Source organism: Pleomorphochaeta naphthae, assembly GCF_055396005.1.
The window spans coordinates 2,404,536-2,462,206 of the sequence record NZ_AP042457.1 but is presented as its reverse complement, the minus strand read 5'-3'; the positions used below and the strand labels follow the sequence as shown (position 1 = coordinate 2,462,206).

General features: G+C 29.0%; 56 protein-coding genes, 1 tRNA gene and 2 CRISPR repeat arrays (2 of these 59 cut by a window edge). Of the genes, 27 read left to right on the top strand and 30 right to left on the bottom strand.

All coding sequences use genetic code 11. The annotated features are described in order from the left end of the window. The 3 genes in view from citD to citF are tightly spaced (at most 15 nt apart) and all read left to right on the top strand, a layout consistent with a single transcriptional unit that may run on beyond the window. Positions 1–216, top strand: partial view of a citrate lyase acyl carrier protein gene (gene citD / locus ACZ5SO_RS11265; protein WP_464624697.1) — the 3' portion only. It extends 87 nt beyond the left edge of the window; only the last 216 of its 303 coding nucleotides appear in the window; its start codon lies beyond the left edge, outside the window; its stop codon occupies positions 214–216. Next, a complete protein-coding gene (locus tag ACZ5SO_RS11260) occupies positions 206–1,084 on the top strand; it encodes an aldolase/citrate lyase family protein (protein WP_464624695.1) in 879 nt (292 codons plus the stop codon). The genes citD and ACZ5SO_RS11260 overlap by 11 nt, the downstream gene beginning before the upstream one ends. Positions 1,085–1,099: 15 nt before the next feature. After that, positions 1,100–2,653 carry a citrate lyase subunit alpha gene (gene citF, locus ACZ5SO_RS11255; RefSeq protein ID WP_464624693.1) on the top strand — a complete coding sequence of 518 codons (1,554 nt, stop codon included), beginning with the start codon at positions 1,100–1,102 and terminating at the stop codon, positions 2,651–2,653. A gap of 36 nt (positions 2,654–2,689) precedes the next feature. On the opposite strand, the gene ACZ5SO_RS11250 is transcribed toward citF, so the two are convergent. From ACZ5SO_RS11250 to ACZ5SO_RS11200, 11 genes are all read right to left on the bottom strand, one after another. Then, entirely contained in the window at positions 2,690–4,288 is a 1,599-nt protein-coding gene (locus ACZ5SO_RS11250) for an ATP-binding protein (protein ID WP_464624691.1), read from the bottom strand. A 94-nt stretch (positions 4,289–4,382) separates the two neighbouring features. Next, the gene (locus ACZ5SO_RS11245; RefSeq protein WP_464624689.1) at positions 4,383–5,927 is read right to left on the bottom strand and encodes a type 2 periplasmic-binding domain-containing protein; all 1,545 of its coding nucleotides are present in this window, start codon (positions 5,925–5,927) and stop codon (positions 4,383–4,385) included. A gap of 218 nt (positions 5,928–6,145) precedes the next feature. Further along, complete coding sequence (msrA, locus tag ACZ5SO_RS11240; protein ID WP_464624687.1) at positions 6,146–6,640, bottom strand: peptide-methionine (S)-S-oxide reductase MsrA; 495 nt, start codon at positions 6,638–6,640, stop codon at positions 6,146–6,148. Positions 6,641–6,795: 155 nt separating this feature from the next. Beyond that, the gene (locus ACZ5SO_RS11235; RefSeq protein ID WP_464624686.1) at positions 6,796–8,079 is read right to left on the bottom strand and encodes a TRAP transporter large permease; all 1,284 of its coding nucleotides are present in this window, start codon (positions 8,077–8,079) and stop codon (positions 6,796–6,798) included. Further along, positions 8,079–8,564: a TRAP transporter small permease gene (locus ACZ5SO_RS11230; protein ID WP_464624684.1), complete on the bottom strand. Its 486-nt coding sequence runs from the start codon at positions 8,562–8,564 to the stop codon at positions 8,079–8,081. The genes ACZ5SO_RS11235 and ACZ5SO_RS11230 overlap by 1 nt, the downstream gene beginning before the upstream one ends. A gap of 68 nt (positions 8,565–8,632) precedes the next feature. After that, on the bottom strand, positions 8,633–9,655 hold the full coding sequence (locus ACZ5SO_RS11225) for a TRAP transporter substrate-binding protein (protein WP_464624683.1): 1,023 nt from the start codon (positions 9,653–9,655) through the stop codon (positions 8,633–8,635). Positions 9,656–9,687: 32 nt separating this feature from the next. Continuing rightward, a complete protein-coding gene (locus ACZ5SO_RS11220) occupies positions 9,688–10,686 on the bottom strand; it encodes a LacI family DNA-binding transcriptional regulator (RefSeq protein ID WP_464624682.1) in 999 nt (332 codons plus the stop codon). A gap of 2 nt (positions 10,687–10,688) precedes the next feature. After that, a complete protein-coding gene (gene yiaK / locus ACZ5SO_RS11215; protein WP_464624681.1) occupies positions 10,689–11,693 on the bottom strand; it encodes a 3-dehydro-L-gulonate 2-dehydrogenase in 1,005 nt (334 codons plus the stop codon). A gap of 127 nt (positions 11,694–11,820) precedes the next feature. Further along, entirely contained in the window at positions 11,821–12,300 is a 480-nt protein-coding gene (locus tag ACZ5SO_RS11210; RefSeq protein WP_464624679.1) for a NanQ anomerase/TabA/YiaL family protein, read from the bottom strand. Positions 12,301–12,311: 11 nt separating this feature from the next. Continuing rightward, complete coding sequence (locus ACZ5SO_RS11205) at positions 12,312–13,217, bottom strand: ketopantoate reductase family protein (RefSeq protein WP_464624677.1); 906 nt, start codon at positions 13,215–13,217, stop codon at positions 12,312–12,314. A gap of 8 nt (positions 13,218–13,225) precedes the next feature. Next, positions 13,226–14,218 carry a LacI family DNA-binding transcriptional regulator gene (locus tag ACZ5SO_RS11200; protein WP_464624676.1) on the bottom strand — a complete coding sequence of 331 codons (993 nt, stop codon included), beginning with the start codon at positions 14,216–14,218 and terminating at the stop codon, positions 13,226–13,228. Between the two features lie 565 nt (positions 14,219–14,783). Here ACZ5SO_RS11200 and ACZ5SO_RS11195 point away from each other — a divergent pair. Beyond that, a complete protein-coding gene (locus ACZ5SO_RS11195) occupies positions 14,784–15,896 on the top strand; it encodes an IS110 family RNA-guided transposase (RefSeq protein WP_464624632.1) in 1,113 nt (370 codons plus the stop codon). 78 nt (positions 15,897–15,974) lie between these two features. After that, positions 15,975–16,658 (top strand): cyclase family protein, encoded by a 684-nt coding sequence (locus ACZ5SO_RS11190; protein WP_464624674.1) that lies wholly within the window; start codon positions 15,975–15,977, stop codon positions 16,656–16,658. Positions 16,659–16,724: 66 nt separating this feature from the next. On the opposite strand, the gene selD is transcribed toward ACZ5SO_RS11190, so the two are convergent. From selD to yedE, 4 genes are read right to left on the bottom strand one after another with little or no spacing between them, the layout of a single operon-like run. Next, entirely contained in the window at positions 16,725–17,747 is a 1,023-nt protein-coding gene (gene selD / locus ACZ5SO_RS11185) for a selenide, water dikinase SelD (RefSeq protein ID WP_464624673.1), read from the bottom strand. Next, complete coding sequence (locus ACZ5SO_RS11180; protein ID WP_464624672.1) at positions 17,744–17,968, bottom strand: putative Se/S carrier protein; 225 nt, start codon at positions 17,966–17,968, stop codon at positions 17,744–17,746. The genes selD and ACZ5SO_RS11180 overlap by 4 nt, the downstream gene beginning before the upstream one ends. Continuing rightward, a complete protein-coding gene (locus tag ACZ5SO_RS11175; protein WP_464624671.1) occupies positions 17,968–18,189 on the bottom strand; it encodes a sulfurtransferase TusA family protein in 222 nt (73 codons plus the stop codon). Before ACZ5SO_RS11175 ends, ACZ5SO_RS11180 begins: the two co-directional genes overlap by 1 nt. Before the next feature lie 9 nt (positions 18,190–18,198). Continuing rightward, positions 18,199–19,245, bottom strand: a complete 1,047-nt coding sequence (gene yedE / locus ACZ5SO_RS11170; RefSeq protein WP_464624669.1) for a YedE family putative selenium transporter — start codon at positions 19,243–19,245, stop codon at positions 18,199–18,201. A gap of 104 nt (positions 19,246–19,349) precedes the next feature. Between yedE and ACZ5SO_RS11165 the strand changes: the two genes are divergently transcribed. The 6 genes from ACZ5SO_RS11165 (at position 19,350) to ACZ5SO_RS11140 (ending at position 25,398) form a co-directional block, all read left to right on the top strand. Further along, positions 19,350–20,489 (top strand): aminotransferase class V-fold PLP-dependent enzyme, encoded by a 1,140-nt coding sequence (locus ACZ5SO_RS11165; RefSeq protein WP_464624667.1) that lies wholly within the window; start codon positions 19,350–19,352, stop codon positions 20,487–20,489. Between the two features lie 61 nt (positions 20,490–20,550). Next, positions 20,551–21,204, top strand: a complete 654-nt coding sequence (gene nfsB, locus ACZ5SO_RS11160) for an oxygen-insensitive NAD(P)H nitroreductase (protein WP_464624665.1) — start codon at positions 20,551–20,553, stop codon at positions 21,202–21,204. 110 nt (positions 21,205–21,314) lie between these two features. Continuing rightward, the gene (locus tag ACZ5SO_RS11155) at positions 21,315–21,776 is read left to right on the top strand and encodes a methylated-DNA--[protein]-cysteine S-methyltransferase (protein WP_464624663.1); all 462 of its coding nucleotides are present in this window, start codon (positions 21,315–21,317) and stop codon (positions 21,774–21,776) included. 112 nt (positions 21,777–21,888) lie between these two features. Continuing rightward, a complete protein-coding gene (locus tag ACZ5SO_RS11150) occupies positions 21,889–23,040 on the top strand; it encodes a lysophospholipid acyltransferase family protein (protein WP_464624662.1) in 1,152 nt (383 codons plus the stop codon). Continuing rightward, positions 23,040–24,392, top strand: a complete 1,353-nt coding sequence (locus tag ACZ5SO_RS11145) for a sodium/glutamate symporter (protein WP_464624661.1) — start codon at positions 23,040–23,042, stop codon at positions 24,390–24,392. Before ACZ5SO_RS11150 ends, ACZ5SO_RS11145 begins: the two co-directional genes overlap by 1 nt. Before the next feature lie 52 nt (positions 24,393–24,444). Continuing rightward, a complete protein-coding gene (locus tag ACZ5SO_RS11140) occupies positions 24,445–25,398 on the top strand; it encodes an alpha/beta hydrolase (RefSeq protein ID WP_464624659.1) in 954 nt (317 codons plus the stop codon). Here ACZ5SO_RS11140 and cuyB read toward each other — a convergent pair. The 3 genes from cuyB to ACZ5SO_RS11125 form a co-directional block, all read right to left on the bottom strand. Continuing rightward, the gene (gene cuyB, locus ACZ5SO_RS11135; RefSeq protein ID WP_464624658.1) at positions 25,395–26,093 is read right to left on the bottom strand and encodes a cysteate racemase; all 699 of its coding nucleotides are present in this window, start codon (positions 26,091–26,093) and stop codon (positions 25,395–25,397) included. The genes ACZ5SO_RS11140 and cuyB overlap by 4 nt on opposite strands. A gap of 192 nt (positions 26,094–26,285) precedes the next feature. Continuing rightward, entirely contained in the window at positions 26,286–27,188 is a 903-nt protein-coding gene (locus ACZ5SO_RS11130; RefSeq protein WP_464624656.1) for an alpha/beta hydrolase, read from the bottom strand. 313 nt (positions 27,189–27,501) lie between these two features. Then, the gene (locus ACZ5SO_RS11125; protein ID WP_464624654.1) at positions 27,502–27,987 is read right to left on the bottom strand and encodes an HD domain-containing protein; all 486 of its coding nucleotides are present in this window, start codon (positions 27,985–27,987) and stop codon (positions 27,502–27,504) included. Between the two features lie 172 nt (positions 27,988–28,159). On the opposite strand from ACZ5SO_RS11125, the gene ACZ5SO_RS11120 reads away from it, so the two are divergent. Continuing rightward, a complete protein-coding gene (locus ACZ5SO_RS11120) occupies positions 28,160–28,660 on the top strand; it encodes an HD domain-containing protein (RefSeq protein WP_464624653.1) in 501 nt (166 codons plus the stop codon). A 1-nt stretch (position 28,661) separates the two neighbouring features. Here the strand turns inward: ACZ5SO_RS11120 and ACZ5SO_RS11115 are convergent, their stop codons facing one another. Then, positions 28,662–29,360 (bottom strand): hypothetical protein, encoded by a 699-nt coding sequence (locus ACZ5SO_RS11115; RefSeq protein ID WP_464624651.1) that lies wholly within the window; start codon positions 29,358–29,360, stop codon positions 28,662–28,664. 250 nt (positions 29,361–29,610) lie between these two features. On the opposite strand from ACZ5SO_RS11115, the gene ACZ5SO_RS11110 reads away from it, so the two are divergent. Next, the gene (locus ACZ5SO_RS11110; RefSeq protein ID WP_464624650.1) at positions 29,611–31,215 is read left to right on the top strand and encodes an IS1634 family transposase; all 1,605 of its coding nucleotides are present in this window, start codon (positions 29,611–29,613) and stop codon (positions 31,213–31,215) included. A 28-nt stretch (positions 31,216–31,243) separates the two neighbouring features. On the opposite strand, the gene ACZ5SO_RS11105 is transcribed toward ACZ5SO_RS11110, so the two are convergent. Beyond that, on the bottom strand, positions 31,244–32,047 hold the full coding sequence (locus ACZ5SO_RS11105; RefSeq protein ID WP_464624648.1) for an FAD-dependent oxidoreductase: 804 nt from the start codon (positions 32,045–32,047) through the stop codon (positions 31,244–31,246). Positions 32,048–32,165: 118 nt separating this feature from the next. Between ACZ5SO_RS11105 and ACZ5SO_RS11100 the strand changes: the two genes are divergently transcribed. The 10 genes from ACZ5SO_RS11100 (at position 32,166) to cas6f (ending at position 44,187) form a co-directional block, all read left to right on the top strand. Continuing rightward, positions 32,166–33,248: a glycosyltransferase family 2 protein gene (locus ACZ5SO_RS11100; RefSeq protein ID WP_464624647.1), complete on the top strand. Its 1,083-nt coding sequence runs from the start codon at positions 32,166–32,168 to the stop codon at positions 33,246–33,248. Between the two features lie 8 nt (positions 33,249–33,256). Continuing rightward, positions 33,257–33,775, top strand: coding sequence for a glycosyl-4,4'-diaponeurosporenoate acyltransferase CrtO family protein (locus ACZ5SO_RS11095; protein ID WP_464624646.1), 519 nt, complete (start codon positions 33,257–33,259; stop codon positions 33,773–33,775). Positions 33,776–34,019: 244 nt separating this feature from the next. Then, positions 34,020–34,865 carry a dTDP-4-dehydrorhamnose reductase gene (gene rfbD, locus ACZ5SO_RS11090; RefSeq protein WP_464624645.1) on the top strand — a complete coding sequence of 282 codons (846 nt, stop codon included), beginning with the start codon at positions 34,020–34,022 and terminating at the stop codon, positions 34,863–34,865. Then, entirely contained in the window at positions 34,865–36,163 is a 1,299-nt protein-coding gene (locus tag ACZ5SO_RS11085) for a dicarboxylate/amino acid:cation symporter (protein WP_464624643.1), read from the top strand. Before rfbD ends, ACZ5SO_RS11085 begins: the two co-directional genes overlap by 1 nt. A 181-nt stretch (positions 36,164–36,344) precedes the next feature. Then, complete coding sequence (gene cas1f / locus ACZ5SO_RS11080; protein ID WP_464624642.1) at positions 36,345–37,310, top strand: type I-F CRISPR-associated endonuclease Cas1f; 966 nt, start codon at positions 36,345–36,347, stop codon at positions 37,308–37,310. 1 nt (position 37,311) lies between these two features. Beyond that, complete coding sequence (cas3f, locus tag ACZ5SO_RS11075) at positions 37,312–40,524, top strand: type I-F CRISPR-associated helicase Cas3f (RefSeq protein WP_464624640.1); 3,213 nt, start codon at positions 37,312–37,314, stop codon at positions 40,522–40,524. Between the two features lie 3 nt (positions 40,525–40,527). Continuing rightward, positions 40,528–41,703, top strand: a complete 1,176-nt coding sequence (locus ACZ5SO_RS11070; protein ID WP_464624638.1) for a type I-F CRISPR-associated protein Csy1 — start codon at positions 40,528–40,530, stop codon at positions 41,701–41,703. Next, entirely contained in the window at positions 41,700–42,569 is an 870-nt protein-coding gene (csy2, locus tag ACZ5SO_RS11065) for a type I-F CRISPR-associated protein Csy2 (protein ID WP_464624637.1), read from the top strand. Before ACZ5SO_RS11070 ends, csy2 begins: the two co-directional genes overlap by 4 nt. Positions 42,570–42,584: 15 nt before the next feature. Next, positions 42,585–43,613, top strand: a complete 1,029-nt coding sequence (gene csy3, locus ACZ5SO_RS11060; RefSeq protein ID WP_464624636.1) for a type I-F CRISPR-associated protein Csy3 — start codon at positions 42,585–42,587, stop codon at positions 43,611–43,613. Further along, a complete protein-coding gene (gene cas6f / locus ACZ5SO_RS11055; RefSeq protein WP_464624635.1) occupies positions 43,600–44,187 on the top strand; it encodes a type I-F CRISPR-associated endoribonuclease Cas6/Csy4 in 588 nt (195 codons plus the stop codon). The genes csy3 and cas6f overlap by 14 nt, the downstream gene beginning before the upstream one ends. Before the next feature lie 181 nt (positions 44,188–44,368). After that, positions 44,369–45,897: direct repeats of the CRISPR family, unit length 28 nt; unit sequence GTTAACTGCCGGGTAGGCAGCTTAGAAA. 95 nt (positions 45,898–45,992) lie between these two features. Here cas6f and istB read toward each other — a convergent pair. The 8 genes from istB to ACZ5SO_RS11015 all read right to left on the bottom strand — a co-directional run bounded on the left by istB (position 45,993) and on the right by ACZ5SO_RS11015 (position 53,320). Beyond that, positions 45,993–46,751 (bottom strand): IS21-like element helper ATPase IstB, encoded by a 759-nt coding sequence (istB, locus tag ACZ5SO_RS11050; RefSeq protein ID WP_464624634.1) that lies wholly within the window; start codon positions 46,749–46,751, stop codon positions 45,993–45,995. Between the two features lie 79 nt (positions 46,752–46,830). Continuing rightward, positions 46,831–47,943 (bottom strand): IS110 family RNA-guided transposase, encoded by a 1,113-nt coding sequence (locus tag ACZ5SO_RS11045; RefSeq protein ID WP_464624632.1) that lies wholly within the window; start codon positions 47,941–47,943, stop codon positions 46,831–46,833. Between the two features lie 250 nt (positions 47,944–48,193). After that, complete coding sequence (istA, locus tag ACZ5SO_RS11040) at positions 48,194–49,483, bottom strand: IS21 family transposase (protein ID WP_464624631.1); 1,290 nt, start codon at positions 49,481–49,483, stop codon at positions 48,194–48,196. Between the two features lie 95 nt (positions 49,484–49,578). Beyond that, a CRISPR array of direct repeats spans positions 49,579–50,927; the repeat unit is 28 nt; unit sequence GTTAACTGCCGGGTAGGCAGCTTAGAAA. A gap of 81 nt (positions 50,928–51,008) precedes the next feature. Continuing rightward, positions 51,009–51,467: a transposase gene (locus ACZ5SO_RS11035; protein WP_464624630.1), complete on the bottom strand. Its 459-nt coding sequence runs from the start codon at positions 51,465–51,467 to the stop codon at positions 51,009–51,011. Then, the gene (locus ACZ5SO_RS11030) at positions 51,442–52,122 is read right to left on the bottom strand and encodes an IS110 family transposase (protein WP_464624629.1); all 681 of its coding nucleotides are present in this window, start codon (positions 52,120–52,122) and stop codon (positions 51,442–51,444) included. Before ACZ5SO_RS11030 ends, ACZ5SO_RS11035 begins: the two co-directional genes overlap by 26 nt. A 250-nt stretch (positions 52,123–52,372) precedes the next feature. Next, positions 52,373–52,534, bottom strand: coding sequence for a hypothetical protein (locus ACZ5SO_RS11025; protein ID WP_464624628.1), 162 nt, complete (start codon positions 52,532–52,534; stop codon positions 52,373–52,375). Continuing rightward, positions 52,527–52,721: a hypothetical protein gene (locus tag ACZ5SO_RS11020; RefSeq protein WP_464624627.1), complete on the bottom strand. Its 195-nt coding sequence runs from the start codon at positions 52,719–52,721 to the stop codon at positions 52,527–52,529. Before ACZ5SO_RS11020 ends, ACZ5SO_RS11025 begins: the two co-directional genes overlap by 8 nt. Positions 52,722–52,852: 131 nt before the next feature. Beyond that, the gene (locus tag ACZ5SO_RS11015; RefSeq protein WP_464624626.1) at positions 52,853–53,320 is read right to left on the bottom strand and encodes a flavodoxin family protein; all 468 of its coding nucleotides are present in this window, start codon (positions 53,318–53,320) and stop codon (positions 52,853–52,855) included. Between the two features lie 260 nt (positions 53,321–53,580). Between ACZ5SO_RS11015 and ACZ5SO_RS11010 the strand changes: the two genes are divergently transcribed. From ACZ5SO_RS11010 to ACZ5SO_RS11000, 3 genes are all read left to right on the top strand, one after another. Beyond that, positions 53,581–53,775, top strand: coding sequence for a hypothetical protein (locus ACZ5SO_RS11010; RefSeq protein ID WP_464624625.1), 195 nt, complete (start codon positions 53,581–53,583; stop codon positions 53,773–53,775). A 131-nt stretch (positions 53,776–53,906) separates the two neighbouring features. Continuing rightward, positions 53,907–55,796: an IS1634 family transposase gene (locus ACZ5SO_RS11005; protein ID WP_464624514.1), complete on the top strand. Its 1,890-nt coding sequence runs from the start codon at positions 53,907–53,909 to the stop codon at positions 55,794–55,796. 233 nt (positions 55,797–56,029) lie between these two features. After that, complete coding sequence (locus ACZ5SO_RS11000) at positions 56,030–56,434, top strand: hypothetical protein (protein ID WP_464624624.1); 405 nt, start codon at positions 56,030–56,032, stop codon at positions 56,432–56,434. Here ACZ5SO_RS11000 and ACZ5SO_RS10995 read toward each other — a convergent pair. Both ACZ5SO_RS10995 and ACZ5SO_RS10990 read right to left on the bottom strand, forming a co-directional pair. Continuing rightward, positions 56,382–56,609 (bottom strand): transposase, encoded by a 228-nt coding sequence (locus tag ACZ5SO_RS10995; RefSeq protein WP_464624622.1) that lies wholly within the window; start codon positions 56,607–56,609, stop codon positions 56,382–56,384. The genes ACZ5SO_RS11000 and ACZ5SO_RS10995 overlap by 53 nt on opposite strands. Positions 56,610–56,888: 279 nt before the next feature. Then, a tRNA-Ile gene (locus ACZ5SO_RS10990) sits at positions 56,889–56,962 on the bottom strand. A 310-nt stretch (positions 56,963–57,272) separates the two neighbouring features. Between ACZ5SO_RS10990 and ACZ5SO_RS10985 the strand changes: the two genes are divergently transcribed. After that, a protein-coding gene (locus ACZ5SO_RS10985) for a DEAD/DEAH box helicase (RefSeq protein WP_464624620.1) crosses the window boundary here: on the top strand, positions 57,273–57,671 show its start. It continues 2,181 nt past the right edge of the window; the window shows 399 of its 2,580 coding nt (coding positions 1–399); its start codon is at positions 57,273–57,275; the stop codon falls past the right edge of the window.

Below are 57,671 nucleotides of genomic sequence, written 5' to 3'. Positions count from 1 at the left end.
CATATTTATTTAGAAAGTCCTGTAAAAAAACAATTTGGTGATCAAATAAAAAAAGTCATTAAAGAAACAGCAAAATTTATTGGAGTAGATAATGCCAAAATTACTGCAATAGATAAAGGAGCTCTCGATTGTGTTATTAAAGCTAGAACTTCTGCAGCCCTTTACAGAGCTTGTGAATCTAGAGATTTTAAATGGGAGAAGAATAATGGGAGATAGACTTAGACGGACGATGATGTTTGTTCCTGGAAATAATCCTGGTATGGTTAAGGATGCTTATATTTATAAATGTGACAGCATTATGTTTGATTTAGAAGATTCAGTATTATTATCAGAAAAGGATGCAGCAAGATATTTAGTTTATAATTCTCTTAGAGCAATAGATTACGGAGATAAAGAATTAGTAGTTAGAATTAATAATCCTAGAACAGAATGTGGAATTATGGATATAAAAGCCATGGTTGCCTCTAAAATTGATGTTATTAGGTTACCAAAGACCGAAAATAAAGAAGATGTTTTAATCTGTGAAAAAGAAATTGAAAAAGCAGAAGAGGAATTTGGTATTGAGAAAGGTACAGTTAAAATGATGGCTGCAATTGAAAGTGCAGAAGGTGTTTTAAATGCTAGAGAAATAGCAAAATCTTCTTCTCGTCTTGTTGCTATAGCTCTTGGGGCTGAAGATTATGTAACAGATATGAAAACAACTAGATATGAAGATGGTGTAGAATTAATGTTCGCAAGATCTATGATTTTACATGCAGCGAGAGAAGCTAAAATTGATGCTTTAGATACTGTTTATTCTGATTTGAATAATGAAGAAGGTTTTAGAAAAGAAGTGTTGTTAATTAAAAAACTTGGTTTTGATGGTAAATCAATAATAAATCCAAGGCAAATAGAACCAATTGTTGAAATTTTTACACCAACTAAAAAAGAAATTGATAAAGCTTTAGCCATAATGGATGCAATTGAAGATGCAAAACTAAAAAAAAGTGGAGTTATCTCTTTAAATGGAAAAATGGTTGATATGCCTATAGTTTTAAGAGCCAAAAGAACTATTCAATTAGCTAAGGCTGCAAGAGTGCTTTAAGATAAGGAAAGTATAATGATAGATGGAAATATGAAAAAATTACCTAAATTTGGTAAATTAGATGACTCACATCCTTTATTTACAAATGACCATGTATATAAAGACACTAAATCTTGTAAAGAAAGAGAAGAATTTGAATCAAAAGTATTATATAGTATTGAAGAAGCTATAGATAAATCACAATTAAAAGATGGTATGACAATTTCATTTCATCACCATTTTAGAGATGGTGATTTTGTTCTAAATAATGTCATGGATGTTATTGCCAAAAAAGGTATCAAAAATTTAACTTTAGCTGCTTCTTCACTTCTTAGTGTACACGCTCCTTTAATTGAGCATGTTAAAAATGGAGTAATTACTAGAATTGAAACTAGTGGTATAAGAGGAGAGTTGGCCGAGGCTGTTTCGAAAGGATTGCTTGATATACCTGTAGTATTTAGATCCCACGGAGGCAGAGCTTATGCTATTAAAAATGGTGATATAAAAATTGATGTGGCCTTTTTAGGTGCTCCTTCTTGTGATTCTTTTGGTAATGCAAATGGTTATTCAAGAGATCATGATAATGGCATTATCTGTGGCTCTTTGGGATATGCTAAAACTGATGCACAATATGCTAATTGTGTTATTGTTTTAACTGATAATTTAGTCCCATTCCCAAATGTTCCCGCTGGTATTTTCCAAAGTGATGTTGATTACGTTGTTAAAGTTGATGCCATTGGAGATCCGAATGGGATAATGAGCGGAGCTACACGCTTTACAAAAAATCCAAAAGAACTCTTAATAGCAGAAACTACAGCAGAAGTAATTGAAGCTAGTGGTGTATTCAAGGATGGTTTTTCTTTTCAAATGGGTAGTGGTGGAGCATCTTTAGCTACAGCTAGATTTTTAAGAGAAAAAATGATTAAAAAGGATATCAGAGCAGATTTTGTTTTAGGTGGTATTACTGGTGTAATAGTTAAATTGCACGAAGAAGGTTTGATAAAAAAGATCTTAGATGTTCAATCTTTTGATTTAGAAGCTGCAAAAAGTTTAAAAAATAATAGATTTCATCAACAAATATCAGCTTATTATTATGCAAGTCCTAATAATCCTGGCACTGCAGTGAATCAACTTGATGTTGTTATTTTATCCGCATTAGAAGTTGACGTAAATTTTAATGTAAATGTGTTAACTGGATCTGATGGAACTATTCGTGGTGCAATTGGAGGGCATCAAGATACAGCTGCTGGAGCTTCGGTTTCCATCATTGTTTGTCCTTTAACAAGAGGAAGAATTGCAAGTGTAGTTGATAAAGTTAATACTATAGTAACTCCTGGTAAAACCATAGATATTGTAGTTACAGATCAGGGTGTTGCCGTTAATCCTAACAGACCGGATTTAATTGAAAAATTAGAACATACTAATATCAATTTAACTACAATTGAAAACCTTAGAGATAAAGCAAGAAGCTTAGTAGGACAAGGAAAATCTATTGAATATACAGATAAAGTTGTTGGAATTGTTACATATCGAGATGGATCGGTTATAGATTTGATTTATCAAGTAAAAGATACTGACGATGATGAATAGATAAAAAATGTGGGTTGCCAGAAGAGCAGCCCATTTTTATTTATAATATTTTTCATTGTGAATGTTTTGTAAAATTTGATGTAATAATTTTTTTTCAATTGGTTTAGCTATGTGACCATTCATTCCAATATTATAACTTTTTTCAATATCTTGCTTCATCACATTTGCAGTCATGGCAAAAATAGGAATAGTTTTACTAGAGGATTTATTAGAATTTCTAATAGCTTTAGTAGCATCATATCCATCCATCACAGGCATTCTTATATCCATTAATATTACATCAAAGAAATTATCGGCTTTTGATAAATATGTTTCAACTCCAATTTTGCCGTTTTCAGCAATTGTAGTACTACAACCATAAGTTTCTAATATCTTTTTTCCAACTAGTTGGTTAATTTCATTATCTTCACAAAGTAATACATTTAAATTCAGATTTTGTTCATCATTTTTAAGATATCTTTTTTTCTTAATTTTAGGTTTATTAATTTCTTCAAGAATATAAAGTAAAGATGATAAGAATATTGGTTTCTTTAAGTAATAGTCAATTTCATTTTTATCTAAATAACTTTTTAAATAAGTGATATCATAATCTGATAAGATTACATAATGTGGTAAATCTTTGAATAAGGTAGAAATTTCACTAGCTAAAGAAATAGATCCTTTTTTTAAATATTGTGAGCTAATTATTATAATATTATATGGATTTTTTTCATTAATTGATTGAATTATTGAGTTTTTAGCCATATTTAAATTTGTAAAAGATTTATTCACAATTGATAGTTTTGAAAGCATTTTAGAAGTGTTAGCGCAGGTATTTATATCATGATCAATAAAAATTACTTTATATTTGGAATAAGTTTTATAATCTAATGTTTTAAGTTGGGTTTTATTCATATCTATATCTAAAGGAATATTGATTTTGAAAGTTGATCCAACACCGACTTCACTTTCTAATTCAATATTTCCACTCATTAATTCCACTAGATTTTTAACAATTGAAAGGCCTAATCCACTACCTCCAAATTTTCTAAGTGTTCCAGAATCTGCTTGAACAAATTGATTATATATTTTATCTCTTATATCTTTTGCAATACCGATTCCTGTATCACTTACTTCTATTGAGAGAAGAATTTTCTTTTCATCTATAACTTCTTCTTTTAAATTTAATTCTACTTTTCCACCACTATTAGTAAACTTAAAAGCATTGCTAAGCAAATTCGTAATTATTTGTTTAAGTCTATAATAATCTCCAATTAAATTTTCAAAGGATATTGTTTCAATATTTGAAGAAAATAATATATTAGTTTGTCCACTGTTAACAGTATACATATCTATGATTTCATGAACTAATTCTTTTAAGCTAAAAGAATCTTTTGAAATAGTTAATTTTCTATTTTCAATTGCTGATATGTCTAAAATATCATTAATTAAACCTAGAAGATATTTTGCAGATATATCAATTTTATCTATATATTTTTCAAGTTCTTTTTTATCATTTAGGTAATTTTTAGATATTTCTGTTAGACCAATGATTGCATTCATTGGTGTTCTAAGATCATGTGACATTGCAGCTAAAAAATCGGTTTTTGCTTGATTCGCAATCTCATATTTTTTATTGCTTAAGTTTAAAGCCATTTCTTTTTTCTTAATTTTTTCATTTATTTTTCTTTGGTAATGGGTAAATAATAATAGTCCTACTATTATAGAAACTAATAAAAAGATTAATAGATTAAAAAAATAAACTATTTGTTAGATAAGAATCAAAAAAAGAATATTTATAATTTGTTAAAAATCCTTTTAATTTAAAATATTCTAAGGTTTTATTATTAATATTGCCAATTGATTTATTTATTATTGATAATAATAAGGGATTATTAGAACTTTGAATTCCTATAGAAAATAGAATATCTACAAGATAATTTTCTGTTAAAATTAAACTTGAATATTTAGGTTTTTGCATCAAATATCTTATTTCGTATTCATTACCAATGGCCACATCAACAACACCAGCTAGTAGCGGATCTAATATATTGTTTGCATTAGTTTTAACAATTTTCCAAGTTGGATATTCATTTGCTATATAATTTAGTAGAGCTTGATAGTTAGCTGGGCATGAAATAGATTTTATTTCATCGATTCGAAAAGGATCCTCTTTTCTTATAGCAATTAATTCTCTCATATTTATATAATTAATTGAAGCTGCTATATTATCATCATTTAAAGTAGCTTGATTTCTTCCAATGTATGGACTTATATCACAGAGCCCCTGATTTAAAGCATCTTGAACTGTTAATCCAAGAGGGATTTGAACAAATTCAAAATCTAGGTTAGAAAGTTTCTCTAACTCTTTCATATAATCAATTATAATTCCTTCAAACTCACCTGTTTCTTTGTTCAGATGGCTTTGGATAAATGAATCAGGGAGAAGTCCAACTTTAAGTTTGCCTTGGTTTTGAATATAGTTAATTTCTTCTCTAGTAAATTCCGTATATGCTGAAATGTCTTGAAAATATTTTGCTTGAAGGGAAGAGGCAAAATTAGTTGTATTGACATGAAGCCAATCAATCGAATTATTAAGTTCCTCAATTAGAGGTGAGTTTTTTTGTGTTATAAGGAAAGATGGCTTAAATGCTATGTTACCAATTATTTTAACTGATATCTCATTTGTAATCGCATAATCTGTTGCTATCGCATCAACTTCTTTGTTAGTTAAAGCATCTCTTAGGTCCTTTTCAGTTTTATAATATTTATAGTTAAAAGAAAAATTTCCTTTTTTAGTATAATTTTTTAATTCTTCAATTGTGTTTAAATCTTTTCTAACACCAACTGTTATGTTATTGAAGTTGGAAAAATCATCGAAATATAAATTATCGTTTGATGAGAGGGTGTAAAGGTTAGTTTGTAAAGCACTCAATTGTAGGTTAGTGAAACTGAAATCTTTTTCTATTTCTGTAGTTTTGTATTGAAGACAAGATATGTCTGCAATCCCTTGTTTAACTAAAGCTAAACTTTCTTCTTGAGTGTCTGTGAGAATATATTGAAAATGGATATTATAATATTCGCCTAGCTTATTTAGATAATCTACTAAATATCCACTATATGTTGTATGTGAACTTTTTTTAATATATCCAGTATTTTTAACACAAGCTACAGTTACTTTTATGTTATCGATTTTATAATTTGTTTTATTAGTTGTCTCATTTGAGAGTAAAGGCGTATTTATAAAGAATAATAACAAGGCTAATGTGATAATATGGGGTACAATTTTTTTCATCTTACTCTCAAATTTTTATTTTATTTAGCATAGCCTTGTAATTTCGAATACAATAATTAAATTACAATACAAATTAATTATACATGAATTTTTTCATTAAAGAAAAGAATTAGTGTATTAAAAAGAGAAAAAATACATTAATTATTGAAATATTTTAAATAAAAAAAAAGTGATTAATATTTTTTTTCTCTATGTTTAAAATAACTGTATAAAATATATCAATTGTTTACCTTTGTAAAAAGATCTGTTGGAATATGGCAGTAGCCTGTTGGATTTTTTTCAAGATAATCTTGGTGATAATCTTCAGCAAGATAGAAATTTTCTAACTTTTTTAGTTCAATTTGTATTTTTTTATCATATTTTTTTTGTAAATTAAAAAGAGCTTCTTTTGCTATTTTAAAAGAATCTTCATCTATATAATAGATGCCTGTTCTATATTGAATTCCAACATCTCCTCCTTGTTTATTCAGAGATGTGGGATCAATTGTTATAAAAAATTTCTTCAATATTTTGTTTAAAGAGACTTTTGTTTCATCATATTCTACTTCTACAGTTTCTGCGAATTTAAACTTTTTTGAACAAACTTGTTCATAGGATGGGTTTTCTATTGTACCATTTGCATATCCCGCTTTTGTGCTTGTTACACCATTTAAAAGTGAAAAAAAATGTTGAGTACCCCAAAAACATCCACCAGCTAAATATATTTTTTTCATATAGCCTCCTAAGTTCAATGATAATTAATTGTAAGCTAAAATTACCCTCAAGTCAAAATTTTCTATAATTATGAAAAATACCTCTAAAGTAGGTTTAGATATGTAACCGACTTTAAAGGTATTTTTTTTAAAAAAAAGTGTTATTTATGATTAATTTATATAAAAAGTGCAGGAAATACTGCTGAAGGAATGCTTAACCAAAAATTTGGAAATAAGATTAGTAGTAATAAAATAAACAAAGAAGACAAGAAATATGGTAAAGTGCCTTTAAATGCATCTTCAATTGTTGTTCCACTAATGGAGGAAGCTAATAATAAACATAGTCCATATGGCGGAGTTACTAAACCTAAAGCTAAAGTTACAACTACAATTAAACCAAGAATAATTGGGCTAATTCCTAATTGAATTGCTGATGGTAATATGATTGGAACGAATAATATCATAGCAGGAACAGCATCCATAAATGTACCAATGAACATAAAGAATACAACAACAATTAATAAGAATACTAAAGATCCTCCGTGTAGGCTTGTAAAGAAATTCATTACTAATACATTTAATTGGTAGTAACTTAATAATTCTCCTAATGCACAAGCTGTTGCTAAAGCAAACAATGAAAGAGATCCAAGTTTCATTGTTTCAATTAATATGTTAGGAAGATTTTTAATTTTTATTGTTTTGTAATAAAAAATTCCTATTATTAATGCATATAAACAAGCAAATGCTGAAGATTCAGTTGGTGTAAATATACCTGAAACAATACCACCAATTAAAATAATTGGAGTAAATAATGCAGGAAGAGATTGGAATGTTAATCTAATTACTTCTTTAGTTGGAACTTTTTCTTCTTTAGGAAATTGTTTTCTTTTTGCAAAGATTATAACCATCATTGCTAAACCTAGGAGAATTCCAGGAATTAAACCTGACATAAATAATGCACCAGTACTTACATTCGCAATACCTGCATAAACTACCATTGTAATACTTGGTGGGATAATTGAACCAAGAGTTGAAGATGCTGCAGTAACACCAACTGCTGTTCCTTTATCATATCCATCTGCTTCCATTGAAGGAATAAAAATTTTACCAACACCTGCTGTATCAGCTTGTGATGAACCAGAGATACCTGCAAAAATCATAGATACTAATACGTTAGAATATGCAAGTCCACCTTGATGATGTCCAACAAGAGAGTTACAGAATTTAATTAATCTTTTTGTAATATCTCCTGCATTCATAAGATTAGCAGCTAAGATAAAAAGTGGAACAGCTAAAAGAGTAAAACTGTTTAAACCATTGAACATTTTTGTAAAAACTATCAAATTAGGAATTTCTGGTAATGAAACAATTCCAGTAAAGGATACTATTCCAAGTGCAAAAGAAATTGGAACTCCGATAATGATTAATATGATAAAAAGTATAACTAATAAAGCAGCCATTATTTATTTCCCCCAAACACTAGTGTGTGTATATCTTTAATTGCTTTTTCTATAAGGTAAAAACATCCAAAAAATGCACTAATAGGTAAACAAATCCAAGTCCAACCTCTTTTTAATTGAGGAATATTTACCCATGTATAGTTCCAAAATCGTTTTGTGATTATTATTCCGTAGTAAAACATTATTGCCATGAAAAATAGCATGAAAAAAACGATAACTAGGTGTATTATTGTTTTTGTTTTTTCATTTTTAGTTTTGTCAATTAGAGAGGTGAATGCAAAGTGTTTCTCTGGATATACCATAGCAGTTCCACCCATGAAAACTGACCAAATGAAAGAATACATAGCTATATCTTGTGTCCATAACATAGCTATCCCTAAAATTCTAGTAACCACTTGAATAATAACTGCTATTAAGAAAATTGCTAGAAATACTGCACTAATTAGAATGTGAAAATTGTTTACTTTTTTTACAAAATTGTCCATATGATCCCTTTTATATAAATACCTTAGCTCAGTTTTGAGCTAAGGATAATTTAATTAACACTACGGCCTTATTTAGTGTTTCTAATCATTTCAAGATATTTTTGCATATTATATTCTTGTGCAAATTCATCTTGAATTTTATAAGCGATAGCTTTAAATGCCTCTACATCGATATCTTTATGTTCGATTACTTCAGCTCCATCTGCAATAACTTTTTCTTTTGAAGTTTTGTACATTTCGAATACTTTAGCTCTTTCTACTTCAGTTGCATAAGCACTAGCTTCATCAATCCAACCTTGTTGTTCTTCTGTTAAGCTATCATAGAAATTACCATCGATTAAAAATAATCTTGTTGTATAGTCATGATCTGTTTCACAGATATAATGTCCATTTTCTGTTTTATGATGTTCTTTTAACATTAAACTTGTGTAATCATTTTCAGCAGCATCAACAACACCCTGTTGTAGTGCTTGATATAATTCACCCCAAGCTACAGAAGTTGGGATAGCACCACAAGCTTGCCAGAATTCTTGTTGTACTTGTGAAGATTGAGTTCTAATTGAAATACCTTTTAAATCTTCTGGTTTTGTGATTGGTTTTTTACCATAGTAATCTCTAATTGATGTTGACCAATAGTCTAAAATTTTGAAACCATTACTAGTTTTCTCATTGATTAAAGAAGTCATAGCTGAGCCAAATTCACCATCAACGTTTTCTTCCCAGTTATCAAAACTATCAAAAAGGTAGTTTAGAGAAAACATATCAACTTCAGGTATGCCAATTGAAACCATAAATGCAGGTGATGCTACTACTATGGAAGCCGCTCCTAATTGCAATTTCTCAACGAGTTCTGATTCACTTTCACCAAGAGTTCCATGATGTAAAGTAGCAGTAATTTGACCATTAGATAATTCTTCAACTTTTTCTTTAAATGCTCTAATTCCATAAGCATATGGATTTTCTAAAGAAGTTTGATTGTGTGCTACAATCAAATTTAATGGTTTGTCACCTTTTGTTTCTGAGTCCCCATTTGCAAATACAAATGAAACTGATGCCAATAATATTAGGCCTAATGAAATAAATTTTTTCATTATTTTTCTCCTATCAATTTGTTTTTATTGCTTTAGTGTTTTTTTTTATTTGTACTCTCTCTTTCTAAGATAGAGGTAAATAACATTATTCGTTTAATTTTGTTTTCACCGTTTAAGATGCCAATTAGGGTGTCGACTACAGCTAATGCAGTATCTTTCATTTTGTTATCTATAGTTGTTAATGTAGGTGTAGTTAGCGTGCAAAAAAAGTCATTGTTTACTCCAATAAGACCTAAATCATTTGGGATGTTTTTCCCCATATTTTGTAGAAACCTTAAATGATTAAATAATATGAAATCATCACTAAAAATAATTGCGTCAATATCAGTGTGCTTGTCAAAAAGATTTCTTATTTCTTCAAATGTATTTTTACAGTTATAAACATCTAAAATTACACTATCATTTTGTTTATTTAGGCATTTTAATTCGTCACTATATCCTTTTGCTTTTGATTGGTTACTTGCTGTATTTAAGTTGCCAATAAAAGCGATTTTTTTATATCCTTTAGAATAAAGTAGTTTTACTCCATCCCTAATTCCTTGGTATTCATTTGATTGAATCCCATAAACATTTGGTAAATCAAAATAACCATTAGCCATGATCACAGGTGTTGTTGGAAAAAATGTTTTGATATTGTTTTTCATTGATTCAACTTGGAAAATTGATCCAACTAATATAATTCCATCTACCTTCCGTTCTCTTAAAATACCGATTGCTTTATCTATTTCTTCACTTGTATTTCCACTATTAATTACTATTGTGCAATATCCAAATTCTATTAATTTGTTAGAAATAATGTATGAAATGTTGTTATGATGTTCTAATCTTATATCTGCAACTAAAATTCCAATTAGTTTTGTAACTTTAGTTACTAATCCTTTTGCATTATTATCTAGATGAAAGTCATATTTATTTAAAAGCTGCTGAACTTTATTTTTAGTTTCTTTTTTTATCCCCTGTTTGTTATTAATAACTCTAGAGACAGTACTAGCTGATACCCCAGCTTCTTTTGCAATATCATAAATAGTCATTCTTATAATTCCTTTATTGCTTTCCAAATTTCTGAGTTGACTAGAATCCCTTTTTCTAAATTTTCCTTTCTTGTTTTGTATTCCCTTTCAGCTGGATATCTAATCTCTATATTTTCATCTTCCTTTTTTACATTCTTTAATAGTTCAAGCGTCTTGTTAATAAATTCATCAGCTCTCTCATAATCAGTGAGTTTTGTGGCATCGATTGCAATCATCATTTGACTAAGCCCATATTCATCTTCACATTCTTTTCCTATTAATGGAGTTGATAGTCCTCCTGAAATAAATGAAGCAAATATATCAAGTCCAATTGATAGGGCAGAGCCTTTCCAGTATCCTACAGGAAGGGGTCTTAAACTCTCTTCAATTTCTTTAGGATCTTTTGTTAGTTGTCCTTTGTCGTTAAATCCTCCATATACAGGTAGTTCTTTATTTTTAAGTCTATATTCTTCAATCTTTCCATAAGAAAATTGAGATAAAGCCATATCTACTACTACGTGTTGTCCATTTTTTCTTGGAATTGATAACACAAAAGGGTTATTTCCAATTATAGCTTCAATACTGCCCCAAGCTGGCATATTAGGTTTTGTATTAGTCCAACAAAGGCTTGCACAGCCAGCATTTGCTGCTTGCCAACCATATGCACCACCTCTCATCCAGTGGTTCGTATTTCTAATTGCAACAGCACCTATTCCATGTGTTTTTGCAAGTTCAATTGTTCTATTCATTGCATGTGTTGCAACTAAATTGCCCATTGCTAAATTACCATTCCAAATTTCAACTGCTCCAAAACTTTGAAGAACAGATTCTTTTGCATCAACCTTTATATAACCTTTATCAATGTATTGAATAACTCTTTTAAATCTATTGACCCCATGTGAATATATCCCATCTAGACTATTTTCCACAAAATTCTTAGCACACTCTTGCGCCCTTTCTAAATCGTATCCTTTTGATATTAGAATTCTTGTAAATTCTTTTAGCATTTCTTCAGCTTTTATTCTCATTTGAAATCTCCTTTATTTAATTTCTGCAATCGATTGCTAAAAGATTTTAAGTAAATTTAAAGTCTCTAGTCAAGACAGATAAGTATTTCACATTTGGGTCTTTTTTTATTAACGATAAATAACTTAATTAGATGTTTTTTTCAAAGTATTCAACACTTATTTTAATAACAATTTTTCTAAGTTTCATTTTTGAATCAACTTTGATTCCAGGCATATGAATATCTTCAGGGAAAAACATATTGATTGATGATGGAGTTGCTATTGCATATGATTCGTTTTCAAAAGTTCTATGGTAAAAGCATAAATCTCTTTCTTTGATATATTCATCATAAGAATAATTACCATTGTTTGCTACAAAGCCAAGCTTTTCAGTACCTGTAACTAGATATTGGAGGTCAATGTAATTGATATGTGATTCTGCTTTGATATTTTCTCTATCGTCAGTTTCGAAATCAATTACCTGTGCAAAGATATCGGTACCTAAGATTTCATATGTCTTAGATTCAATAGTAGTTAAATCATTGTTTTCTAAAAATTCTAATGCTTTTTTTAATGGTTTTTCTAACCATGGCTGTTGTTTGATTGAGTATAAGTTAGTTGAAATCAATTTAATAGTCCTTATTTTTCTAATGCGTGAATTTGGTTTACAACAAATCTATGTGTTGGTGTTTCTATGTTTAATTTTTCTGCTATTTTAACAATTGCTCCACTTATGGTTTCGACTTCAGTTTTTCTACCATTTTTTATGTCGGTACAAATTGAGGTGATGCCATGTTTTGAATTAATTGTAACTTGTTTAATCTCTTCTATAAGTTCTTCTTTATCTGCTTTAAGATTTAACTTGTGTGCAACTAAGATAGCCTCATCAAGTAGTTGTTCTACCATTTTAAAGGCATATTCGTTTTCACCGATAAAGCCAATTTCGCATTGTAATAATGCTGTTGTTGCACTTAGCGTAGTATTGATGAATAATTTGTTCCAAATAAGTTGGTTAATATTTTCATGGATAGTTGTTATAAAGCCACTATTATCAAATGCTTCTTTAACTTTTTGAAGAACTTCTGTGTTGTTCTCATTTACCATTCCAATATTAGTTTTACCGAGACCACTTCTTGAAATTACTCCGAAATCTATGACTTTGCCAGCATCTTCAGTTGTTCCAATTATAATTTTATCTTCATCAACATATTGTTTTAATAAATCTTGATGACCAGCTCCATTTTGGAGTGTTAAGATGTGAGTGTTTTTACCAATTAAATTGAGATTTCCTTCAATTGCGGCTTTTGAATAAATTGCTTTAACAAAGATAATTAATAAATCAACATCTTTTATTTCTTTTGAAGAAGTATAAGCTTTTGGATAATATGTGTGTGATCCATCAGGTTCTTCAAGCTTTAATCCATTTGTATTAATAGCTTCAACGACTTTTTCATTATTATCAATTAATGAAACATCATTTACAGTGGATAATTTTCCACCATATATTGAGCCCATAGCTCCGGCTCCAATTATTGCTATTTTCATTTTGTCTCCTATCTTTTTAAACTTTCTCTTTCAATTATCTCAGGGAAAATTTGAATTTTTTTTGATACTTTTTTGTTGTTTAAAAGGTTAATTAATGACTGAGCGCCTAATTGGCCTAATTCGCTTAATTTATTATCTAATGAGGTTAAAGAAGGGGTTGTAAATAAACAGTATTCACTGTTGTTTATTCCAACAATTCCAATTTCCTCTGGTATTTGAATTTTTTCTTTTGTGAGTGTTTTTATTACTAAGGTAGCTAAATAGTCATCTGAACAAATGATAGAATCTATTTCTTTATTTTCTTTTAGATAGTTGATAAAATTTGTTGTGTTATGGTTTTTAACATCTTCTGCATCGATATTTAATAAGTATGGTTTGTAATTTATTTCCTCTATTGCTTTGATGTAACCTTTTATTTTTAGTTCATTACTAACTGTGTTCATCCAACTCATGAATAGAATATTTTTATATCCCGATTCCTTTATCTTATATACTAAATCTTTAACACCTTCATCTTCTGCAACAACAAAGTTATATGCATTATGATTAGGAAGACTACCATTTAAAAATACTATAGGGCGGTCATTAAAATATTTCTTTAAACTTTTTTCAACAGTTTTGTTTTGGAAAATTGACCCAATTATTACAGCCCCATCTACTTGTCTATGGCTTAAGATTTTTATACTTTCTTGCATTCTTTTTGGAGTGTTTCCTGCATTTATAATTATTGAACAATAACCATTTTGCAAGAGATTAGTTTCTGTCTCATAAGCCATCCCTGTGTAGTGTGAGTTTCTTATGTCAGCAACTAAAATTCCAATCATTTTGGATTGTTTTGTTGATAAGCTTCTTGCTGTTTCATTTAGATGAAAATTATTCTCTTCAAGTATTTTTTGAACTGTGATTCTTGTTTCTTCATTTACTGAATTCTTGTTGTTTATAACTCTTGATACTGTGCTAGCAGAAACACCAGCTTTTTTAGCTATTTCGTAAATAGTCATAAGTTAAATCTCCTTTGATTTTTATTCAGTAAATTGTAGAACCGGTTTCAAAAAAAATAAAAAACTTAAAAAAACTATTCGATATTTCTTTACTTTATGATATTTAATTGCTATTATCACTTGCAACCGGTTGCAGCGTTTTTGAAATATAACATTAAAAAATTTGGTTGTCAACAAAAATAAATATTTTTTTATTGATAGTTTAATTTGCTAGGGAAAATAGAGCAAAATGTTAAAGTGTTGGTTTTTAATTTGCTGTTAATTGGAATACAAAATGGAAAAAGATAGTAATAAGGAGGAGTGATAAAAAGGTAAATAGCAGGTAGTTGCACCAATATTCCTATAGTGTGTTAAAATATATGGCACACAACTGAGGAATGGCGAAGACTTTAACTCGACATGTTTTACTAGTCCAAGAATATGAGACTGTTTAGGAGAATGAGGAGTTTTAGTCGTATCAATCACTGGTCCACTTATGTGAGGCCGAATAGGAGAATGGAACAACTACCGAACAGAGAGCCATTTTTGATTTTGTGTATAAAAAAATAAATGCAAGGAGATAAGAATGGTTAACTGGGAAAACAAAACTGTTAGCGTAGGAATTGATTTGCATAAGACTCAATTTACAGTTTGTGCAATAACATCAACAAAAGAGATTCTATTTGAGAAAGTGTATCAAACTAACGATGAAGGTTATAAGGCTTTTATTAGTGAATGTCACACTCTAGAAGACAAGTATGGTGCACATGTATCAATGGCAATAGAAGCTACTTCTAATGCTAGATACTTTAGAAACTTAATGCAGAAAGAAGGTTTTTTTACACTTGTTATTAACACTTTAAAATTCAAGGTTGTAACATTAAGTGCTAAAAAGACAGATAAAAGAGATGCTTTTACAATAGCTGAGTTTTTACTAAAAGATATGTTACCTGAAAGCTATCTATGTGATCAAGAAACAGAGGAGCTTAGAAAACTTATCTGTGAAAGAGCCGATTTAGTTTCATTGATAGTAAGAACTAAGAATAGAATACATAATATGATGTTAGGGTATGGGATAGTAACAACTGCCACTCAATTTCAAAGCAAGAAAAAGAGACTGCTTCTTCTAAAAGGTCTCGAAGACCACGCTTTGATTACGAAGAGGACAGTCTCTACCTTAAATAGTTTCATTCAAACTTTAGAAATTTTGGATGAACAAGTCAAGGCTTTAGAGGCATTAATTGAAGATTTTGTACAAGAAGATGAAGATGTTCAATTACTAAAAACTATTCCAGGTGTAGGGAAAATAACAGCTACAACCATTAGAGCATATGTTGGTGATATAAATAGATTTGCAACTTACAAACAGTTCGCAGCATATTGTGGACTCACTCCTTTTGTAAAGTTTTCAAATGAGAAAGGATTTACCGGACATATAACGAAGAATGGACCTGTAGAGTTAAGAACTGCGATGGTACAAGCTGTAATGGGTATGCTTCGTCTACAAAGATCATTAAGATATTTGTCGCTAATTAATGATTATAAAAGAATGAAGAAAAACAAAGGTAGTGGGAAAAGTATAATTGCCTTTGCACGAAAACTCAGTAGAGTAATTTATGCAATTCTAAAGAAGAAAAAGCCTTTTGATATGAATAAATTAATAGGTGATTTCAATAAGCGACAAGCAGAAGCTGTATAGCTTCTAATAAAGAAAAATAGAGAAATTAGGTTATGGTTTTCTGTGAAAAACTATTGACCTTTTATAGGAGATAATAAAATGTTACTAGATAATACTAAGATTAATGTAATTGATCTTTCAAAGCATTTAGATCCTGCTACAGAGAGCAGACGTTGTAAACTAAGAAGATTTAATACTGGTGGACCAATCCCAGATTTTCACACAGATATGGATTTAACAACACACTTAGGCACACATGTTGAAACACCTTATCATCATCATGATGAATGGGCAGATGTACTAGGATTGCCTGTAACTAGTTTTATTGGTCGTTGTGTATATTTAAATATTACAACTTGTTCTCCTAACCAACATATTACTGCAGCAGATTTAGAAGCTGCTTCTAAAGATAGAGTTAGAAAAGGTGATGTAGTGATTATTGATTCTCCATATAAGTTGACACCTTTTACAAAACTTACTAACACTGAAGTTGATAAGAGATTGTTTATCGGTGTTGAATCTGCTCAATGGTTTAAAGAAAAAGGTGTAAAAAGTGTAGGTTTCGGTGATGGGGTTTCAATTGAAAATGCAAATGAAGATGTTAAACCTTTCCATGATATTTTAATGGCTGAAAACATTACTTTTATTGAAGTTTTAAAAAATCTTGAACAATTAACACAAGAAATCTTTATGATTATCTTCTTACCTTTACCAATTAAAGGTATTGATTCTAGTCCTGTAAGAGTAGTTGCTGTTGAAGGTTTATCAGAGTTTTCTGAATAAGTAAATAAATAAACCAGTTTCAAAATGAAACTGGTTTATTAATCACTAAATATATTTAAATTGTAATTAAATTACAATTAAAGGTGTGTTTTCTTTTTCTATTACTTCTCCTATAATCCAAGCATCTTTTAGATCTTCTACTAATTTAGTAGCATCGTCTTTATTTAAAGCAAGTAATAAACCTCCTGAAGTTTGTGGATCATGTAGTATATCAATTACTTCAACTGGAATATTTTCATCATAAGTTACTTTTTTATCGCTAAAATCTCTATTATGATACATGCCTTCTGGCAATAAACCAAACTTAGCTAAATCTAAAACACCATCGAACATTGGAACTTTTTTACTGTTTATTTTTATAGAATAATTTTCATCACCTACCATTTCTATTGAATGGCCAATAAGCGAGAATCCAGTTACATCAGTGGCGCAAGAAATTTTATATTTTTGAGCAGCTTCTTTAGCTTTTTTATTAAGCGTAGTCATAGAAGTGATAGCTTGTTTTTGTAAATCTTTGTCAACCATACCAGCTTTAGTTGCTGTTGTGATTGCTCCAACTCCGATTTTCTTAGTCAAAACTAAAACATCTCCAATATGTGCTCCATGGTTTTTCCAAAGTCTATCTTTTTCTCCAAATCCTGTAACACACAAGCCGTATTTTGGAGTTGGATCACTAATTGTATGACCACCAGCAATTACACAATTACCTTCTATAGCTTTATCAACTCCTCCTTTTAAAATTTGTTGCATTACTTTATCTTCTAGGCAAGATGGGAAGCAAAGTAAATTTAAAGCAATAGCAGGTTCACAACCCATAGCATAAATATCTGAAATAGCATTTGCGGCTGCTATTTGTCCAAAAGTATAAGGATCATCAACCATTGGAGGAAAAAAATCAACACTTTGAACCATTATCCTATTATCACCTAAATCATAAGCAAGAGCATCTTCATTACCACTAAAATCTTCTAATAATTGAGGAGATTTGTAACTTGGTAAAGTTTTTAAAACTTCTTCTAGTTTTTTAGGAGGAAGTTTGGCTGCACAACCACTTGTTTTTACCATAGTTGTTAATTTAACATCTTTCATAATCTTTTATATTCCCCATGATTGTTAATAAATATTTCTTCTTTATCTATATTAGATAAAGACTCAATATTTTCAGTTTTAATGAATGCACAAGTCCCGCACGAAGAAGAAAGACTTCTTGGCACGGGTGCTAACTTGCATTGAATTTGAGCTTTTTCACAATATTTTTTTGCGATTATTGCATCTAATTGAGTATTAAAAGTTAATACATATTCATTCATTATTTTTTCTCAAGTGTTAATAGAGTTTCTTCATTCTCTTTATCTTGAACTTCTATGGAATAACCCATAGCGTTTGCATATCTACTAACATTTTCTTTAGCTGCAACATTATCAACAATAACTTGTAGCTTAGATGGATTTTTTTCAATAGCTTTTTTTGTTAAAACTACTGGAACTGGACAACTTAAGCCTCTAGCGTCTATAACTTTTATATCTTCCATATTTTACTCCTATAAACCTAATTTTTTTAATTCATTTTTTCTTTGTTTTGTAATTAAAACTGCAATTGCACTGATAACAATTAGACCAACGATAACTGCAATTTTACCATTTGTGTTAACAGTTGTTGGAGAGGATGCGAAACCAAAGTTGTGTGATATTGCTGCCCCAAAAACCATACCTAAGATTGTAATCATGCTATCAGTGTTACCTTCACCTGCTAAAATTAATTGTCTTAAAGGACAACCACCAGCAAGAGCTGCTGCAAAGCCAACTAAAGCCATTGATAAGAAATACCAAATTGCATTTTCACCTGTAATTGAGAAAGAGAATTTTCCTGTTATAATGTTTCCAATTAGTACAACTACAAATAAAGATAAAGTACCTAAGAATAATTTAGAATCTTTAAATAGGAACATATCTCTGTAAGCACCTACCATACAGAAACGAGTTCTTTGAGCCATAATTCCAACAATGATTGCAAAAACAAAACTTATAATAAATGGAGCATGTGCTTCTAATTCAGGTTTTCCAATTAAGCCAAAAGCTGTTAGTATTGTTAATAAAACTAAAGCTGATATAAAAGTATAGCTACCATATTTTTCAATTTTGTAGGTTCTTCCTAAAGAGAATCCTTGGTTTAAAAATCTTGATCCTACATAAATTCCGCCAATGAATCCAAATAGTGCAAAGATTGCTTTTCCATCACCACCACCTAGTCTTAATACCATTCTTAAAGGACAACCTAAAAATACTAAGGCACCAATCATGATGAAGAATCCTAAGAAAAATCTTAAAATTGGAGAAGAACCACCAGTTGTTTTATACTCACCCTTTATATTCGCTATTATAAATGAGCCAATTATAATTGCAAAAATCTCTGGCCTAGCATATTGAAGAGTTTCAACACTGTGTAATTGTAAACTTCCTGTTATATCTCTTAAAAAACAAGCAATACAAAATCCCATATTTGCAGGATTTCCAAACATCACTAATATCACGGCTGCTACACCAATTATAGCTCCTGTGACCATAATCATAGTGTTTTCTTTTTTCATTTTAACTCCCTTTAGATAATTAAATATATATATGCTTATATTATAACCATTATATTTTTAAAAAAGCAATGGATTTTTTCAAAATACCGTGATAAAATTTATTTATGTATAACAAACATCAAATTTATTTGGACAATAGCGCAACAAGCTTTCCAAAACCAAAACAGGTAATTGATTCAATAAGTGACTTTTTGACAACTTGTTCTAGTAACCCTTCAAGGGGTGTCTATGATAGTGCCTTAGATGCATCTTTGCTTCAATTAGAAACTCGGACATTGATTCAAGAGCTTTATAAGAATGATGATTTTAAAAACGTTATTTTTACAAGTGGGATTACCCATTCTCTCAATCAATTAATTTACGGCTCTTTAAAAGAAGGAGATCATGTTCTAATTAGCCCTTTTGAACATAATTCGGTAGTTAGAGTTTTAACACTTCATAATATTTCTTATAGTGTTTTGGACAATACTGAATTGGGGTATGTTGATTTCTCTTCTGCAAAAAAAGCTATTAACAAAAATACTAAAGCAGTAATTCTAACCCATGCTTCAAATGTTTTTGGTTTAATACAACCTATTGATGATGCTAAAGAATTTTGTAAAGCCAATAATTTGATGTTGTTTTTAGATTGTGCACAAAGTACACCAGTTGTTGAGGTAGATATTGATGGGATAACAGCTTTAGCTTTTACAGCTCATAAAGGTTTATTAGGTCCAATGGGAATTGGAGGCTTCGTTTCTAATGATTCTAACTTTTTATTAAATTTAAAACCTTTAATTGCAGGTGGAACTGGCTCAAAAAGTGCTCTTTTACATATGCCAGAATTTTTACCAGATCACCTTGAGGCAGGAACTCAAAATCTGGTTGGAATTGCTGGATTAAATGCTGCCCTAAAATATTGGAAAGAAAATAGGGAACCTTTAGTTGAAAATTATAAGAGTAGAATTGCTCAATTAGTAGAGGGTTTATCTTCATTAAATAAAGTAATTGTCTATGGAGATTTAAATATTGATAATAGAACAAATGCTATTTCTTTTAATGTAGAGGGGAGAGATCCTTCTGAAGTTTCTATGTTGTTAAATGATAAAAATATTGAACTTAGAGTTGGCCTTCACTGTTCTCCATTAGCTCATAAAGCTATGAAAACTTATCCAAGAGGTACAATTAGGCTAAGTCCAGGGGTTTTTACTAAAAAAGAAGAGATAGATTATACCTTAGATGTTATTAGAAGAGTAATAAAATAATTTGACTTAAAGTTTTTTTATTATTACTTTGTTTCTATAAATTCAAAATTATGGAGATATTATGGATATAATTAAAATATTAAACACTAGATATTCAACAAAAGTGTTTGATAAAAATAAAGAAATAAATATAGAAGATATAGAAAAGATTAAATCAATTTTACAATTGGCTCCTTCCTCTACTAATGTTCAACCTTGGCATTTTATTATTGCAAAAACTCAAGAAGGTAAAAATAGAATTGCAAAAGCAACCGAAGGTATGTATAACTTTAATGAAAAGAAAGTTTTAGATGCTTCTTTAGTTGTAATTTTTGCTTCAAAAACAGATATTGATGAGCAATATTTATTAAGGGTTGTTGAAAAAGAAAATAAAGATAATCGATATGTCAATGAAGATGTTAAGATGGAGTATCATACTAAGAGAAAAATGTTTGTAGATTTCCATAAAGATAAATATAACGATTTGCAAGAGTGGAATGATAAACAATTATATTTAAATTTAGGTAATTTCTTAACTTCAGTTGCTGCTTTAGGCATTGATGCTGTTCCTATGGAAGGGCTACATATGGATATTCTTGATAAAGAATTTAATTTAACTGAAAAAGGTTATGCATCTAAAGTTGTAGTTGCTTTAGGCTATCATACAGACAATGATTTTAATGCAACTCTTCCAAAATCAAGATTAGATAAAGACGAACTTATTGAAATGGTTTAATTTACTAAAGACCTTTATATAAAAAAAATTAGAGTTTATTTTTTAAGCTCTAATTTTTTTATTGTTATTCTCTTTTATTTTATTTAAGATGATGTTTAGGAGATTTAATCTTGGATAATGTTAAATATGCTTTTTATGAAAATGATTTTACTAATTTCGTTGTAGGTTATAATTTAGAAAAGCTTGTTTCGCTTTCCTTAGTTATAGGCTTTGAGGGAAAATGTGAAAAGTGTGAGTTTAGTGATTTTGTTGCAAACCAGATTTTCCAATATTTTAATAAAGAAAGAACTTCTTTTGATGTTCCTCTACTTATAAATGCTACACCTTTTCAAGAGAAAGTATATAAGGCTTTACTTCAAATACCATATGGAGAAACACGGAGTTATAAAGATATTGCAATCTCAATTAATCATCCTAAAGCATATAGAGCTGTTGGCTCAGCTAACAATAAGAATCCAATTCCAATAATTATCCCATGCCATCGAGTAATTGGTTCAAATAGTAATTTAATAGGCTATGCCTATGGGTTAGAAATGAAAAAAAAATTGCTTAATTTGGAAAAACAGGATTAATATTCTATTTAATTGTGTATTTATATAATATTAGTTACAAATTTGTTTTATTTTTGCAAAAAAATTAAAAAAATAGTTTATAAAATTGTGTTTATACTTTAATCTTTAGTTGATGTCAAAAGAAAAACCAATTTTTATAAGTTATATAGCAAAACCACTATATAAATTTTTTTATCTGAAGCCAAGGGTAAAAATTATTTTAGAAGATGGTGGTGTTTTAGATAATATGAAAGGGCCAGCTTTGATAGTGGCAAATCATTGCCATTCTTTGGATCCTTTGTTTATTTATTCAAGAATGAAGCCTCACGTTCGTTGGGTGGCAGGTGCTTATTTGTTTAAAAATAAATTTACAAAGTTTTGTTTAGACAATTTGGCTACTTGTATTGCTAAGCAACAAGGTCGAAGTGATTTAACTACTATCAAAAGAATAGATGCTGCTCTTAAAGAAAATTCTATAGTCGGACTCTTCCCAGAAGGTACTAGGACTTGGGATGGTGATAGTATTGATATTAATCATAAGGCAACAGCAAAGTTATTTAGGATATTTAAAGTTCCTGTATACTTCCTTGCTTTAGAAGGTGCTTATGATTTGCACCCTAGGTGGGCTGATGTTAAAAGACGAGGAACTCTTGTTGTTAGGCTTAAAAAAATATTAAGTGTTGATGATCTTAAGACTTTATCTGTAAAGGAATTAACAAATATTGTTAAAGATAATCTTTCTTTTAGTCAGCAAGAGTGGCAAAATAGAGTTCATAAGCCTTATCCTTGTAAAAAAGGTGCTCATGGAATTCAAAGATTGTTATATATTTGTCCTAAGTGTCATTCAACTCAGACTATTTATGGACAGAATAATGTTGTTAGATGTTCTCATTGTAAAACTGAAGATGTTTTAACAGAATATTTAAATTTTGAAAAAGGTAGTTTTGGGTTTAAAACTCTGCCTCAATGGAATTCTTATCAGAAAGATTATATTAAAAATAATGATGTTGAATATGAAAAGGATAAAGGAGACTTTTTTAGAAAAGGTGTAAATAACCATTTTGAGAAAATATCAACTAAATTCTTTTGTCAATTGAGAAATAAAGAAATTATTTTTACTTTATCTGATAATACAAAATATGTTTTTGAGATTGAAAAGATAGAGAGCATGGTTTTAAGTGTTAAACAATCTATTGAATTTTATTATGAAAATCAATTATATAGTTTTCGTTTAAAGTCAGAATTGAATTCTTTAAAATATTTCCAAAAATGGGAGAGCTTATAATGTTAGAATATGAAATTATGGTTCATCTTGGAGTTATTTCGGTTGCTTTGATAATAGGTGCATTTATAAGGTATAAAATTTCATTTTTGAGTAAATTTTTGATACCTGCTCCAATTATTGCAGGCTTTATTTTGTTGATTTTCTACAACTATATCTCTCCAAGTTTTGGATTAACCCAAGATTTCTTAGGTGATTTAGTTTATCATATGTTAAATATTTCTTTTATTGCCATGATGCTTAGAACTAAAGATGGAGATTTCCTAAATAAAAAAAGTAGTAATATTTTTGCAAATGTATTTGGGACTATTAGCCAATATGGTTTACAAACCTTCTTTGGTTTGCTTTTAACACTTTTGCTAATTATTACCATCTCTCCAAATTTATTTCCGGCTTTTGGTTTTTTACTTCCATTAGGATTTGAATTAGGGCCTGGTCAAGCTTATTCAATTTCTCTAGCATGGGAACCTTTAGGGTTTACTGGTGCTACCTCAGTAGCTTTAACTATTGCAGCTTCAGGTTTTCTTGTAGGCGCTATTGGCGGGGTAATTTTAGTAAACTGGGGGATTTCAAAAGGATATGTTGAAAATCCAAAAGAAAGTGAAGAATTTGAATTAAAAAAACATCAAGGTTTAATTGAATATTTTAATCTCGATTCGCTTTCATATCATTTTGCTATTGTTCTATCTACTTATTTACTTAGTTTATTATGTTTGAGTGTATTAACATATTTACTCTCCTTTGCTGGCTCTCTTGGTGTTGAATTTGGCGACAGTCTTTGGGGTTTGAATTTCATTTTCTCCTCTGTGATAGCTATTTTGGTTAGAAAATTCATAAATAAAAGAGGTATTGGTCCCTCTATTGAAACTGCTATGTGTAATAGAATTAGTGGTTTTAGTATCGATTTAACTATAGCTTCATCTTTAGGTGCTATTTCTATTGCAGCTATAAGTGATTATATTTTTGAAATCTTATTATTAGTTATTTTAGGGACTTTCATTGCTTTCAAATTATTGACTTGGTATTGTAAAAAGATTTTTACTGATAATTGGTTTAAAAGAATGTTAATCTTATTCGGTTGTGCTACTGGAACTCTTCCAACTGGGTTAGCCTTGCTTAGAATAGTTGAACCTAACATGGATTCAGGTGTAGCAACAGATTATATGTATTCTGCAGCGATTGTTTTTCCGATTATGATTCCTCTAATTTTATGTGCTAATTTACCAGCTATGGCAGCAACTACCGGTAGTTATTTGTATTTCTTTATAGCCTTAACTGTTGCTTTTATTTATCTTTTGGCCGCTGTGGTTTATCTATTTATAAGAAAAAATCGTATTAAAAAATTGGTTAATTAACTATATTTTATAATTAATTTTCATTATATAATGATTTAAATTAAGGGTTTTTATGAAAATAGAAAAAGAAATGATAGATAAAGAGTATCGAGTCGGAATTAAACTTTCGAAAGTAATTTTAAATCCGACTGTAAAGCGTTATGAACAAATTAATAAATTAAATTCACGCTCTATTGGAAAACCTTTAAAGAAATTTGTTTCTAAACAATATTATATTGATAATAAAAAAGATAATACTAAAGTTAGGGTCAGAGTATATAGGAGAAAAAAACATGATAAAAATTCTCCTGGAATTATATATTTTCATGGTGGCGGTTTTGTCTTAAATTATCCTGAAAACAGTCATAGTGAGATTAAAACCATCTTAAATTCGATTGATTGCGTTGTAGTAGCTCCAGATTATAGAAGATCTTTAGATGCTCCATACCCCGCAGCAGTAAATGATTGTTATAGCACCCTTCTTTGGATGCGTGATAATAGTGATAGATTAGGTTTTAGAAGTGATCAAATATTTGTTATGGGTAAAAGTGCAGGTGGTGGTCTTGCTGTAAGTATGTGTTTGCTTGCTAGAGATTTAAATGAGGTTTCAATTGCTTATCAATTTCCCATTTCTCCTATGCTAGATGATAGAATGCAAACTAGTTCTATGAAAGATAATGATGCTCCAATCTGGAATGAACCTCAAAATAGGTTCGCATGGTCTCTATATTTAAAAGGTCTTAAAGAAATTCCGATATATGCTTCTCCTAGCAGGTGTAATGATTATTCATCTTTACCTCCAGCTAGCTCTTATGTTGGTTCTTTAGATCCTTTTTATGATGAAACCATTCAATATTTTAAAGATTTAAGTAAATTCAATGTAGAAAATAAACTAAAAATATTTGAAAATGTATATCATGGGTTTGTAAATGTTAATCCTCTTGCTTCAAAAACGATTGAAGCAAAAGAATTTATAAAATCTGAATTAATTAGAGCTAAAGATACTTATTTTAAAAAACAAAATTAGTTTTTAATATTATATCCAGCTGTTTTGATTATAGTTTTTGCCAAAACTAAAGTTGGATCAACAATTTTGTAATCCAATTTATTTTCTTCAAATAATATTGGAAGTTCGGTGCATCCTAAAATGATTCTATCTATGTTATTTGCAATTGCTTGATTTAAATATTGGGTAAAAATCTCACCTTTATCATAAGGCTTTCCTTCTTTTACATAATCATAAATCGCAGACATGATTTCAACTTGGAAGTCCTTTTCTGGAGTAATAATATTTAAATTGTATTTGTTAAATATATTTTGATAAATTTGTGTTTTTATAGTTCCTGTAGTAGCTAAAAGTAAAAGATTTTTTTCATTTTTTTCCTTTAGATATTTCGCTGTTTCTTCAATCATGTTGATAATTGGGATATTAACTTCTTTTTTTAACCTATCATAAAAAAAGTGAGCAGTATTGCAAGGCATTGCTAAAAAATCTGCACCTATTGATTCTAATTTTTTAGCAGATTGAGATAAATATTTTAGAGGTAAATCACTATTAGCTAATATTGATTTAGTTCGATCTGGAATATCTGTATTATTATCAATAATGATGTGAATGTGTTCATTATCTGATGAAGAGTCAGTGTTGCTAACTATTTTTTGGAATAAGTCTATTGTAGCTTGAGGACCCATTCCACCAATTATTCCGGCTGTTTTTTTCATTGAAGACCATCCTTCTAATCTTGTTAATATTAAAAAAACTATATCACTTTTTTATTTTATATTAAACAAAAAAGTGGATAGATTGTAAAATCAAACACGGAAAGTTTTAATGTTTTAATTAAACTTTATTTTCACAAAGCAAACTATTAAATTGTATCTTAAACTTAAACTGGTGAGTGTAAATTTTAATAATTAATAGCCAATTTCTTTAAGAAATTTATTTACTGTGTCTTTATATAATTTTGGATCAGTTACTACACTTTGAGCGTGAGATGCACCTTCTACATAACAAAGCATTTTAAACCCTTTATGCACATCATATAGTTGTTTAGCCATAATTGGTGGTGTGAATTTATCATTTTTCCCATGGATGAATAATATAGGAACATCACAGTTTTTTAAAACTGGTTTTAAATCCATATCATCCCAATGTTGATTGTATTTTGATTTTGCATATCTTGAAACTAATTCATAAAATGAAGTTGGCATTTTAAGTTGTCTGTGCATTTGATAAATTAATTCATCCCTAGTGTATGAGTACCCACAATCTTCAATTACAAAATTTATTTTATCAGCTCTAATTTTAGTTACCATCATTGATGTAAAAGCACCTAAAGATTCTCCGTGTAAGCCAAGAATTATATCCGAGCCAAATTTTTCATAAAACTTATCTATTATTTGCGCTAAATCTTTATATTCAATTTCACCCATTTGAATTATACCATCTAGGTTGTTTTTCCCATGATTTCTTAAATCGTATAAATAAATATTGTAATTATTTTCTAAAAATATTTTTAAATATTTTACACCACCAAGCCTAGAGTATCTAAAGCCATGGGTTAAAATTATATATTTATTAGACGGAATTGGTGCTTGGATAAAAGTCCCATGGATTAAATATCCATCATTTAATTCAAAGTTTAATTCTTCTTTTTCAATCTTGTCATAAATAGACCATTGTTCATATTGGCTTTCAATTTCTTTAGTTTCTTGCCATGTCCTAACTTTTGGTGAACAAACTTTTTTAGCCGCGATTACTACGGAAATTCGGATTATGATGAAACATAAAATAATAATTAGAATAAAATATATCATATTAATTTCCCTTAAATATATTATAATCAATATAATTGTTATTGATTTATTTATATATTTTAATAAGTGATTCTTGTACAATAAGAAACAAGTGTTTCTTATATTCTACAACATCTTCTTAAGTTAGGTAATAAAAGAAATAAGAAAAATAGTGTAAAATTATGTTTTAGCATTGAATAATAGTAAGTTTTGAAGTGAAATTCACTTCAAGAACAAAAGTAAAAAAACTCCAAAGCGTTTGATTTATTATTTTGTACTTTGGAGATATTAGTTTTGATCGTGAATTTTATAAAATTATAATTTTAATTTAAAATTAATCGTAGAATTGATGTAATAAGTCGATACCGCTTTTAGTTTTAAATATGTTATCAACTAAGGTTGGAATTATATCTTTTGAGATATTATCTTCAAAAATATTAACAATTATATCCGCTTCAACTAGAATTTGGTAATCTAAGCCTTCAATATTTTCGTAAGTGTGATGTTTAGATACAACATAACTAACTCGCTCTGCAATATCTTTAGAAAATCCTGCATCGATAGTCATTTTGTAGGCAGGTTCTTTTCCTAATTTTTCTTGAAGTTTTCCAGAGGTACTACCGTATTCTTTTTCAGCTATTTTAATACCTATATCATGGGTATATCCTAATATAGAGATTATCAAGGCTGTTTTTTTGTCAACTTTTTCTTTTTCAGCAATTAATGATGCAATAGCTTCAACCTTTATAAAGTGTTGAATTCTTTTAGGATCACCTTTGTAATATTGAATCATCATATCTCTGATGGCTTTTGTATCCATTTATTGTTATACTCCTTATATGTTTTCTATTATTGATAATTTAAATATAAAAAGCAATATGAAAGTAAAACTATGAAAAAATATATTAGAAATTTGTTAGTAATGTGTTTTTTTTATATATTCATATTAGTTACCTCTATCAATTTTTTTATCTAATTACTATACTTTGCGTGTGAAAAAAAGAAAAAATAGCAGAGTTGATATAGAAGTTTTTTTAAATACTTTCAATCAACTTTGTAGAAATACAAGATTACTACAGACTAGAGCATATTCCCATCATTTAGGGACATCCTTACTTAGGCATAGCGTAAATGTTGCTTATGTTTCAGTTTTTATATCAAAATTCCTTCATTTAAAATTAGACTACTTTCAATTAACTAGAGGTGCTCTATTACATGATTATTATCTTTATGATTGTCATGATAAAAATGAAGTGAATAAAAAACATCATTTAAGACAACATCCAATTAAGGCTGCTATTGCTGCTCAAGAGGATCTTTTTCTAACTAAAAAAGAAATTGATATTATAATTAAGCATATGTTCCCTATAACTTTTGCTCTTCCTAAATCTAAAGAAAGTGCTATAGTTTGTGTGAGCGATAAGATTTGTTCTATTTACGAATTATTTACTAACTTATATAAGAGAGCTTACCGTAAATTATCGTTTGCTTAATTTATTTTGCTATCTTTATAATTCTATCAGCAGCTAGTTTTCCTATAATTATAGATGTTGGCATTCCAGATGGTGAGAAAACCCAGTGCCCTGTTTGAAGGATATCCTCAAAAGGGGTGAAAATTGCTTTAGCCATTTTCTTCATTCTATTTTCAACTGGTATTTCATTTGAGAAACTCCAACCTGTGATAGCTCCTTCGCTATTATTAAGTAATCTTTCAATAGTTAATGGCGTCGAACTAAAGTTATCAATTATATTAGTTTTTAAATTATTAAAAATATATTTTTCAAAAATATCAATTATATATTTATTAAAGGTCTCTTTAAAATATTGATATAAATTTTCATCATTTAAATATGAAGTTAAATCATAGTTAAAAACAGTGCTAATTATTATTGCAGATTTGCCTTTAGGTGCTAAGCTAGTATCTCTTAAAGCAGGAATAGAGATTTCGTAGGTTGTTTTAAGCGCAAATTCTTTCAGCCATTTCTTTAAGATAGATTTTTTTGTAGTTGGATTATCTTTTAATAGTCTAATTAGTTGTTGTTCATTTAATGGCATGGATGAAAGTCCCAAAACTGTTGGCGTATAAAAAGTGTGAGCAGTACATTTATTATTATAATATTCACAATCGAAATTAGTGGTTAAATAAAGGGTATAGATTGAATCATTACCATGTGAATTTGGTATGGTGTTCATTGCTTTATGATATTCTTTAACATTATAGTTATTGGCATTTTCAACATTAACAATTTTATATAAATGTTTTAAATCTGCTGCCCATACTAACTTATCGTATTTAAACTGTATCTTTTAATATTTAGGGTTCCAATTTTTAGGAACCCATTCTTTTCTTCTATTAATTAACCATATAATAACGAATTAAATTGACTTAAAGAGAAAGTTGTCATAAAATATAAGCACCCTAAATTATGGTGGTAAAATGATTATGGCAATTAAGCACGAAAGACCTGAATATGTACTAAATTATAAAAAGCCTAAAAATACTGAAATTAAATATATTAGTGGCAATTGGTATCTTTATGAGAGAAAAACTAAATATAATCCTGAAACAAAAAAGTCAACCAAAGTTTCTGGAAAAATGATTGGTAAAATAACCAAAGATGGGTTTGTAGCTAAGAAAGTAAAAGCTTCTGTTTTTAAAGAAATGGAGGTTAAAGAGTATGGAGCCTCATATTATTTTATCTCTAAGTCTAGATCAATATTAGATAGACTAAAGGATTGCTTTCCCTATTATGGGGAGCAACTATATGTTATTGCCATACTAAGGATATTGTATGGCAAGGCTTTTAAACGTATAGATCTTAATTATGAATCAAGTTATATATCAAATGTTTTTCCTAATCTCTCTTTATCTTCATCTACAATAACGAGTTTGCTTAAAGATGTTGGACGAGATAGAGGGGGGATTAAAAAGTTTATGAATAGCTATGCCAGAGATAAAGATAGATTTATTTTATTTGATGGACATAGAATAATCTCCTCATCCAAAAATCTTGATATGGCTGAAGTAGGATATGATTCAAAAAGTAGATACTCTCCACAAGTAAATCTTATCTATATGTTTTCCTTGGATGCAAATGGAAGTTACCCCGAATATTATAAGCAATATATAGGTAGTGTACCTGATGTATCTGTATTTGAAGATATTATAAAAGAAACCAATATAAAAGACAAAGATGCTACCATAATCGCAGATAAAGGATTTGGTAGTAATTATAACTTTGACTTAATTGAAGATAGTGGAATGAATTATATAATTCCTCTTAGACGAGGTAATTTAGAAACTAAAGGCAAGATACCTGCAAGCATAGCAGAATACAGAGATGCTTTTATTTATCATAATAGAAATATCCACTGTCTTACTATTAAAGGGAATGATTATAATATTCACCTCTACTTAGATGGCAGTTTACATAATGCAGAATTAAAAGATGTTATAAGAAGAACTGAAAAAAAGAATAACAGTATTGAAATTAAGAGAAAGCGGGAGCTAAAGAGAAGAGAGCAAGATAAACTCTATAAAGGTGAAATTCTTGATAAAAGATTAAAAGCAAAAAGTCGTTTAAGTGATGAAGAATTATCAGCTTTAGTTCCTCTTGATATTTCTGAAATCATAAGGGATAAAGTATCCACTGGAACTATAACGATAAAAACCAACAGAAAAGAATTAAATGCTAAACAAGTTTATGTTATTTATAAACAACGTCAAGCAATAGAACAATTTTTCAAAACCTATGATAATACATTAGGCTATGATAGTAGTTATATGAGAAATGATTATTCACTTGAAGCTTGGTTATTTATCAATCATCTTTGTATGATGATGAGTATGGACGCTATAGAAGAAATCTCAAATATTAATGAAGCTAATAACATTTCTTTAGCAGATCTAATAACAACTCTAAGAAAGATAAAAGCTACAAAAATAGAAGATAAATGGTATTTATCTAAATTCACTAGGCATGTTACTATCTTGTGTGAAAAGTTAGATATAAAGTTCAAAAGCCAAGAAATTAAAAAGAAGAATTAATTGGCTTCAGAACCCTAAATGTTAAAAGTTACAGTTTAAAAGAAGTGCTATTTGAGAAAACCTCTTTGTTCTTTATATTAATTTTATTAATTTCAGTATTTTTAATAATCTTACCATTATGATCTAAAATATATTTTTCTATAGCATCAATTAGAGATTTAGTTCCCCCTTTTGGGTAATAATAATCACTATATAATCTAAAATAACTTAAAGCAAAAAAAGTGGGAGTATCAGAAAAGAAATGTTGAGTTATAATATCTATTAAAATTTGATTGTTTGTAATTTTTGATAAATATTGATTAACAGGTTCATTTAGCTTAGAAATTTTTTTTATTGTTTTTTGATATTTTATCATCCAAGGTAAAACCGTTTTTAATAAATATTCTTTATCTTTTTGCATATCCAAAAATAAGGGGTTATCAATTCCGTAGAGAACTTCCATATATTTTGAGATTTGACTTATTGTCTCGATAATTTTCTTTATTTCATTTTTATCATTAGGGAATATTTTAGTAAGCATAGTTTCATATTCATAAATACTCTCGTTATTAATAACATTTATATTTTGATCTTGAATTTTAATTGAAACTGTATTTTCTAAAAATTCTAAGTTTATATTTAAATCTCTTAGCATAGGGAAGAGAGAGCCAGAGTTTTCTGTGGCTCTAATACCGCTATCAAGAATAAAACCATCTTTATTAAAACTGCTAATCAAACCTCCTACTTTGTCAGTTTTTTCAATTAGAGTTACAGCAAAATTATTTTTGGCAAGGTATGCAGCTGTTATTAAGCCTGAAATGCCTCCTCCTATAATTAAGGTTCTGTGCTCCATTAATTTCTCCTTTATTTTTTTTATAGTATATATCATAAATGTGGTATAATGCCATAAAAATGTTATTTTTATATTAAAAATAATTTGACTTAAAAACTATAAGAGAGGAAGTTATCCTGTGTTAGTAAATTATATTATAATTGTTGTAGGGATAATGATTTTCATTTTACTATTCTATAAATTTCCTACATTAAAGGAATCAAATTGTGATTCTGATATAAAAATATCTGTAATTATACCTGCTAGAAACGAAGAAAAAACAATTGATAATTTATTAACAGATTTAGAAAATCAAACTATTGATTTACATGAAATTATTTGTGTTGATGATAATTCTTTTGATTCTACTGCAGCTATAATAAAAAAACATAATGTAAAATATATATTTTTAGACACTTTGCCTGACGGTTGGAAAGGTAAAACTTGGGCTTGTCAAAATGGGGCATTAAGAGCTAGTGGAGAAGTCCTTATCTTTTTAGATAGTGATGTTAGATTGAGTAAGACAGCTATAGAAAGTTTAGTCTCATATTATAAAAAGAAAAAGAAACCCTTATCGGTTCAACCATATCATATCGTAAAAAGGAATTATGAATATCTGTCAATATTTTTTAATTTTATTCAACTTTGTGTTACTTATTTAACCATCTTCCATAAAAAAGATTATGTTGGTTTTTACGGCCCCACCTTTATAATTGATAGAGAATTATTTCTAAAACATGGGGGGTATGAAAACGTTAAAAATGCAGTAGTGGAAGATTTATTTCTAGGTAAATATTATAAAGAAGTTGGTATTGACGTAGATTTATTATTAGGAGGTAATCAAATCAAATTTACTATGTATCCTGATAGCTTTTCCCAATTAGTTGAAGGGTGGTCAAAAAACTTTGCTCAAGCAGCTTTATCTATAAGTTTTAGTATTTTTATTATGGTATTTATTTGGATAACGTATTTGATTTTAGTTCCATATCTATTCTTTACTAATGTGGTATATCATCAATTATTTTTATCAATTATTTTAGGGGGGATATATATTTTTACTTCTTTGAAATTATATTATTCTTCTAAATATATAGGATCTTTCCCTTTTTTTGTTAGCTTATTATACCCGCTTTATTTACTAGCCTTCATGTTGATTTTTGTTTATTCGTTTTTTAAAACGTTTTTCTTTAAAAATACTACTTGGAAAGGAAGAGAGATGTAGAGGTTTTTATGCAAATTATATTTATTTCTGAATGGAAAATGGTTGCTACTTTTTTTATTGTTTGGCCTTTATTGCAATTAACTATGACAATGATATGTAATTGCATACCATTAGATAAATTTAATGATAATTTATTTTTATTAAAAACTTACAAGTGGGAGAAAGAAGGCCAAATTTATAAGAAAGTTTTTAAAATTCATAGATGGAAACATCTTCTTCCTGATGGAGCTAAAGTTCATAAAAATGGTTTTGAGAAAAAATATCTTAAAACCTATGAGAGAGGATATCTTGAAGAATTTATCTTACAAACAGGAAGAGCTGAAATATCTCATTGGCTTCAAATTTTCCCATTTTGGGTTTTTGGACTTTGGTGTCCTCCCTATGTAGTTTGGTGTATGTTATTCTATGCAATTCTAGTTAATCTACCATGTATTTTAGCCCAAAGATATAACCGTCCAAGATTAATTAGAGTTGATAAAATTGTTAAAGATGAATATTTAAAAAACAAAATAAATAATTTGAATTAACATATGTCTTCATATATATATTCCATTTATTCAAAAATGGTTAAAGTGCTTAATTCTATTGCCTATTTGATTTTATTTAAAAAATATGAGATATTACAATTCTATTAGTATAAATACGTTATATATTTATGCATTATTTATGCGTTATAAACTTTTTTATAACGGATTATTTGGTAAGTAAATTAATTAATATAGCGTTAAATACTAATTAGAAATTTTTATTTAAAAAGGATGAGAAAGAACTATGTTAAAAATCTGGATCACAGGAGCTACAGGCCAAATAGGTTCTGCTATTAATAAGGTATTAAACCCTTTAGGCTATGAAGTTTTTGATACTGACCATGAGGTACTAGACATTACTGATCTTGAAGAAGTCTTAAATTTTTGTAAAACAAATCGACCACAAGTAATTATAAATTGTGCGGGAATAGCAAGCGAGAAGGAATGTAGTGATAATCCTGAACTTGCATATAAGGTAAATGCACTAGGAGCTAGAAATGTTGCTATTGCTGCTTTGAAGCTAAATGCAAAAATAGTACAAATTTCAACTGATGATGTTTTTGATGGTAAAAATAGTTTACCTATAACAGAATTTGATAAACCAAATCCTATCACAGTATATGGAAAGTCAAAATTTTGCGGAGAGAACTTTGTAAAAGAATTTGCCCCAAAACATTTTATAATTAGATCTAGTTGGGTTTATGGTGAAGGAAATAATTTTGTAACTTATATTCTCGATAAAGCAAAAAAAGGCGAACAATTAAATATCGCAAAAAACCAAATAGGCACACCAACTAGTGCTAAAGAACTTGCTAGATTTATTCTTCATATTATTAATACTAATGAATATGGGACATATCATTTTACATGTGGTGGAAGATGTAGCAGGATAGATTTTACAAAAGAAATTTTAAAATTAGCAGGATTAAAAAATAGCCTAATAAATAATGTAGATAAAGCAGATTCAGAATATTCTATGAATCATCCATCCTATGCTGTATTAGATAATTTTATTATTAGACTTGAGAACAAATATAAAGCAAAATCATGGCAAGATGCTCTGTCAGAATACATAAAGGAATTGAAATAGTGAAAAAAGAAGAAAAGATTACAAAAACAAAAATGGGTTTATCCTCACAAATATTTATTGGTTTAATTGGTGGTGCTTTGTTAGGACTTATATTTAATTATTTGATTCCTCAAAGTTATGTAAGAGATGTTGTCTTTGTAGATGGCTTGTTCTATATTATTGGACAAGGTTTTATCAGGCTAATGCAGATGCTTGTTGTACCCTTGGTTTTTTGCTCTCTTGTATGTGGCAGTATGGCTATTGGAGATACAAAACAACTTGGGAAAGTTGGGGTTAGAACAATCATCTTTTATTTGATTACAACAGCATTAGCTATTACAGTTGCTCTTACAGTTGCCAATTTTATAAATCCAGGTATTGGCTTAAATATGAGTAATATTCAAGCAGCGGATAATGTAACAGTTTCAACCAAAACACCTTTTACTCAAACTATATTAAATATTATCCCAACTAATATATTTTATGGATTAACAAATGGTAAAATGCTTCAAGTTATATTTTTTGCATTGTTTGTTGGTATAATTTTGACAAGGTTAGATGATAAAGTTTCTATCGTAAGCAACTTCTTTAGTGAATTCAACGATGTCATGATGGAAATGACAATGGTTGTTATGAAAGCAGCTCCATATGGTGTTTTTTGTTTAATAGCAAGAACTTTTGCTTCTACTGGATTTAGTGCTTTTGTTCCTATGCTTAAATATATGGGATCTGTTTTATTAGCGTTATTTATCCAATGTTTCTTTGTGTACACAATTTTATTGAAAACAAGCACAGGCTTAAATCCTGTTGTGTTTATTAAAAAATTCTTCCCAGTAATGGCCTTTGCATTCTCAACTGCAACATCTAATGCCACTATTCCTCTCTCAATTGAAACTTTAAAAGATAAATTAGGTGTTTCAAAAAAGATTTCATCTTTCACAATTCCACTTGGGGCTACCATTAATATGGATGGTACAAGTATAATGCAAGGGGTTGCTGTTGTATTTGCCGCACAAGCCTATGGGATAGATTTATCTATGGTAGATTACTTAACAGTAATCGGTACTGCTACAATTGCTTCAATTGGTACAGCAGGAGTTCCAAGTGTAGGTTTAATTACTTTAACTATGGTATTTAACTCAGTTGGTCTTCCAATAGAAGCTATTGCTTTAATAATGGGAATAGATAGAATCTTAGATATGACTCGTACTGCTGTTAATATAACAGGAGATGCAATATGTACTACAGTTATTGCAAATAAAAATAACCAAGTTGATAAAGAAATTTTCTATAAAAAGTTTATCAAAGATGCAATTTAAATAATAAATATGTAAAATATTAATTTATAAAATTAGTTATTATTAAGGTTCAAAAAGCTAGATGGAAAATTTATTTTTCATCTAGCTTTTTTGATATGTCTATGTCATGGTGGCCAGTTTAGGAAATTTATTCAAAATAAATTAGTTTTGTAATTAAATTTTTTATGGTATTATAGAAAATATGTTAAATTCGGATCCTAACTATTTGAAAGATTTAAAGGCAATATTATATTCAAAAAGAGCAAATTTATATTACTTGGAAAAATGTCGAATAATGGTTAAAGATGGCAGAGTTGTATATTTAACTCAAGTAAAAGATAAATATTTTTATTATAATATTCCAATAGCAAATACTACGGTTTTATTATTGGGAACAGGAACCTCAATTACTCAAGCAGCAGTAAGATTCTTGGCTTCTGCAGGAGTAATGATTGGATTTACCGGCAGTAATGGAACTCCTTTATTTGCAGGGACAGAAGTTGAATGGATCTCTTCAAAGAATGAATATCGACCTACAGAATATTTGCAAAATTGGCTTTCATTTTGGTATAATGAAACAGATAGGACACTAGCAGCAAAAGATTTTCAAAAGATGAGAATAGATTTTATAAGAAAAGTATATTCTAAGGATAAATTATTCCATGAAAATGGATTTATTGATGATGATTTTGAAATTCAAAGAATATTGGAAAATTATAATCAACAGATATCTCAAGCAAATACAGTAAATGAAGTTTTATTAAAAGAGGCTAATTTTACAAAAAATCTATATAAAATTAGTTGTAAAAAAATTGGTCTTGAAACATTTACTAGAGATAGAGAAAGTAATGATGTAATAAATAGTAATTTAAATCATGGAAATTATTTAGCATATGGCTTGGCTTCTGTATCTTTGTGGGCTTTAGGAATCCCTCCGGCTTTTGCACTGTTTCATGGTAAAACGAGAAGAGGAGCTTTAGTTTTTGACGTTGCTGATTTAATAAAAGATGCTATTGTTTTACCATTATCTTTTTGTACTGCAAAATATAATTTTGATGATGAGATATTTAGAAATGAATGTATAAAATATTTTACTGATTATAAAGTATTAGATTATATGTTTGATTCTATTAAATATGTAGCTAAAAAATATTCTAAGGTTTTCTAATATGGTTGTAATCTTTGTATCATTGAGCGAAAAAAAAGCTAGATTAAAAACTCAGAAAGTTTTGGATTTATATGCAGATAGAATAGGGAATCAAACATGGAAGACTAATATCACAAAAGAAGGTTTGATTGCTGTAAAATCACATCTCTCAAAAACAGCAACTAAAAACACTTCAGTAGCTTGTCATTTGATTCATAAAGCAAAAAATACAGAACTATTATGGATTGTTGGGAATAAGTCCAGATTTACATGTGAAGGGATTGTGCCAATAGCTTCAACTAAAAACAACATTTTACATAATGATTGGGAAAATAATGATAAATATTTAGAATTGGTAAAATGCATTGTAGCTATAGCTGCATTATTTCATGACATAGGAAAAGCTTCAAAAGGATTTCAAGAAGTACTTAAAGGAATAAGAAAATCAGATAAAATTAGACATGAATATATTTCATATTTAATTTTTAATAAATTTATTTCAGGGAAAACTGATGAAGAATGGCTAAACGTTTTTTCGCAAGATTCATTTCTTGATTTAACAAAAAAGATTTCAAATGATTTAAAGAAAAATGGTGTAAATCTTTCTAGAATTAATTTTATTCCTGATTTAGCAAAATTAATTTCTTATTTAATTTTATCACACCATAGACGTCCTTTTTTATATGATGAGAAAAATGAAAAGAATTATCTAAATGCAAAATGTGACAGTTTAGATATATTTTTTACCAAATATTTAAATGAAAATTGGGGGTATTTAAAAAATACTGATAATGATTATTTAAATAAGTTTTCAAAGGGAATTGTTTTTTCAAAAACATGGATAAAAGAAGTAATAAAATGGAGTCGTCGTTTACTAAATAATCTCAAATTATTTGATGACGCCAAAGATTCAGATGTATTTTTTCTGATAATTATGAAATCTCGATTATATCTAGTATTAGGAGATTATTATTTCTCATCTCAAGTAAAGAACCCAAAATATAATGAGAAAACTTTAGATTTATTTGCAAATACAGATAAAAAGACAAAAGAATTAAAACAATATTTAGAAGAGCATTTGATTGGAGTAGAAAAAGAATCTTTAAGATTAATATATATTCTTAATAAAACTTTAAATAGTTTTCCTGCTTTATCTGAAATTAAAGCATTAAGAAAATCTTCGTTAAAAAATTCAAAATATTATTGGCAAGATAAAGTTGCAAATAAAATAAAAAATATTTCAGAAGATAAAAAAGAAAATTGCGGTTTCTTTTGTGTTAATTTAGCTTCAACAGGCACAGGAAAAACTTTTGCAAATGCAAAAATAATTAATAGCATTACTCCCAGTTCTAGAGATTTAAGATTTTCTATTGCACTTGGTTTAAGAACTTTGACTTTACAGACAGGTGATATGTATAGAGAAAAATTACATATTGATAAAACTGATTTAGCTGTTGTAATTGGTTCACGGGATGTTGAGAAATTACATGAATTAAATGAAGGGGAATTTGATTTAGAAGAACTAAGTTTTGATGATATAGATTATGAGAATATCATTTCAGATAATTCTCTAAAAACGATTATTAAAAGCGATAAGCAAAATAAAATGCTTTGTGCCCCAATTCTAATTAGTACAATTGATCATTTGATGCCAGCAAGTGAAGTATACGTTGGAGGTAAGTGGATTTTGCCTTTCATACGTATACTATCTAGTGATTTAATAATTGATGAAATTGATGAGTTTTCCGATAAAGATTTAATTTGTGTTTCTCGATTAGTTCATACAGCTGGCTTACTTGGTAGAAGGGTGATAATATCATCTGCTACGATTACGCCATCAATCGCTATAGGATTTTATAAATCTTATATTAAAGGAAGAAAAATTTTTGAATCTTATTATGGAAGTAATCATAATGTAATATCATGTTTTGTTGATGAATTCTCATCTAAAGTATTTGATACAAAAATTGATTTTGAAATGATTTTGTTCAGGAAGAAATATGATGAGTTTATTAATAATCGGATTAAATTAATCCGTCAGTCTGAAAAAAATAATGGAATTAAAAGAAAAGGGAAAATATTAGAATTCTCCCCTACATTTTCAAAGGAAGATGTATTTTCAATTATTCTAAATTCCATAGAACAATTACACAATAATAATTATGTAATTGATAAAAATACTAAGAAAAAAATTTCAATAGGGATTGTTCGATTTGCACATATAGATACATGTATTCAATTTTCAAAACAATTAGATTCTTACGAAAATGATAATGTGGATATAAAATTTATAAGTTATCATAGCAGAAATATTTTATTAATTAGAAATGAAATAGAAAGATATCTAGATAAAGTTTTGCATCGTGATAATGAAAAAGGCGATATTGTAAGTTTTGAAGATATTTTAATTAATAACCATATTGAAAAATCTAAAAAGAAAAATATTGTATTTATAGTAGTGGCTACTCCCATAGAAGAAGTTGGAAGAGATCATGATTTTGATTGGGCTATTGTTGAACCCTCTTCATACAGATCAATAATACAACTATCTGGAAGAGTCCTACGCCATAGAACAAAATATATTAATCATCCTAATGTATTGATATTAGAATACAATTTTAATTCTTTAGAAAATGATGAAAAGTTTGTTTTTAGAAACCCTGGGTATGAAATTAGTAATAAATTTAAATTAAAAACTCATGATTTAAAACAAATATTAAATGAAAAAGTTTTAAATACGAGTATAAACTCAATCCCTAGATTGAAGGAATCAGATAATGTTAATGATGAATTTATTAATATAGAACATCGATTAATAGAGTCCTTTTTATTGCCAGATGAACGAGCGTTGGGACCTGAATCAGTTAATGGTTATTATAGTGGTAATTGGTATCTCACAGGATTGCCTCAAATATATGCTAAGTTTAGAGATTCAAGTGAAAACAAAAAAATATATATTTTATTAGACGAGGATGAACAATTAAATTTTTATGAAAAAGACGATAAACAAAATATAACACCAATAAAAAATACATATCATCTTGAAATTGAGCAATCTAAGATACAAAATTCTTGGCTAAATTTGAATTATAATGAGATACTTGAATTTTATTCACAACGGATGAATTTATCAAAAAATCATATAATGAATATTTATTGTTATTTAGAAATCCCAAAAAGTTATATTGATAACGGATATATATATTCAATAGATTATGGAATGTTTAGGAGGTAGATTTTGGATAAAAATTTAAAAGCTTTTTTAGATGAAAAAAGCAAAGGGAAAGATTTAAATGAATATCTTATAAAACTTTTAGATCAAATAAAAAAATATGTTGTATTTACATCTCATTGTGCAAAATACACTAACCCCAAAATTAGTACAAAAGTGAATTTGTGGGCCAAACAAGTATATGAACCAGATGGACTTGTTAGGTTTGGAAATAATGGGAAAGTAAAAAAAGACATTATCATAAATGCTTCATTTCTTCCATGTGTAGCATTTTTATTCTCTAAATTCGAAGATGGTAAAACTGTATATTGTCATTTGAAAGAAGATACAAAAGAAGCTAGAGAATCTTTTTCACATTTTTCTGTTTCTTATGAAGAAATTCGAAAAGTAATATTAGATATTAAATATGGTGAAAATCCAGAGGCAACAGATAATTTGCTGAAACAAGTATACTTTCCTATTGGAGAAAATCAATATCATTTATTATCTATAGTATACCCTTCAAGCGATATGTTTTTGTTAAAACATAAATATCAAGAATATTATTTTGGAGAAGAAGTTAAAGCTTTAAGAGATGCCAAAAAGAAAAATATTTTTAAAGAAGGAGAAATTCATAATTTATTTGATATTGTAGAAATTGGATTTGGTGGGACAAAACCTCAAAACATCTCGTATATAAATAATAGTGAACATGGTACAGCTAGTATGTTTTATTGCAGTCCACCAAATGCATTAATCAAAAAACCTAGAAAACCAAAATATGATTTTTTTAAGGAATGTTTATTTTATAATAAATTTAAGCCTTTATTTAATGAATTAGATAGATTATTTAAAACAGAATACAATAATTTAAATATAAGAAATTATAGAGACAATATTCTTTTTAATATTTTTGATGAAATTCTAAATTCAATAAACTCATTACGAAATAGTGAAACTTCCTGGAGTGATGATGAGAAATATCAAAATTTACCAAAGTATCAGAAATTAGTTTTAGACTCGAAATATTCAGAAGTACGAGAAGATAATCTTGATTTAGTTGAGGAGTTTATTTCTGATATTTCTAGATGGATAATTACAACCTATAAGAAATTGATAAAACATAATGCAACATCAGTAGGAGATATAGAAATAAAGTTTATTAATAGTTTTTTAAGTTCATATAGAGAGGTTTTATTATGAGAAAATTTTTAATTATAGAGAAAATCAATATTGTTGATGCTAATGCTTTTTCATCAGCTTATACAGTTGGTTTTCCTGCAATGCCAGCTTGGCTTGGATTTGTTCATAATTTAGAAAGAAAATTATCTATTTCATTTAATAATCTAAAATTAAATAAAGTTGGTATAGTCTGTAATAAATTTGATGCCCGATTATATAAACCAAATAAATTTTCCAAAAATTATGTCATAGAAAAAAGACATCCTTTAGCAAAAGATGGAAAAACTGATGCTTTTATAGAAGAACCTCTTTGTTCTTTAAATGTGTCTTTAATAATTGAATTAAATAATTTAGAAAAATATGAAGAAGATGATTTTTTAAATAAGTTATCAATAATAATGAAAGCAGGAATGAAAATTGCAAGTGGAATTATATGGTCTTATAAAAAACTTTATATTAAAAATATAGATGATGATGATCCTAATGATATAAAAAAGCTGTTAGCTAAATTAAATACGGGTTTTGCGATTATAAATAGATCCTCTTTAATTAAAAGAGAAATGGAGGAGACAAATTCCACAGCCTTTGATTCTTTGTTGAAGTATTTAGAAGTTGTTTCAAAATGTTCAATAGATGATAATGATAATGTTTTATGGACTAGTAGTAGGAAACAAAAAGGTTGGTTAGTTCCTATCGCTATTGGATTTCAAGGATTATCTAAGTTATCTAATATTAAGAATCAACGAGATGATAATGTTGAACATAGATTTGCAGAATCAATAGTAACCTTAGGTGAGTTTATTATGCCATATAGATTATCTAGTTTAGATGAAATGTTATGGCATTATGAATATTTAGAAAATAAAAATTTATATTTATGTGTTTAGAAAGGAGAAAAAGAAATGGCAAAAAAATTACCATCAGTATTAGCATTTGAGAAAAAAATAGTACCATCTAATGGTATGATGTTCGCTACAAAATGGGATAATAGAAACGAAAATCTTAAAAAAGTACCTCTTAAAGTAATCTCAAAGTCAGTGAAAGGAACAATTTCTAATAGATTAAAAGCTGCTGATACTAAAGATCCAGCAAAACTGGATAAAATGATTGAAAATGCAAATTTACAAATTGTTGATACTTGTACTTTACCTATTGGCTTTGATACCTTGCATCTATTTTTTACTTTAAAAGTTTTAGGTAATATTAAAACTCCATCTGCTTGTAATGATAATGAATTCAAAAAAAGATACGAAAATCTTGTAAAAGGATTTATAGAAAAGGAAAAATTTGAAGAATTAGGATTACGATATGCACTAAATATTGCTAATGGTAGATTTCTTTGGAGGAATAGAGTTGGCTCAAATAATATCGAAATCCATGTTAAAAATGAAGAAGATGATTCAAGAGAGTTCGTTTTTAATTCTTTAGATTATAGCTTTAGATCATTTGATAAGTATGATGATAAGGTAAAGGAGTTAGGCTTATTAATTGCTAAGACATTGGCTAGTGATTCTGATTTCTTAAATCTTGATATTAATGCTTTTGTAAAAATGGGAAATGCTCAAGAAGTATATCCTAGTGAAGAATTAGTTTTGGATAAAAGCACTTCAAATTCTAATGGCAAGAAAAGTAAAATACTCTTTTCTGTAGATGACATTGCGGGTATGCATTCACAAAAAATAGGAAATGCTATAAGGACAATAGATACTTGGTATAAAGAATATGAAGAAACTTATTTCCCTATTGCAATTGAAACTTATGGTTCTGTTACGACCTTAGGAAAAGCATATAGGAATCCAAAGCAAAAAACCGATTTTTATTCAATTTTTGATAAAGCAACAGAAAATGAAGAGTTTAATAATTCCGATGAAGCTAATTACGTGATGGCTATGTTAGTCAGAGGGGGTGTATTTGGAGATGCTTCAAAATAAAATAAATTATTATCAAGAAATAACTTTATTACCTTCTCAAGAAATTAATTTGAACTTCTTGATGAGTAAAATATTTGGGGCTTTACATCGTCTTTTTGTAAAAAATCAAATTAATGGAGTTATAAACTATGGAATTTCTTTTCCAGAATATGATTTGGAAAAGAAAACTTTAGGATCAAAAATAAGAGTATTTTTTGATTCCGTTGAATCATGTGAAAAGTTAAATTTAAAAGAATATCTGATGGCTTTTAACGATTATATTCACATTACAAATATTAGAGAACTTCCAGCTAATGTAAAATATGCAGTATTTAAAAGAGTTCAAAAGAAAGGGAATAAATATAAATTAGCTAGAAGATATTCAAAAAGAAATAATGTTACATATGAAAATGCATTAAATCTTTATGATAAATATGAGAAAGAAATTTGTGAATTGCCATATATAAAATTGAAAAGTTCAAGTAATGGTAATTCATATTTAGTTTTTATTGAAAAAATTGACTCAGATAATTGGGGAAATTCTTTTAATAGTTTTGGACTGAGCAATAATTCAGGTGTGCCAATATTTAGATAAAAAAATAGGAAAGTTTTTTATATTGATTTATTAAAGATTTTATGTATCGGTTAAATGCTTATGTTGTAACAAAATGTGAATATAAAATAATATACTTCATTTAGAGTTAAAAAATATTGTATATTTAGATTTATCATATATAATTGTATATGACGTAAGCAAATAAAAGAAGTTTTATTCAGTTAACTGCCGGGTAGGCAGCTTAGAAAATGCATCTTCCGTACAATATCCCTCGTCGTCCGTTAACTGCCGGGTAGGCAGCTTAGAAAAAAGCCCCTCTTGACCATTCCCAACCGTCTAAGTTAACTGCCGGGTAGGCAGCTTAGAAACCTTGTAATGTTTTTTAACTATTTAATAGTTTGTTAACTGCCGGGTAGGCAGCTTAGAAATAATAGAGGACTCGAACCCCATTTCTCGTTATGTTAACTGCCGGGTAGGCAGCTTAGAAATATGTCAACAAACATTTCATAACAAGCGTATTGTTAACTGCCGGGTAGGCAGCTTAGAAATTCATGCCCTTACGCACAAATATTACAGTTCTGTTAACTGCCGGGTAGGCAGCTTAGAAAATGAAGATGATTTTGAGAAAGTGGAGGAATAAGTTAACTGCCGGGTAGGCAGCTTAGAAAGCTGTTGTATTTATATAATTTTTCCATTCTAAGTTAACTGCCGGGTAGGCAGCTTAGAAATTGATCTGATCCCCTTTTTTTAGGGGATTTTTGTTAACTGCCGGGTAGGCAGCTTAGAAAAGCAGAAACTAAAATACGTAAGTGCCAAGAACGTTAACTGCCGGGTAGGCAGCTTAGAAAGCGGTACTAATAGAACAAGTAATAAATTCCTCGTTAACTGCCGGGTAGGCAGCTTAGAAACTTTGTTTTTTAAAAAATGAGATATAAAAATAGTTAACTGCCGGGTAGGCAGCTTAGAAAAGGAAAGCATTTATTTGATGTAAGAATTTATCGTTAACTGCCGGGTAGGCAGCTTAGAAAAACAACTCAAAAAACAACGTATAAAGCGTTAATGTTAACTGCCGGGTAGGCAGCTTAGAAATTGAACTTTTAAAATATAGTTGTTTTCCAACTGTTAACTGCCGGGTAGGCAGCTTAGAAATAAATAATCAAGAAAAAAGTTTCTAAGATCATGTTAACTGCCGGGTAGGCAGCTTAGAAATAACTAATAATAGTATACATTATGTAGTACAAGTTAACTGCCGGGTAGGCAGCTTAGAAACAAAGTATTACCGGCTCCAGCAGTAACAGTAAGTTAACTGCCGGGTAGGCAGCTTAGAAAGAATATTATGTTCTGAATGGAGAAAATTACAAGTTAACTGCCGGGTAGGCAGCTTAGAAACTACCGCATGCGATTGTACACAAATTTTCAAAGTTAACTGCCGGGTAGGCAGCTTAGAAATTTAACTGTTCCTGTTGCTCCAACAGTTAAAAGTTAACTGCCGGGTAGGCAGCTTAGAAATCAGTTAAAAGATTTTCCATTTCTTCCCTTATGTTAACTGCCGGGTAGGCAGCTTAGAAAAACTGTCAATTTACGTTCGTATTCACTATCACGTTAACTGCCGGGTAGGCAGCTTAGAAATATGTTAAAGAAAAGCAAAAATGCAAGTATTGGTTAACTGCCGGGTAGGCAGCTTAGAAATAACCCTTTTAAAATTTTAATCATACAGCTTAGTTAACTGCCGGGTAGGCAGCTTAGAAAATTCCCTCTCACTGACAATATCAAAAAAATGCGTTAACTGCCGTATAAACGTCAAGTTATGAATGAACAAATTTGACGAGATAAGAATGTACAATTTAATCGTCTTCCTTTTTCATATGATCTTTTAATCTATATGAATTCCCTGTTATTGATATAACTTTAGCATGATGTAAAATTCTACCCAATATTGCATTTGCAATAATAGGATCTCCAAATATTTCATCCCATTGAGAAAAAGGAATATTTGTTGTGATAATAGTACTACGTTTTTCATATCTTCTATCTATTAATTGGAAAAAAAGCTTTGCGTCTAATGAATCAATTGGTAAATAACCAATCTCATCGATTATTAAACATTTGTATTTCGTAAAATGTCTTAATCTAGAATCTAATCTATTTTCAAGTTGTGCTTTTTTTAATTGCATAATCAAATCATGACATTTTATAAAATATGTTGAATATCTTTTTTTTGCTGCGCAAATACCTATTGAAGTTGCTAAATGTGATTTTCCAACTCCACTTGATCCTAGAAAAACTATGTTTTCTCCTTTTTCAATAAATCTTAAGGTTGCTAATTCTAGTATTTCATTTTTATTGATTGATGGTTGAAAATCAAAGTCAAAATCTTTTAATTCTTTTAAATGTGGAAATGCTGCAACTTTCACCATAGATCTAATCATATTCTGTTCTTTGAAATCTATTTCATAAGATGTTAATTTTATTAAAGCATCTGTTAATGAAAGATTGTTTTTAACAGAAAAATTAATTACATCATCTAAATGAATTTGCATTTGCTTTAATTTCAAATACTCTAAATTTTGTACTAATTGCTTATAACTACTACTATTATTCATTATAAATATCTCCTATAAAAGGTCAATAGTTTTTCACAGAAAACCATAACCTAATTTCTCTATTTTTCTTTATTAGAAGCTATACAGCTTCTGCTTGTCGCTTATTGAAATCACCTATTAATTTATTCATATCAAAAGGCTTTTTCTTCTTTAGAATTGCATAAATTACTCTACTGAGTTTTCGTGCAAAGGCAATTATACTTTTCCCACTACCTTTGTTTTTCTTCATTCTTTTATAATCATTAATTAGCGACAAATATCTTAATGATCTTTGTAGACGAAGCATACCCATTACAGCTTGTACCATCGCAGTTCTTAACTCTACAGGTCCATTCTTCGTTATATGTCCGGTAAATCCTTTCTCATTTGAAAACTTTACAAAAGGAGTGAGTCCACAATATGCTGCGAACTGTTTGTAAGTTGCAAATCTATTTATATCACCAACATATGCTCTAATGGTTGTAGCTGTTATTTTCCCTACACCTGGAATAGTTTTTAGTAATTGAACATCTTCATCTTCTTGTACAAAATCTTCAATTAATGCCTCTAAAGCCTTGACTTGTTCATCCAAAATTTCTAAAGTTTGAATGAAACTATTTAAGGTAGAGACTGTCCTCTTCGTAATCAAAGCGTGGTCTTCGAGACCTTTTAGAAGAAGCAGTCTCTTTTTCTTGCTTTGAAATTGAGTGGCAGTTGTTACTATCCCATACCCTAACATCATATTATGTATTCTATTCTTAGTTCTTACTATCAATGAAACTAAATCGGCTCTTTCACAGATAAGTTTTCTAAGCTCCTCTGTTTCTTGATCACATAGATAGCTTTCAGGTAACATATCTTTTAGTAAAAACTCAGCTATTGTAAAAGCATCTCTTTTATCTGTCTTTTTAGCACTTAATGTTACAACCTTGAATTTTAAAGTGTTAATAACAAGTGTAAAAAAACCTTCTTTCTGCATTAAGTTTCTAAAGTATCTAGCATTAGAAGTAGCTTCTATTGCCATTGATACATGTGCACCATACTTGTCTTCTAGAGTGTGACATTCACTAATAAAAGCCTTATAACCTTCATCGTTAGTTTGATACACTTTCTCAAATAGAATCTCTTTTGTTGATGTTATTGCACAAACTGTAAATTGAGTCTTATGCAAATCAATTCCTACGCTAACAGTTTTGTTTTCCCAGTTAACCATTCTTATCTCCTTGCATTTATTTTTTTATACACAAAATCAAAAATGGCTCTCTGTTCGGTAGTTGTTCCATTCTCCTATTCGGCCTCACATAAGTGGACCAGTGATTGATACGACTAAAACTCCTCATTCTCCTAAACAGTCTCATATTCTTGGACTAGTAAAACATGTCGAGTTAAAGTCTTCGCCATTCCTCAGTTGTGTGCCATATATTTTAACACACTATAGGAATATTGGTGCAACTACCTGCTATTTACCTTTTTATCACTCCTCCTATTTTATTTAAATTATCTTTTGCAAGTTTATTTATATCTATATATTTGCTATTAAAGGTTAACCTAGATAATGATATGTAATCTTTTAAAGTATAATTTAGTTTTTGTGTTGATATATCATGCAAAGCAATTAGATTTGTGCTATTATATACATGAATTTTATTATCATACACTTGTAGTTTTAAAGTTGAACCTATGTATTCAGGTGGTACTGAATAGAAGTTTGATTTAAAACAAATTAAACTTTGTGGATTAACTTTAACAGTGGTGGTTTTAATTCTATAAAGGCTTCTTATTTGCTTCTGTGGTAAGGGTAATAAGAAGTCTTGTTCTTTCTTTAAATGTAGTATCGGAATTTTGCCAGTTGTTGTATGACACTTCGCATTTATTCTCTCATTTAATTCTTTTACCTTTAATACTAGCTCTTCATAAGTTATGTGACCGCTATAAGCATAAAGCTCATCTAACAATCTCATTGGCGATTCGACTTTAGCTTTTGTATTGGGTTTTCCTGCAATACAAGGTCTAACCTTAAATCCATAATCTTGGGCAAATTGACTAAATTTATTATTAATTTTGCCTTTAGAATATTCTGTTCTTGGGGTATCCATAATTGTCTTCATGTTGTCACACAAAATTTCACGTGGAACTCCTCCAAAAGTATTAAACGCATCATCAAGAAAATTAAATAATATCTCTTGGGTTTTGTCTAAAGAAATTCGATAAACTCTAAATCGTGAATAAGATAAAATTAAAACAAATATATTAATAATAACAACTTCACCACTTGAAAGAATAATTTTCATAGTTTCTTTCCAATCTAGCTGTGCTTGCTCGCCAATACTTGTTTCAAACCTTAATACACTATTATTAGAAACAGCTGATTTACGTTTGTTTTTAAAATATTTATTAAATTCAGGATGTCTAGAAATATATCCTCTAAAGGTTGATTGTTTTACATTTAATCCATGATTATCTACTAAATATTGCCATAAAACTCTTTTGTAGTAAAAGATTCTTGTTTCACTATTTAATAGTTCTTGAATTAGTGAATAGTAATCATCAATAGGTGATTTTCTATTTCTCTTTGTAACTTTCTCATAACCTTTAATATATTTTTTTACAGTTCTGCGATCACAGCCTAATTCTCTAGCTATTTCTGAAAGATTAACTTTTAAATTTGATTCTTCAATAAGTGCTTTCAATTTAACTAAATCCTCTAATTTATTAATCTCAATATTAGAATTAATTTGTTGCTCAATAATCATAAATATCCTCATCATTTTTTGATGAAAATATTATATTTGATTATTAAAATTTGTACATTCTTATCTCATCGTTTTTGTTCACACTTATCTTATCATTTATATGCCGGGTAGGCAGCTTAGAAATTAGGCGGAAGTGGAACAGACCCTAAGACATGGTTAACTGCCGGGTAGGCAGCTTAGAAATTTACTTATATGTACTTTATTATTTTGAGCAAGTTAACTGCCGGGTAGGCAGCTTAGAAAATGCTCTGATCTAGAATTTCTGGAAAGATATTGTTAACTGCCGGGTAGGCAGCTTAGAAAGTTATCAATACTAATTTTTTTCATTTTTCAACGTTAACTGCCGGGTAGGCAGCTTAGAAATGGCAAAATCCTTATGATGAAATTGCAAGGGGGTTAACTGCCGGGTAGGCAGCTTAGAAAACTGTTTCGATATAGCCGAGGTGATCCAAAATGTTAACTGCCGGGTAGGCAGCTTAGAAATACTGTTTCGATATAGCCGAGGTGATCCAAAAGTTAACTGCCGGGTAGGCAGCTTAGAAATAAAGTATTACCAGCTTCAGCGGCAACAGTAAGTTAACTGCCGGGTAGGCAGCTTAGAAATAAAGTATTACCAGCTTCAGCGGCAACAGTAAGTTAACTGCCGGGTAGGCAGCTTAGAAAACCATGCGTTGTAATTCTAAAATGCATCACTAGTTAACTGCCGGGTAGGCAGCTTAGAAAAATCGACTCATATTATTTTCAAAATAATAAATGTTAACTGCCGGGTAGGCAGCTTAGAAAAAGGGAAAGGCTGTTTGTAATTAATTATGTCTGTTAACTGCCGGGTAGGCAGCTTAGAAACTTACTTTTTAGATAATCTAGGCTGTAATAATGTTAACTGCCGGGTAGGCAGCTTAGAAATTTAACTGTTCCTGTTGCTCCAACAGTTAAAAGTTAACTGCCGGGTAGGCAGCTTAGAAATCAGTTAAAAGATTTTCCATTTCTTCCCTTATGTTAACTGCCGGGTAGGTAGCTTAGAAAAACTGTCAATTTACGTTCGTATTCACTATCACGTTAACTGCCGGGTAGGCAGCTTAGAAATATGTTAAAGAAAAGCAAAAATGCAAGTATTGGTTAACTGCCGGGTAGGCAGCTTAGAAATAACCCTTTTAAAATTTTAATCATACAGCTTAGTTAACTGCCGGGTAGGCAGCTTAGAAAATTTCCAACTAATTAATAATTCTTCACCTCTAGTTAACTGCCGGGTAGGCAGCTTAGAAAAATTTTATAATTTTTATTAAAGGGGTAAAATTGTTAACTGCCGGGTAGGCAGCTTAGAAATTGCATGTCGTAACCACAACCTACAGACTGACCGTTAACTGCCGGGTAGGCAGCTTAGAAAAGTAGAGACCACACGCAGGCTCGCAGGGAATGGTTAACTGCCGGGTAGGCAGCTTAGAAATTCATAATAACCACCTATAAAAGGTCAATAGTTTTTCACAGAAAACCATAACCTAATTTCTCCATTTTTCTTTATTAGAAGCTATACAGCTTCTGCTTGTCGCTTATTAAAATCACCTATTAATTTATTCATATCAAAAGGCTTTTTCTTCTTTAGAATTGCATAAATTACTCTACTAAAGTTTAGTGCAAAGGCAATTATACTTTTCCCACTACCTTTGTTTTTCTTCATTCTTTTATAATCATTAATTAGCGACAAATACCTTAATGATCTTTGTAGACGAAGCATACCCATTACAGCTTGTACCATTGCAGTTCTTAACTCTACAGGTCCATTCTTTGTTATATGTTTGGTAAATCCTTTCTCATTTGAAAACTTTACAAAAGGAGTGAGTCCACAATATGCTGTAAGCTGTTTGTAAGTTGCAAATCTATTTATATCATGGGCATATGCTCTAATGGTTGTAGCTGTTATTTTCCCTACACCTACAATAGTTTTTAGTAATTGAACATCTTCATCTTCTTGTACATTCCTCTTCAATTAATGCCTCTAAAGCCGTAACTTGTTCATCCAAAATTTCTAAAGTTTGAATGAAACTATTTAAGGTAGAGACTGTCCTCTTCGTAATCAAAGCGTGGTCTTCGAGACCTTTTAGAAGAAGCAGTCTCTTTTTCTTGCTTTGAAATTGAGTGGCAGTTGTTACTATCCCATACCCTAACATCATATTATGTATTCTATTCTTAGTTCTTACTATCAATGAAACTAAATCGGCTCTTTCACAGATAAGTTTTCTAAGCTCCTCTGTTTCTTGATCACATAGATAGCTTTCAGGTAACATATCTTTTAGTAAAAACTCAGCTATTGTAAAAGCATCTCTTTTATCTGTCTTTTTAGCACTTAATGTTACAACCTTGAATTTTAAAGTGTTAATAACAAGTGTAAAAAAACCTTCTTTCTGCATTAAGTTTCTAAAGTATCTAGCATTAGAAGTAGCTTCTATTGCCATTGATACATGTGCACCATACTTGTCTTCTAGAGTGTGACATTCACTAATAAAAGCCTTATAACCTTCATCGTTAGTTTGATACACTTTCTCAAATAGAATCTCTTTTGTTGATGTTATTGCACAAACTGTAAATTGAGTCTTATGCAAATCAATTCCTACGCTAACAGTTTTGTTTTCCCAGTTAACCATTCTTATCTCCTTGCATTTATTTGTTTTATACACAAAATCAAAAATGGCTCTCTGTTCGGTAGTTGTTCCTCTCTCCTATTCGGCCTCAGTAAGTGGACCAGTGATTGATACGACTAAAACTCCTCATTCTCCTAAACAGTCTCATATTCTTGGACTAGTAAAACATGTCGAGTTAAAGTCTTGGCCATTCCTCAGTTGTGTGCCATATATTTTAACACACTATAGGAATATTGGTGCAACTACCTGCTATTTACCTTTTTATCACTCCTCCATTATGAAATTCTGTAGCATTAATTGCAGTTGCTATTGCAGCAAGAGTATCAACACCACATCTAAAATCATAAGGGCCCAAATAAATGAAAATCTTTCTACCCTTTAACGTACTTAAAAAATGATTATCATTATTATTCATGGATACCTACTTTTTCAATCTCCATACTAAAAGAATCTATTTCAAAAGCTATTGTTTCTAATCCTGATGTAGAATCATTTAATAATTTATTTAAAGTTGGTCTTTTTGAATTTTTTTTATTATTAATATTGGATATTGGTTGTCGATTACCCAATCTTTGTACATATTTAATTTTAAATTCAATCAATGAATAGAGATATTATTAGTATGATAAAATAATAAAATTGAGGATTTAAGTAAAAGACTGAGATAAAGATAAAAAAAGAATCGTTGCGAGTTTAATAAAATTTTGCAACGACTCAAATAATAATTTATTAATTATTTCACAAAAGATTTTCCATAATTAGTAAAACTAGTTAAATCTTCTTTTGAAAGAGAAGGTCCTTTTCCTATACTAAAAGGTGTACCTGCTTTCCCAACAGGACCAGCAATAAAATCCTTACAACCTTTTGTATTGATAAGTGTTTCTAGAGATTTTAATGTGGTATTACCACCTTTTCCTGCATGTATAGAATAACCACCAGCTAGTTTTCCTTTTAGAGCATTATCTGGTAATTTTTTTAAAGCTTTTTTTACTGGTGATGCAATTCCATTTTTAGAAATACTTCCAGCCCAACATGGACTGCCGAATATAACGCCATCATATATTTTCAAAATAGGGGGTTCTAAATTATTAACATTAATTATATCCACATCAGATCCTTGAGATTTGATTCCTTCGGCAATAGCTTTAGCCGCATTTAAAGTGTGCCCTGATTTCGAATAGTAAAGAATTGCTATTTTCATTGACTGCATCTCCTTGTAAATTTTATATTAGTATCTACAGTTTTATTTGCATAAAAAACTTAGATACCATTTATACTGTAGAGCTTGAGTTAACTATAAGCAAGCAAAACAACAAGAAAATTGCATTTAATTTATATAAAGTTATTTAAACAATATGATGTGACCTCAAAATTTGCAAGATCGTGGATTTAGCATTAAAGTGGTTATAAGAAAAAAACAAACCGCATGCATTACCACATGCAAAGAGAGACCACATCAATATGCAAACTATTATAATCACAATCGGAATGGACGTCCACAAAGAAACTTATGCTTTATGTTCTTATTTATCAACAAGTCAAGAATTTTACTATGAGGAAACCTTAAAAAGCGAATCTAAATATGTAGTAAAATACATTAGAAAGAGCAAAAAGAAGCTGTTCGACCGGAGTTTTGCAGTTAAAAAGATAAATTAAGACAATAAGTCTTTAGCTAGAATGTAATTATCATTTTGATAATTATTTTTTTTAATTAATTTTTGTCCCTAGTTGTACGTAGTTGACTTTTATTTATGGTTGTGCTAATATGTCAATGAGGAGATTTAATCATGTATTTAACTAAGTTAAAAGAAAAAGCTACTGGTAAAACTAGATTGTTTTATCAACATCAAGTTAGAGATAAAGTAACTAAGAAAAAAAAGACTATTACTGTTAAAGATTTAGGTTATCTTGAAGACTATTTAGATAAATATGATGATCCTATCCAACATTTTAAAGATGAATTACAAAAAGAAAGAGATATTAAAAACAAACTTAAGAAAAAACAGGATGTTGTTAATATTACTTTAGTTAGAGATGCTATTCTTCCATACAATGAATTGAGTGGTAAATTTTCTAGAATAATTAATACTGGCGATTTTTATATATTATGGGCATTAAATCAATTTGGAGTAATTGATTTTTTACGTAAAGAACAAAAAAAATTAAATATTGAATTTAGTTTAGAATCTTTTATGAAATTAATGATATATAAAAGAATTTTAGATCCTGGTTCAAAATTAAAAGCTTGGCAAACAAAAGATTGTTTTTTCGAACACTTTGATTTACAAAAACATGATATCTATAGAGGTTTAACACAAATAGCAGCACTTAAAGATTCTTTACTAATAGATATAAACAAAACTATGGTGAATAAACATAAAAGAGATACTTCTTTTATGTTTTATGATGTAACAAATGTACATTTTGAAATAGAAGATGAAGATGGTCATAGAATGAGAGGTGTATCAAAAAGTCATAAACCTTTACCAATTGTGCAAGTAGGTATGTTTATGGATAAAGAAGGACTCCCTGTTTGGTTTGATACATATGATGGGAATACCAATGATTGTATTACTTTTTTACCTTCCTTTAAAAAAGTACAGAAATTAATGAGCTTAGATCATGCAATATATGTAGCAGATAAAGCTATGCATACGGGAGATAATATTGCAAATATTATTGCAAATCAGTGTGGTTATGTAATTAGTGAAAGTGCAAGAAAATGTTCAAAAAAATTAAAGAAAGTATTATTAGATCCTTCTGGATATATTACATATGATAAAACTCTTAATAAATACATAGATGTTCCACTAACAGATGAAGGAGAGATTGACTTCTCTGAAATAGACTTTATGTTTAAAGAATATGACATGATGCATAATATTAAATTAACAAATCTAGATGGTAAAAAAACAAGTATTAGTAACTTTCCAAGAAAGAAAATTATCTATTGGAGTAAAAAGTATAGTGAAAGAGCAAAAATAGAGAGACAGAGTGCATTAATGAAAGCAGAATTAGCATCACACTCTAAAACCAAATCTGTAATAGATAATAACTATGGTAGTAATAAATATCTTAAAACAAAAGTTAAAGATAAAAATGGTAAAGAAATTGAAGAGTGGAAGGCTGAAGTTCGTTTTGATAATAAAAAGTTAGAAGAAGAAGAACTGCTTGATGGTTATTATATTATTGAAACAAATGTTATTGGAGTTGAAAAAGAAGAAAAAGATAAAGATTTAGATTGGACTTCTAGGTGGAACTCAAAGACTATGCAATTACAATTGAATAAAGAAGTAAATACTCATGAAATTATTGATATGTATAGAGGTCTATGGCAGATAGAAGAATGTTTTAGAATAACAAAATCAGAGTTAGATTTAAGACCAGTATATGTAAGTAAAGAGAATCACATAGAAGCGCATGTACTAATATGTATGCTTTCATTAATGGTAATTAGATATTTAAACAAAACAACAGAAAATAAATTCACTACTAGTGAATTGTTAGAAGGATTAAGAGACGCTAGTGTGTCTAAGTTAGATGGATTCAATTATCTAACAAATAATTATTCAAATGTACTAAAGGAATTAAAAAATAAAACAGGTATAGATTTAAGTTGGAATGTATTAAAAAAAAGTGACATTACAAAAATACAGAAAATTTTAAAAGTTAAATAAACACTAAGGACATTTTATTTGGGCTAACTACTTATGCTACAAGTAATTAACCCTTTTTGCTGCAAAAGACAGGTTATAATCACAATCGGAATGGACGTCCACAAAGAAACTTATGCTTTATGTTCTTATTTATCAACAAGTCAAGAATTTTACTATGAGGAAACCTTAAAAAGCGAATCTAAATATGTAGTAAAATACATTAGAAAGAGCAAAAAGAAGCTGTTCGATTACAAATGATTGAAAATCATAAAAAGAATCTTCCTCTAGAAGAAAATTCTAAAATAGAAGTTAAAGTTATTTGTGGTTATGAAGCTGGACCTACAGGTTTTAACCTAAAGAGAGAATTAGAAAAAGCTAATATTGATTGTAGAATAATGGCACCAATTACAATATATAAGAAGAAAGGTGGTAATAGAGTAAAAACAGATAAACAAGATGCTAGAAATTTATCTAAAACATTATTTTGGGGTGCATATAAAGAAGTAGTCCCAATTTCAGTTGAAGATGAAGCTACTAGAGATTACATTAGAATGAGAGATGATAGAAAAAATGCTCTCAAAAAAGCCAAGCAACAGTTAAAATCATTTATTCTAAGAAGAAATATTCATTATCTCGATATCCATAAGCAATTCTTTTAATAACTTTAATCATATTATTTAGACCTTCTAAAGGACCATTAGAGATGGGATATTTAACTCTTGATAGAATTCCTTCAATTCTTGTTTCAATCATTTTGTTAAAGGTTTTTAGCATTGGTATTGTTTTTTCAAAAGATTTTGATAATTCTAACCATTTATCTAAATCTCTTTTCATTTCATCTTCACTAGTTGAATCTAGACTAGCTTTTAGTTGATTTTTTCGTTATTGTGAATTGTGGTAAAGATAAAAATATATTACTATATGGACTCATTGGCACTTCCTGTATTGTGTAAGTTTGGTTTCTAATACAATAACAGAGGATGTGCCCTTTTTCTATTTTTTTTGTTTATATATTTTATAAATATTTAGATAGATTCATAAGTTTCCCACAAATAATTTCCATGAACCATTTATTTGAATGATAAAAAAGCATCCTAAAAATAGGATGCTTGATGGGCCCAGTAAGACTTGAACTTACGACCCACGGATTATGAGTCCGTTGCTCTAACCAACTGAGCTATAGGCCCTTATATGTAATTAATTTAAACTTTATTAAACCAATTCACAAAGGTGAAATTAGCATATTTTATAATTAGTGTCAATAAGAAAATTGAGGCTTTTTAATCTTAACTTTTGATAGCAAAATTTCTAAAGCATATTAAAAGCTTAAGTTGTAAAATTGATGTGAGTTAATTCATTATATTAATTAATTTTATTAAAATTGTAATTTGTCTAAAAACATTTAGAGAAAAAATTTCCAAATAAATAAACATAAAATGAATATATAAAATTAAAATAAAGTTTTCTTTTTCTTTAAGTTCTTGTACTATCTTGATTATGGATAAAATATTTTTTGATTTATGGTTTACTGAAGAAGGGTTTTTTGTTTCAGGAAGTTCTCCTATAGTTACTTCTTTTCGTGAAAAACCAATTGCTAGTTTATTTGAGTTATTAAAGAATACAGAAAAAGTTGATAATTTAGGTTTGAATTTTTTAACATATATTGCTAAAGAATTTTTGAAACAAGTAGAATTGGTGGATTCTTTGTTATTAAAAGCAAATACACCTATTGAGTTATCAACTAATTTAATTAATCAAATTAAGGAAGCAATCCCTTTATGTGCTGGTTCGGAATTAATTAATGAGTTTTGGATTCGAATGATTTGGAATAATATGGAAGAGTGGTTGTATGAGACAATCAATAATTATGAAGGGTCAATTGATTCTTGTTTATCT

Coding starts and splice junctions, on each gene's coding strand:
- ACZ5SO_RS10995 (WP_464624622.1), bottom strand. CDS start 56,609: ATGAAAAGAGATTTAGATAAATGGTTAGAATTATCAAAATCTTTTGAA.
- yiaK (WP_464624681.1), bottom strand. CDS start 11,693: ATGAGAATAAAAGCTGAAGAAATGCTAAAAGAATTTACAAGAATTCTA.
- ACZ5SO_RS11030 (WP_464624629.1), bottom strand. CDS start 52,122: ATGGTTAACTGGGAAAACAAAACTGTTAGCGTAGGAATTGATTTGCAT.
- ACZ5SO_RS11000 (WP_464624624.1), top strand. CDS start 56,030: ATGATTGAAAATCATAAAAAGAATCTTCCTCTAGAAGAAAATTCTAAA.
- nfsB (WP_464624665.1), top strand. CDS start 20,551: ATGGATATAATTAAAATATTAAACACTAGATATTCAACAAAAGTGTTT.
- ACZ5SO_RS11025 (WP_464624628.1), bottom strand. CDS start 52,534: ATGAATAATAATGATAATCATTTTTTAAGTACGTTAAAGGGTAGAAAG.
- ACZ5SO_RS11165 (WP_464624667.1), top strand. CDS start 19,350: ATGTATAACAAACATCAAATTTATTTGGACAATAGCGCAACAAGCTTT.
- ACZ5SO_RS11260 (WP_464624695.1), top strand. CDS start 206: ATGGGAGATAGACTTAGACGGACGATGATGTTTGTTCCTGGAAATAAT.
- csy2 (WP_464624637.1), top strand. CDS start 41,700: ATGAGAAAATTTTTAATTATAGAGAAAATCAATATTGTTGATGCTAAT.
- ACZ5SO_RS11250 (WP_464624691.1), bottom strand. CDS start 4,288: ATGGCTTTAAACTTAAGCAATAAAAAATATGAGATTGCGAATCAAGCA.
- istB (WP_464624634.1), bottom strand. CDS start 46,751: ATGAATAATAGTAGTAGTTATAAGCAATTAGTACAAAATTTAGAGTAT.
- ACZ5SO_RS11110 (WP_464624650.1), top strand. CDS start 29,611: ATGGCAATTAAGCACGAAAGACCTGAATATGTACTAAATTATAAAAAG.
- ACZ5SO_RS11195 (WP_464624632.1), top strand. CDS start 14,784: ATGGTTAACTGGGAAAACAAAACTGTTAGCGTAGGAATTGATTTGCAT.
- ACZ5SO_RS11010 (WP_464624625.1), top strand. CDS start 53,581: ATGCAAACTATTATAATCACAATCGGAATGGACGTCCACAAAGAAACT.
- cas6f (WP_464624635.1), top strand. CDS start 43,600: ATGCTTCAAAATAAAATAAATTATTATCAAGAAATAACTTTATTACCT.
- ACZ5SO_RS11190 (WP_464624674.1), top strand. CDS start 15,975: ATGTTACTAGATAATACTAAGATTAATGTAATTGATCTTTCAAAGCAT.
- ACZ5SO_RS11230 (WP_464624684.1), bottom strand. CDS start 8,564: ATGGACAATTTTGTAAAAAAAGTAAACAATTTTCACATTCTAATTAGT.
- ACZ5SO_RS11205 (WP_464624677.1), bottom strand. CDS start 13,217: ATGAAAATAGCAATAATTGGAGCCGGAGCTATGGGCTCAATATATGGT.
- ACZ5SO_RS11180 (WP_464624672.1), bottom strand. CDS start 17,968: ATGAATGAATATGTATTAACTTTTAATACTCAATTAGATGCAATAATC.
- rfbD (WP_464624645.1), top strand. CDS start 34,020: ATGTTAAAAATCTGGATCACAGGAGCTACAGGCCAAATAGGTTCTGCT.
- ACZ5SO_RS11095 (WP_464624646.1), top strand. CDS start 33,257: ATGCAAATTATATTTATTTCTGAATGGAAAATGGTTGCTACTTTTTTT.
- cas3f (WP_464624640.1), top strand. CDS start 37,312: ATGGTTGTAATCTTTGTATCATTGAGCGAAAAAAAAGCTAGATTAAAA.
- ACZ5SO_RS11175 (WP_464624671.1), bottom strand. CDS start 18,189: ATGGAAGATATAAAAGTTATAGACGCTAGAGGCTTAAGTTGTCCAGTT.
- ACZ5SO_RS11245 (WP_464624689.1), bottom strand. CDS start 5,927: ATGAAAAAAATTGTACCCCATATTATCACATTAGCCTTGTTATTATTC.
- ACZ5SO_RS11130 (WP_464624656.1), bottom strand. CDS start 27,188: ATGATATATTTTATTCTAATTATTATTTTATGTTTCATCATAATCCGA.
- ACZ5SO_RS11145 (WP_464624661.1), top strand. CDS start 23,040: ATGTTAGAATATGAAATTATGGTTCATCTTGGAGTTATTTCGGTTGCT.
- selD (WP_464624673.1), bottom strand. CDS start 17,747: ATGAAAGATGTTAAATTAACAACTATGGTAAAAACAAGTGGTTGTGCA.
- ACZ5SO_RS11045 (WP_464624632.1), bottom strand. CDS start 47,943: ATGGTTAACTGGGAAAACAAAACTGTTAGCGTAGGAATTGATTTGCAT.
- cas1f (WP_464624642.1), top strand. CDS start 36,345: ATGTTAAATTCGGATCCTAACTATTTGAAAGATTTAAAGGCAATATTA.
- ACZ5SO_RS11125 (WP_464624654.1), bottom strand. CDS start 27,987: ATGGATACAAAAGCCATCAGAGATATGATGATTCAATATTACAAAGGT.
- ACZ5SO_RS11200 (WP_464624676.1), bottom strand. CDS start 14,218: ATGACTATTTACGAAATAGCTAAAAAAGCTGGTGTTTCTGCTAGCACA.
- ACZ5SO_RS11005 (WP_464624514.1), top strand. CDS start 53,907: ATGTATTTAACTAAGTTAAAAGAAAAAGCTACTGGTAAAACTAGATTG.
- citF (WP_464624693.1), top strand. CDS start 1,100: ATGATAGATGGAAATATGAAAAAATTACCTAAATTTGGTAAATTAGAT.
- yedE (WP_464624669.1), bottom strand. CDS start 19,245: ATGAAAAAAGAAAACACTATGATTATGGTCACAGGAGCTATAATTGGT.
- csy3 (WP_464624636.1), top strand. CDS start 42,585: ATGGCAAAAAAATTACCATCAGTATTAGCATTTGAGAAAAAAATAGTA.
- ACZ5SO_RS11140 (WP_464624659.1), top strand. CDS start 24,445: ATGAAAATAGAAAAAGAAATGATAGATAAAGAGTATCGAGTCGGAATT.
- ACZ5SO_RS11150 (WP_464624662.1), top strand. CDS start 21,889: ATGTCAAAAGAAAAACCAATTTTTATAAGTTATATAGCAAAACCACTA.
- ACZ5SO_RS11105 (WP_464624648.1), bottom strand. CDS start 32,047: ATGGAGCACAGAACCTTAATTATAGGAGGAGGCATTTCAGGCTTAATA.
- ACZ5SO_RS11015 (WP_464624626.1), bottom strand. CDS start 53,320: ATGAAAATAGCAATTCTTTACTATTCGAAATCAGGGCACACTTTAAAT.
- ACZ5SO_RS11115 (WP_464624651.1), bottom strand. CDS start 29,360: ATGAACACCATACCAAATTCACATGGTAATGATTCAATCTATACCCTT.
- ACZ5SO_RS11235 (WP_464624686.1), bottom strand. CDS start 8,079: ATGGCTGCTTTATTAGTTATACTTTTTATCATATTAATCATTATCGGA.
- istA (WP_464624631.1), bottom strand. CDS start 49,483: ATGATTATTGAGCAACAAATTAATTCTAATATTGAGATTAATAAATTA.
- ACZ5SO_RS11225 (WP_464624683.1), bottom strand. CDS start 9,655: ATGAAAAAATTTATTTCATTAGGCCTAATATTATTGGCATCAGTTTCA.
- ACZ5SO_RS11220 (WP_464624682.1), bottom strand. CDS start 10,686: ATGACTATTTATGATATTGCAAAAGAAGCTGGGGTATCAGCTAGTACT.
- msrA (WP_464624687.1), bottom strand. CDS start 6,640: ATGAAAAAAATATATTTAGCTGGTGGATGTTTTTGGGGTACTCAACAT.
- cuyB (WP_464624658.1), bottom strand. CDS start 26,093: ATGAAAAAAACAGCCGGAATAATTGGTGGAATGGGTCCTCAAGCTACA.